The sequence below is a fragment of the Rhizobium sp. 01L419 genome (assembly GCF_056400025.1).
The window spans coordinates 1-55,997 of sequence record NZ_JBFTSM010000022.1 but is presented as its reverse complement, the minus strand read 5'-3'; the positions used below and the strand labels follow the sequence as shown (position 1 = coordinate 55,997).

Annotated in this window: 54 protein-coding genes and 2 tRNA genes (1 of these 56 running past the window's edge); 35 read left to right on the top strand and 21 right to left on the bottom strand. The window is 60.3% G+C overall.

Going from position 1 to position 55,997, the window contains the following annotated elements; genetic code table 11:
* Positions 1-1,794, bottom strand: the 5' portion of a protein-coding gene (locus tag AC1DUP_RS31750; protein ID WP_477836719.1) for an AsmA family protein. Its footprint begins 105 nt before the window's first position; 1,794 of the gene's 1,899 nt are visible here — the first part of the coding sequence; its start codon is at positions 1,792-1,794; the stop codon falls past the left edge of the window.
* 162 nt (positions 1,795-1,956) lie between these two features.
* Here AC1DUP_RS31750 and AC1DUP_RS31745 point away from each other — a divergent pair, with 162 nt between their 5' ends.
* Complete coding sequence (locus tag AC1DUP_RS31745; RefSeq protein WP_477836718.1) at positions 1,957-3,909, top strand: acetoacetate--CoA ligase; 1,953 nt, start codon at positions 1,957-1,959, stop codon at positions 3,907-3,909.
* A 276-nt stretch (positions 3,910-4,185) separates the two neighbouring features.
* Here the strand turns inward: AC1DUP_RS31745 and AC1DUP_RS31740 are convergent, their stop codons facing one another.
* The gene (locus AC1DUP_RS31740) at positions 4,186-7,932 is read right to left on the bottom strand and encodes an ATP-binding protein (protein WP_477836717.1); all 3,747 of its coding nucleotides are present in this window, start codon (positions 7,930-7,932) and stop codon (positions 4,186-4,188) included.
* Between the two features lie 214 nt (positions 7,933-8,146).
* Between AC1DUP_RS31740 and AC1DUP_RS31735 the strand changes: the two genes are divergently transcribed.
* The 5 genes from AC1DUP_RS31735 (at position 8,147) to AC1DUP_RS31715 (ending at position 10,003) form a co-directional block, all read left to right on the top strand.
* Positions 8,147-8,596, top strand: a complete 450-nt coding sequence (locus AC1DUP_RS31735; protein WP_113300696.1) for a phasin — start codon at positions 8,147-8,149, stop codon at positions 8,594-8,596.
* Positions 8,597-8,727: 131 nt separating this feature from the next.
* Positions 8,728-8,804: transfer RNA gene (locus AC1DUP_RS31730), tRNA-His, on the top strand.
* A gap of 224 nt (positions 8,805-9,028) precedes the next feature.
* Positions 9,029-9,268 (top strand): helix-turn-helix domain-containing protein, encoded by a 240-nt coding sequence (locus AC1DUP_RS31725; protein WP_113300695.1) that lies wholly within the window; start codon positions 9,029-9,031, stop codon positions 9,266-9,268.
* Positions 9,269-9,376: 108 nt separating this feature from the next.
* Positions 9,377-9,814, top strand: a complete 438-nt coding sequence (locus tag AC1DUP_RS31720; protein WP_115035676.1) for a DUF4174 domain-containing protein — start codon at positions 9,377-9,379, stop codon at positions 9,812-9,814.
* 30 nt (positions 9,815-9,844) lie between these two features.
* A complete protein-coding gene (locus tag AC1DUP_RS31715; protein ID WP_477836716.1) occupies positions 9,845-10,003 on the top strand; it encodes a hypothetical protein in 159 nt (52 codons plus the stop codon).
* Between the two features lie 83 nt (positions 10,004-10,086).
* Here AC1DUP_RS31715 and AC1DUP_RS31710 read toward each other — a convergent pair whose 3' ends face one another.
* The gene (locus tag AC1DUP_RS31710; protein WP_477836715.1) at positions 10,087-10,968 is read right to left on the bottom strand and encodes a LysR family transcriptional regulator; all 882 of its coding nucleotides are present in this window, start codon (positions 10,966-10,968) and stop codon (positions 10,087-10,089) included.
* Positions 10,965-11,279: a putative quinol monooxygenase gene (locus tag AC1DUP_RS31705; RefSeq protein WP_113311536.1), complete on the bottom strand. Its 315-nt coding sequence runs from the start codon at positions 11,277-11,279 to the stop codon at positions 10,965-10,967. The genes AC1DUP_RS31710 and AC1DUP_RS31705 overlap by 4 nt, the downstream gene beginning before the upstream one ends.
* 173 nt (positions 11,280-11,452) lie before the next feature.
* Here AC1DUP_RS31705 and AC1DUP_RS31700 point away from each other — a divergent pair, with 173 nt between their 5' ends.
* The 8 genes from AC1DUP_RS31700 (at position 11,453) to AC1DUP_RS31665 (ending at position 19,909) form a co-directional block, all read left to right on the top strand.
* Positions 11,453-12,949, top strand: a complete 1,497-nt coding sequence (locus AC1DUP_RS31700; protein WP_477836714.1) for a CoA-acylating methylmalonate-semialdehyde dehydrogenase — start codon at positions 11,453-11,455, stop codon at positions 12,947-12,949.
* A 168-nt stretch (positions 12,950-13,117) separates the two neighbouring features.
* Positions 13,118-13,597, top strand: a complete 480-nt coding sequence (rirA, locus tag AC1DUP_RS31695; RefSeq protein WP_113300689.1) for an iron-responsive transcriptional regulator RirA — start codon at positions 13,118-13,120, stop codon at positions 13,595-13,597.
* A gap of 347 nt (positions 13,598-13,944) precedes the next feature.
* The gene (locus AC1DUP_RS31690; RefSeq protein ID WP_113300688.1) at positions 13,945-15,540 is read left to right on the top strand and encodes an ABC transporter substrate-binding protein; all 1,596 of its coding nucleotides are present in this window, start codon (positions 13,945-13,947) and stop codon (positions 15,538-15,540) included.
* Positions 15,541-15,628: 88 nt separating this feature from the next.
* Positions 15,629-16,633, top strand: a complete 1,005-nt coding sequence (locus AC1DUP_RS31685) for an ABC transporter permease subunit (RefSeq protein ID WP_113300687.1) — start codon at positions 15,629-15,631, stop codon at positions 16,631-16,633.
* A 9-nt stretch (positions 16,634-16,642) separates the two neighbouring features.
* A complete protein-coding gene (locus AC1DUP_RS31680) occupies positions 16,643-17,533 on the top strand; it encodes an ABC transporter permease subunit (RefSeq protein ID WP_113300686.1) in 891 nt (296 codons plus the stop codon).
* Position 17,534: 1 nt separating this feature from the next.
* Positions 17,535-18,386 carry an ABC transporter ATP-binding protein gene (locus tag AC1DUP_RS31675; RefSeq protein ID WP_477836713.1) on the top strand — a complete coding sequence of 284 codons (852 nt, stop codon included), beginning with the start codon at positions 17,535-17,537 and terminating at the stop codon, positions 18,384-18,386.
* Positions 18,386-19,228: a dipeptide ABC transporter ATP-binding protein gene (locus tag AC1DUP_RS31670; protein WP_115035675.1), complete on the top strand. Its 843-nt coding sequence runs from the start codon at positions 18,386-18,388 to the stop codon at positions 19,226-19,228. The genes AC1DUP_RS31675 and AC1DUP_RS31670 overlap by 1 nt, the downstream gene beginning before the upstream one ends.
* A gap of 144 nt (positions 19,229-19,372) precedes the next feature.
* Positions 19,373-19,909, top strand: a complete 537-nt coding sequence (locus AC1DUP_RS31665) for a gluconokinase (RefSeq protein ID WP_477836712.1) — start codon at positions 19,373-19,375, stop codon at positions 19,907-19,909.
* Here AC1DUP_RS31665 and AC1DUP_RS31660 read toward each other — a convergent pair.
* From AC1DUP_RS31660 to AC1DUP_RS31650, 3 genes are all read right to left on the bottom strand, one after another.
* On the bottom strand, positions 19,899-21,146 hold the full coding sequence (locus AC1DUP_RS31660) for an NAD(P)/FAD-dependent oxidoreductase (RefSeq protein WP_477836711.1): 1,248 nt from the start codon (positions 21,144-21,146) through the stop codon (positions 19,899-19,901). The two genes, AC1DUP_RS31665 and AC1DUP_RS31660, sit on opposite strands and share 11 nt — an antisense overlap.
* 76 nt (positions 21,147-21,222) lie before the next feature.
* The gene (locus AC1DUP_RS31655) at positions 21,223-21,726 is read right to left on the bottom strand and encodes an isoprenylcysteine carboxyl methyltransferase family protein (protein ID WP_477836710.1); all 504 of its coding nucleotides are present in this window, start codon (positions 21,724-21,726) and stop codon (positions 21,223-21,225) included.
* The gene (locus AC1DUP_RS31650; protein WP_477836709.1) at positions 21,723-22,775 is read right to left on the bottom strand and encodes a type III polyketide synthase; all 1,053 of its coding nucleotides are present in this window, start codon (positions 22,773-22,775) and stop codon (positions 21,723-21,725) included. The genes AC1DUP_RS31655 and AC1DUP_RS31650 overlap by 4 nt, the downstream gene beginning before the upstream one ends.
* A gap of 172 nt (positions 22,776-22,947) precedes the next feature.
* On the opposite strand from AC1DUP_RS31650, the gene AC1DUP_RS31645 reads away from it, so the two are divergent.
* The 3 genes from AC1DUP_RS31645 to AC1DUP_RS31635 all read left to right on the top strand — a co-directional run bounded on the left by AC1DUP_RS31645 (position 22,948) and on the right by AC1DUP_RS31635 (position 24,992).
* Positions 22,948-23,484 (top strand): tetratricopeptide repeat protein, encoded by a 537-nt coding sequence (locus AC1DUP_RS31645; RefSeq protein WP_113300680.1) that lies wholly within the window; start codon positions 22,948-22,950, stop codon positions 23,482-23,484.
* 111 nt (positions 23,485-23,595) lie between these two features.
* Positions 23,596-24,201 (top strand): RNA polymerase sigma factor, encoded by a 606-nt coding sequence (locus tag AC1DUP_RS31640; RefSeq protein WP_477836708.1) that lies wholly within the window; start codon positions 23,596-23,598, stop codon positions 24,199-24,201.
* Positions 24,198-24,992: an anti-sigma factor family protein gene (locus tag AC1DUP_RS31635; RefSeq protein WP_477836707.1), complete on the top strand. Its 795-nt coding sequence runs from the start codon at positions 24,198-24,200 to the stop codon at positions 24,990-24,992. The genes AC1DUP_RS31640 and AC1DUP_RS31635 overlap by 4 nt, the downstream gene beginning before the upstream one ends.
* A gap of 31 nt (positions 24,993-25,023) precedes the next feature.
* Here AC1DUP_RS31635 and AC1DUP_RS31630 read toward each other — a convergent pair whose 3' ends face one another.
* From AC1DUP_RS31630 to AC1DUP_RS31620, 3 genes are all read right to left on the bottom strand, one after another.
* The gene (locus AC1DUP_RS31630; RefSeq protein ID WP_477836706.1) at positions 25,024-25,674 is read right to left on the bottom strand and encodes a hypothetical protein; all 651 of its coding nucleotides are present in this window, start codon (positions 25,672-25,674) and stop codon (positions 25,024-25,026) included.
* A gap of 240 nt (positions 25,675-25,914) precedes the next feature.
* On the bottom strand, positions 25,915-26,457 hold the full coding sequence (locus AC1DUP_RS31625; protein ID WP_477836705.1) for a hypothetical protein: 543 nt from the start codon (positions 26,455-26,457) through the stop codon (positions 25,915-25,917).
* Between the two features lie 263 nt (positions 26,458-26,720).
* Positions 26,721-26,794, bottom strand: a tRNA-Gln gene (locus tag AC1DUP_RS31620).
* 246 nt (positions 26,795-27,040) lie between these two features.
* Between AC1DUP_RS31620 and AC1DUP_RS31615 the strand changes: the two genes are divergently transcribed.
* Genes AC1DUP_RS31615 through AC1DUP_RS31605 form a run of 3 tightly spaced genes read left to right on the top strand, consistent with a single transcriptional unit; the run spans position 27,041 to position 29,755 of the window.
* On the top strand, positions 27,041-28,594 hold the full coding sequence (locus tag AC1DUP_RS31615) for a Ppx/GppA phosphatase family protein (protein WP_477836704.1): 1,554 nt from the start codon (positions 27,041-27,043) through the stop codon (positions 28,592-28,594).
* A 2-nt stretch (positions 28,595-28,596) separates the two neighbouring features.
* A complete protein-coding gene (locus AC1DUP_RS31610; RefSeq protein ID WP_477836703.1) occupies positions 28,597-29,316 on the top strand; it encodes an RlmE family RNA methyltransferase in 720 nt (239 codons plus the stop codon).
* A gap of 55 nt (positions 29,317-29,371) precedes the next feature.
* Positions 29,372-29,755: a VOC family protein gene (locus AC1DUP_RS31605; protein WP_113510102.1), complete on the top strand. Its 384-nt coding sequence runs from the start codon at positions 29,372-29,374 to the stop codon at positions 29,753-29,755.
* 8 nt (positions 29,756-29,763) lie between these two features.
* Here AC1DUP_RS31605 and AC1DUP_RS31600 read toward each other — a convergent pair whose 3' ends face one another.
* Positions 29,764-31,185 (bottom strand): DHA2 family efflux MFS transporter permease subunit, encoded by a 1,422-nt coding sequence (locus AC1DUP_RS31600; protein WP_113300657.1) that lies wholly within the window; start codon positions 31,183-31,185, stop codon positions 29,764-29,766.
* A gap of 255 nt (positions 31,186-31,440) precedes the next feature.
* Here AC1DUP_RS31600 and AC1DUP_RS31595 point away from each other — a divergent pair, with 255 nt between their 5' ends.
* The 3 genes from AC1DUP_RS31595 (at position 31,441) to AC1DUP_RS31585 (ending at position 34,747) form a co-directional block, all read left to right on the top strand.
* The gene (locus AC1DUP_RS31595) at positions 31,441-32,433 is read left to right on the top strand and encodes an MBL fold metallo-hydrolase (RefSeq protein WP_477836702.1); all 993 of its coding nucleotides are present in this window, start codon (positions 31,441-31,443) and stop codon (positions 32,431-32,433) included.
* Positions 32,434-32,711: 278 nt separating this feature from the next.
* Positions 32,712-34,196: an IMP dehydrogenase gene (gene guaB / locus AC1DUP_RS31590; protein ID WP_477836701.1), complete on the top strand. Its 1,485-nt coding sequence runs from the start codon at positions 32,712-32,714 to the stop codon at positions 34,194-34,196.
* 2 nt (positions 34,197-34,198) lie between these two features.
* On the top strand, positions 34,199-34,747 hold the full coding sequence (locus AC1DUP_RS31585; RefSeq protein WP_113510105.1) for a hypothetical protein: 549 nt from the start codon (positions 34,199-34,201) through the stop codon (positions 34,745-34,747).
* A 4-nt stretch (positions 34,748-34,751) separates the two neighbouring features.
* Here the strand turns inward: AC1DUP_RS31585 and AC1DUP_RS31580 are convergent, their stop codons facing one another.
* The gene (locus AC1DUP_RS31580) at positions 34,752-35,666 is read right to left on the bottom strand and encodes a LysR family transcriptional regulator (RefSeq protein ID WP_477836700.1); all 915 of its coding nucleotides are present in this window, start codon (positions 35,664-35,666) and stop codon (positions 34,752-34,754) included.
* A gap of 100 nt (positions 35,667-35,766) precedes the next feature.
* Between AC1DUP_RS31580 and AC1DUP_RS31575 the strand changes: the two genes are divergently transcribed.
* From AC1DUP_RS31575 to AC1DUP_RS31560, 4 genes are all read left to right on the top strand, one after another.
* Positions 35,767-36,522, top strand: coding sequence for an SDR family oxidoreductase (locus tag AC1DUP_RS31575; protein WP_113300653.1), 756 nt, complete (start codon positions 35,767-35,769; stop codon positions 36,520-36,522).
* A gap of 101 nt (positions 36,523-36,623) precedes the next feature.
* Entirely contained in the window at positions 36,624-37,040 is a 417-nt protein-coding gene (locus tag AC1DUP_RS31570; RefSeq protein WP_113311522.1) for an MAPEG family protein, read from the top strand.
* A gap of 104 nt (positions 37,041-37,144) precedes the next feature.
* Positions 37,145-38,020 (top strand): dienelactone hydrolase family protein, encoded by an 876-nt coding sequence (locus AC1DUP_RS31565; RefSeq protein ID WP_477836699.1) that lies wholly within the window; start codon positions 37,145-37,147, stop codon positions 38,018-38,020.
* A 259-nt stretch (positions 38,021-38,279) separates the two neighbouring features.
* Positions 38,280-38,921, top strand: a complete 642-nt coding sequence (locus AC1DUP_RS31560) for a TetR/AcrR family transcriptional regulator (RefSeq protein ID WP_113300650.1) — start codon at positions 38,280-38,282, stop codon at positions 38,919-38,921.
* A gap of 2 nt (positions 38,922-38,923) precedes the next feature.
* Here AC1DUP_RS31560 and AC1DUP_RS31555 read toward each other — a convergent pair whose 3' ends face one another.
* Entirely contained in the window at positions 38,924-39,883 is a 960-nt protein-coding gene (locus AC1DUP_RS31555; protein ID WP_113300649.1) for a LysR substrate-binding domain-containing protein, read from the bottom strand.
* A 206-nt stretch (positions 39,884-40,089) separates the two neighbouring features.
* Here AC1DUP_RS31555 and AC1DUP_RS31550 point away from each other — a divergent pair, with 206 nt between their 5' ends.
* Positions 40,090-40,389, top strand: coding sequence for a YjiS-like domain-containing protein (locus AC1DUP_RS31550; protein WP_112541455.1), 300 nt, complete (start codon positions 40,090-40,092; stop codon positions 40,387-40,389).
* 86 nt (positions 40,390-40,475) lie between these two features.
* Here AC1DUP_RS31550 and AC1DUP_RS31545 read toward each other — a convergent pair whose 3' ends face one another.
* From AC1DUP_RS31545 to AC1DUP_RS31525, 5 genes are all read right to left on the bottom strand, one after another.
* Positions 40,476-41,351, bottom strand: a complete 876-nt coding sequence (locus AC1DUP_RS31545; RefSeq protein WP_477836698.1) for a DUF937 domain-containing protein — start codon at positions 41,349-41,351, stop codon at positions 40,476-40,478.
* A 94-nt stretch (positions 41,352-41,445) separates the two neighbouring features.
* Positions 41,446-42,819 (bottom strand): glutamate--cysteine ligase, encoded by a 1,374-nt coding sequence (locus AC1DUP_RS31540; protein ID WP_113311520.1) that lies wholly within the window; start codon positions 42,817-42,819, stop codon positions 41,446-41,448.
* 143 nt (positions 42,820-42,962) lie between these two features.
* Positions 42,963-43,700 carry a 16S rRNA (uracil(1498)-N(3))-methyltransferase gene (locus tag AC1DUP_RS31535; RefSeq protein ID WP_477836697.1) on the bottom strand — a complete coding sequence of 246 codons (738 nt, stop codon included), beginning with the start codon at positions 43,698-43,700 and terminating at the stop codon, positions 42,963-42,965.
* 14 nt (positions 43,701-43,714) lie between these two features.
* Entirely contained in the window at positions 43,715-45,211 is a 1,497-nt protein-coding gene (locus AC1DUP_RS31530) for an inorganic phosphate transporter (protein ID WP_113300644.1), read from the bottom strand.
* A gap of 62 nt (positions 45,212-45,273) precedes the next feature.
* A complete protein-coding gene (locus tag AC1DUP_RS31525; protein WP_477836739.1) occupies positions 45,274-45,786 on the bottom strand; it encodes an NUDIX hydrolase in 513 nt (170 codons plus the stop codon).
* 264 nt (positions 45,787-46,050) lie between these two features.
* Between AC1DUP_RS31525 and AC1DUP_RS31520 the strand changes: the two genes are divergently transcribed.
* On the top strand, positions 46,051-46,929 hold the full coding sequence (locus AC1DUP_RS31520) for a LysR substrate-binding domain-containing protein (RefSeq protein WP_477836696.1): 879 nt from the start codon (positions 46,051-46,053) through the stop codon (positions 46,927-46,929).
* 92 nt (positions 46,930-47,021) lie between these two features.
* Positions 47,022-48,179, top strand: coding sequence for an adenosylhomocysteinase (locus AC1DUP_RS31515; protein ID WP_477836695.1), 1,158 nt, complete (start codon positions 47,022-47,024; stop codon positions 48,177-48,179).
* On the opposite strand, the gene AC1DUP_RS31510 is transcribed toward AC1DUP_RS31515, so the two are convergent.
* Positions 48,176-49,159, bottom strand: coding sequence for a zinc-dependent alcohol dehydrogenase family protein (locus AC1DUP_RS31510; protein ID WP_477836694.1), 984 nt, complete (start codon positions 49,157-49,159; stop codon positions 48,176-48,178). The genes AC1DUP_RS31515 and AC1DUP_RS31510 overlap by 4 nt on opposite strands.
* A 102-nt stretch (positions 49,160-49,261) precedes the next feature.
* Between AC1DUP_RS31510 and AC1DUP_RS31505 the strand changes: the two genes are divergently transcribed.
* The gene (locus AC1DUP_RS31505) at positions 49,262-50,113 is read left to right on the top strand and encodes a LysR family transcriptional regulator (protein ID WP_477836693.1); all 852 of its coding nucleotides are present in this window, start codon (positions 49,262-49,264) and stop codon (positions 50,111-50,113) included.
* 18 nt (positions 50,114-50,131) lie between these two features.
* Here the strand turns inward: AC1DUP_RS31505 and AC1DUP_RS31500 are convergent, their stop codons facing one another.
* Positions 50,132-51,028, bottom strand: a complete 897-nt coding sequence (locus AC1DUP_RS31500; protein ID WP_113311512.1) for a LysR family transcriptional regulator — start codon at positions 51,026-51,028, stop codon at positions 50,132-50,134.
* Positions 51,029-51,164: 136 nt separating this feature from the next.
* On the opposite strand from AC1DUP_RS31500, the gene AC1DUP_RS31495 reads away from it, so the two are divergent.
* The 4 genes from AC1DUP_RS31495 to AC1DUP_RS31480 are packed head-to-tail and all read left to right on the top strand — an operon-like array spanning position 51,165 to position 55,598.
* Positions 51,165-52,604 (top strand): FAD-linked oxidase C-terminal domain-containing protein, encoded by a 1,440-nt coding sequence (locus AC1DUP_RS31495; RefSeq protein ID WP_477836692.1) that lies wholly within the window; start codon positions 51,165-51,167, stop codon positions 52,602-52,604.
* The gene (locus AC1DUP_RS31490) at positions 52,601-53,806 is read left to right on the top strand and encodes an FAD-binding protein (RefSeq protein ID WP_477836691.1); all 1,206 of its coding nucleotides are present in this window, start codon (positions 52,601-52,603) and stop codon (positions 53,804-53,806) included. The genes AC1DUP_RS31495 and AC1DUP_RS31490 overlap by 4 nt, the downstream gene beginning before the upstream one ends.
* Before the next feature lies 1 nt (position 53,807).
* Positions 53,808-55,118 (top strand): glycolate oxidase subunit GlcF, encoded by a 1,311-nt coding sequence (gene glcF / locus AC1DUP_RS31485; protein WP_113300635.1) that lies wholly within the window; start codon positions 53,808-53,810, stop codon positions 55,116-55,118.
* 39 nt (positions 55,119-55,157) lie between these two features.
* Positions 55,158-55,598 (top strand): hypothetical protein, encoded by a 441-nt coding sequence (locus tag AC1DUP_RS31480; RefSeq protein ID WP_477836690.1) that lies wholly within the window; start codon positions 55,158-55,160, stop codon positions 55,596-55,598.
* A 122-nt stretch (positions 55,599-55,720) separates the two neighbouring features.
* Here AC1DUP_RS31480 and AC1DUP_RS31475 read toward each other — a convergent pair.
* On the bottom strand, positions 55,721-55,997 hold a 277-nt coding region (locus tag AC1DUP_RS31475), incomplete at its 5' end, for an autotransporter outer membrane beta-barrel domain-containing protein (RefSeq protein ID WP_113201679.1).

The following is a 55,997-nucleotide window of genomic DNA, read 5'->3' as shown; positions in this document are numbered from 1 at the left end:
TCTTGCCGGATCGATCGCTTCCAGTGAGCCGGAGAGTGCAAGCCCGTTCGATTGATAGGTGACGATGCCGGACAGGGTCAGCGTCTGGTCGGAACCGGCAAAACGCGCGTCGTGGATTTCGGCGGTGCCATTGGCAAAGTCGGCCTGAAGATCGAGCTTGTTGAAGGCGAAGGCCCCGTTTGCGGCGGCGCTCAGCGGGAAGAACGGCTTCAGCGCTGCCTGCGTCCGGAGTGCGGAGACATCGACACCGGGGATGGAGCCCGCCGCCGTCCAGAATCTGAGCTTGCCGGTCACATCGGCAAGTCCCGTCGTCCAGATCGCCTTCGGTGTCTCCAGCGAAAGATCGAGTGAGCCGCTCGCATGCGGCAGCGGCCCCTTGAGCTGCAATTTCTCGGCAAGTGCATTGAAATCCGCATCACGGATCGAAAGCTGCAGCTTACCGCCGCCATCGAAATCGCGGCGGGTCGCCTCCAGATGGGCAGTCATTTCGCCGCCCTCGAACTGGCTGTCGCCGATATCGAACTTCGCTTCCTCGCCGGCAACGATCACACTGGCGCCGACATCCGCAAGCGAGAAGATACCCATCTGCGCCTGTCGTGCAGAAAGCCGCACATCGAGATCAAGGAGTTGCAGCGGTCCGATGGGGCTCTGCACGAGCAGATCGCCCAGGCCTCCGGCGGCAAGCCGCAGTGCAAAGGCATCGAGGAACGGCTTGAGGTTCATCTGGTCGAAGGCAAGCGTCCCGCCGATTTTCGGCCGCTTGCCGGGCGTGACGGTGAAATCCATAACGCCGGTCGCGCTCGCATCGTTCAGTGTCATACTGACATTGTTGAAGCGGAAACCGTTGGACGCCGAGGTCACATCCGAGGTCATCGATGCGCTCTTCAGCGACTCGATCCCCGGCATCGGTTTGCCGGACCATTTCAGGAGGGCGGGCACATCCGGAAAGCTGGCGCTGAAATTGCCGGATACCGCCGAAAGGCTCACCATGCTGCCGACGCCCTGGAAACGCGCGGTCATCAGATTGGAGGCGATCGAGGCCTTCATCTCCGCATTTTTGCCGGCGAAGACGAGCAGTGGCGCGGCCGAGGCAAAGTCGATCTTCAGGTCCTGTGTGTTGAAACGGGCAATGAGGACTGCCGAGATCGCCCTCGACAGCTTCGGCCAGGCGATATCCGCCGCGACGCTGTCGAAATGGTGGACATCGCCCGTCCGCGTATCGGTTATGGTCAGCGTGCCGTCCTCGACCGTCACGGCGCCGATATCGGCGTCGAGCTTCGGATCGAGAACTTCGGTGCCGTTGTCATCCCGCACGCCGCTGATCGCCCGCGCCAGAAGACCGGCGTAGCTCCAGTCGATCAGGCCGTTCTCGTCACGCGTCAGCGCGAGGTTGGGCCGCAGCAGGTGGAATTCGTGGAAGCGTGTGCGGCCGCGCAGTGCATCGATCAGGCTGAAATCGGCCGAAAGGCTTTCGATACGGCCGAGCAGCTTGTCGCCGCTTTCGCGCGGTTGGCGGATGGTGACGTCGTTGAGCGTGATGCGCGGCGTCGGCCAGAATTCAAGGACGGGCTTACCCTTGATCTCGGCCTGATAGCCCGTCCACTTCGACAGAGCATCCTCGATGCCGGAGCGGACGAAGCCGGTTGAGATGAGATAGGGGGCGGCGAGCCTGAGTGAGAGGAAGAAGGCAAGCCCGACCAGCAGCACGATGGTGGAGATGCGCGCAAAGGCCGGCAGCCAGCGCGAGGCGGGGCCGATCCTTTTTCGCCATCTGCCTTGTCTTGACGTACCCATGAGCTCCGCCGGAATTTCAGCCGGTTACCCGTTATTTTCTGATTTTGCCGGATATATGAAATACCGGGCATATGCAAATCCCACGCGCCGCGGATCGCGCCGTTGCACACTTTATAACGCATTGCAGCATGATATAAGTCCCGCATTGGGGAGGAGGAATGAATGCAGGAAAAACAGCCGCTTTGGAAGCCCACTGAAGACGGGATCGAAAATAGCCCGATCCACGCCTTCATGCAGCGCTGCAATGAAGACTTCGGTCTCGTCTTGAAAAGCTTTGAGGATCTGCATGCCTGGTCGATCGCCGATCAGGAACGCTTCTGGTCGACCTTGTGGGATTTCTGCGGCGTGAAGGGAGAGCGTGGCGCAGATATTCTCGTGAATGGCGACCGCATGCTGGATGCGCGGTTCTTCCCGCAGGCACGCCTGAACTTCGCTGAAAATCTGCTGAACGGAAGCGGGCAGGGCGATGCCATCATTTTCCGCGGTGAGGACAAGGTCGAAGACCGCTGGTCGTGGGATCGCCTGCGCGCGCTTGTGTCACAGCTCCAGCAGGGCTTTCGTGCGCTCGGCCTCGGTGAGGGCGATCGCGTCGCTGCCATGATGCCCAATATGCCCGAAACGGTGGCAGCCATGCTGGCGGCCACCTCGATCGGCGCCATTTGGTCGTCCTGTTCGCCTGATTTCGGTGAACAGGGCGTGCTGGACCGTTTCGGCCAGATTGCGCCAAAACTTTTCATCGCCTGCGATGCCTATTGGTATAATGGCAAGCTGCAGGATGTGAAGCCGAAGGTGGTGAACGTCGCAAAGAGCCTCGATGCACCGACCATCGTCATTCATTATGCCGGCGATGCAGAAGAGGTCGCGCGCGAAACCGCCGGTGGCAAGACGCTTACCGAATTCATTGCCCCCTATGAGCCGAAATCGGTCGAGTTCGTGCGACTGCCCTTCTCCCACCCGGCCTATATCCTGTTTTCCTCAGGCACAACAGGTGTACCGAAATGCATCGTGCATTCGGCCGGCGGCACATTGCTCCAGCATCTGAAGGAGCATCGCCTCCACTGTGGCCTGCAGCCGGGCGACAAGCTTTTCTACTTCACCACCTGCGGCTGGATGATGTGGAACTGGCTGGCGAGCGGCCTTGCCTCCGGCGCTACGCTTTGCCTTTTCGACGGATCGCCTTTCGCGCCCGATGGCAATGTGCTCTTCGACTATGCGGCCGAGGAGAAATTCGCCATCTTCGGGACCTCGGCCAAATATATCGACGCGGTGCGCAAGAGCGGACTGACGCCGCGCACGAGCCATGACCTTTCGAGCCTGCGATTGATCACCTCCACCGGTTCGCCGTTGTCGCCTGAAGGTTTCACCTTCGTCTATGAAGGCATCAAGAAAGACGTTCAACTCGCCTCGATTTCTGGCGGCACGGATATTGTTTCTTGTTTCGTGCTCGGCAATCCGCTGCAGGCCGTTTGGCGCGGCGAGATCCAGGGTGCGGGCCTTGGCCTCGCCGTCGATGTCTGGAATGACGAAGGCAGACCGGTTCGTCAGGAAAAAGGTGAACTGGTTTGCACCAAGGCCTTTCCCTCCATGCCGATCATGTTCTGGAACGATCCCGACGGCGCCAAATATCGGGCCGCCTATTTCGAACGCTTTGATAATGTCTGGTGCCATGGTGATTTTGCCGAATGGACCGAACATGGCGGCCTGATCATTCACGGTCGCTCGGATGCGACGCTCAATCCGGGCGGCGTGCGCATCGGCACGGCGGAGATCTACAATCAGGTCGAGCAGATGGAAGAAGTGGCTGAAGCGCTCTGTATCGGCCAGGACTGGGATGACGACGTGCGCGTCATACTCTTCGTGCGTCTGTCGCCAGGCATGACGCTGACCGAGGATCTGGCAAAGGCGATCAAGACCCGCATCCGCGTCGGTGCATCGCCGCGCCATGTGCCGGCCAAGATCATTGCGGTCGCAGATATCCCGCGCACCAAGTCCGGCAAGATCGTCGAACTGGCCGTGCGCGAGGTTGTTCATGGCCGGCCGGTGAAAAATCAGGAAGCGCTCGCCAACCCTGAGTCGCTTCAGCTTTTTGCCGGACTGGAGGAGCTGAACGTTTGACAGAGGAAGCTAAACTACAAGCTTTTGCCGTTGATCAATTCCGCGTTTTGGAAACCTTTCGTTAAGAAAGGTTTGTCAAAGGTGAAGCCATCTTGGAGACCATACATGAAGAGATGGTCTGGAACTGCGGTTCCCGAAACATGATGTTGATCGACTAAGCTCTTGTTTTACCAGCACTAACTCTCGAAGGCAGCCATTGGCTGCCTTTTCTTTGGCAAGCACTCCCAGCAAAATCGTGCAGCGGCTTTGCGCCTGGAATTGCGTGAAAATAGGCGGCTAACCGGCAAGCACGCGCTGCGATGGGAAGGTGATCTCCACCAGGGTGCCTTCGTTCGGTGCGGAATTGATCGAGAAGATTGCCCTGTTGGCATCGACCATCGCCTTGGTCAGCGGCAGGCCGAGACCGGTGCCGTCGCCACGATGACGCGACTGCGTGGACGAAACCTGGCGGAATGGCTTCATCGCCTGATCGAGTTCGCTGCGCGTCATGCCGATGCCGGTATCGCGCACCCGCATCGCCACGCTGCCGTTCGCCTCATAGGAAGTGGAAACGACGATCTGCCCGCCTGATGGCGTAAAGCGGATGGCGTTCGACAGGATGTTCAGTGCGATCTGCTTGATCGAGCGCAGGTCGGCAACGACATCGGGCACCGACTGCGACAGGGCCGTGCGGATGATGACGCGCTGGCTGTTTGCCTGCGGCTGGACCAGAGCAACCGCTTCCGAGATCGCTTCATTGAGACCGACGGAGGCAAAGTCGAGATCCATCTCTCCCGCCTCGATCTTGGAAATGTCGAGCAGGTCGTTGACGATGTCGAGAACGTGTCGGCCGGAACGGCCGATGTCGTTTGCATATTCGATGTAGCGCGGGTGGCCGATCGGCCCGAAGCGCTCGCTCGCCATCATGTCGGAAAAGCCGATGATGGCGTTGAGCGGCGTGCGGATCTCATGGCTGACGCGCGCAAGAAAATCCGTCTTGTGGGCATTGGCGGTTTCGGCGGCACCCTTGGCATTGCGCAACTCGTCCTCAGTGCGCTTCCACTGGGTGATGTCGCGGATGACCGCGCAATAGCCGTTGGATGAGGTCAGGCGGCCCATGGTCATGAACAGCGGCACGAAACCGCCGGCCGCCTCGCGGCCGATCACCTCGCGCCCGTCGTTCAGCACGCTGGCTACACCATGGCCGGAAAGCCCATGCAGATAGTCGAGCACCGCCTTCTGGCTCTCATGTGCAAACAGCATGACGAAGGGTTTGCCGCGTGTTTCCTGTTCGTCGTAGTTGAAGAGGGCGCTTGCCGAGCGGTTCATCGAGCGGATATCGCCTTCCGTGCCGATGACGACGACACCGTCGGTCGCTGTCTCCAGAATCGAGCGCAGTTCCTCCACCTCGACCTGCAGCTTGGCGACCTTCTCCACCATCCGGTCGGAGCGCTGGTCGAGCCTGATAACCTCGCCCCTGCCTTCTTCCCGGTTCTCGACCGGCATCAACGCCAGCATCAGAGCGTTGGAATCTTCCCAGCGCACCGATTGCAGACGGGCCGTGACCGGCACCAGCCTGTCATCGGCTTTGACGAGCATCATCGTGCCCGCACCGTTTTCAAGGTCGTGACGCTGCAGCAACGCATCGAGGCCCCCCACCTCGGAGAGTGCCTCGACGGAAGCGTAGCCCGTCAGCCGCAGGAATTCCGGATTGCCGTGGATCAGTTGGTCGCCGGCATGGATCAACACGGCAACAGGCAGCAGATCGACGGTGGCAGCCGAGAGCCCGTCCGTCATCTTCACACGCGGCGGAATGAAACTGGTCAGAACCTCGATCTGGCTGACCGTCTCCTGCAGCCCTTCGGTCACTTCGTCTTCGGCTTCACCTGCGGGGAGCTCTTCGGCCTCGGCGGCAACCTCTTCCGGCAGCGGCTCCGCAGCAGCTTCGAAAATTGCTTCCTGCGGAATTGCCTGCTCGACGGAAGGGGTTTCGGCAACGGCTTCTTCGGCCGCCGGCGCCTCTCGTGCATCAGGTTCAGGCAGCGGCGTGGCGACCGGTTCTTCGTGGTGCGTGCCGAAGGCTTCGAGGCGTTTGGCGATCTCCCGGAAATTCGCCTGCTCGGCGGCTGTCAGGCCCTTACCGGCGCTGTGAAGTTGCACGATCTTGTCACTGAAGCGGCGGTTCGGCGTTTCGGAAATGCGCAACGCCGGCGGTTCCTCCTGTGTATCGCGCGGCGGCTGATCTTCCCGCTGCCCGGCAACATCAGGCTCGGAGGCGGACTGTTCTGCGACGACAGGTTCCGGTGCTGACGCCTCTTCCGGGATGGTTACGTCCGTCGCTACTTCGACTTGCGGCACGGTGTCTTCTTCGACATCAGCGTCCGGATTCACAGCATCGTCGGTCCGCGGCATAACTTCGGCAATGGCTTCAGGCTGTTCTTCCGGCATTTCGGCTTCCGCCGGTGCCGTCTCTTGCGGCTCAGCTTCATTTGCCGATCCGAGATAGGAGGCATCATGGCCGATGCCGTCGGGTCCGAGCGCCAGGCCGAGCGCCAGGGGATCTTCCTGGGCGTCCGACAGGCGCACCACGCCGAAGCCGCGGAAACCATCGAAATCGCGGTTGCGCGTATAGGTCGGCAGAGCAGCCAGGTCGACGGGTACGACGAGGCTCGTGCTCTCGATCGGCCAGTAGATCGTCTTGCCGGACCAGGTATCACGCCGCGCCAGCGCTTCGGAGAGCTTCGATTCCGGATCGAGGTTGAAGAGGGCGGCAACGTCGGAGAAAGCGCTGCCGATGATGTTGCTCGCATGCGGGCCGACAGCCTCGGCGAATTCATGAGAAACTTCGCTGAAGCGGCCTTCCGCATCGATCTTCCAGACGAAACGGGTGGCGCGGCTGTTCGGCTTGAAGACGAAGCTGCTCTTCCTTGGGCCGGCTGTAGGCTCTTCTGGGACAACGGGTGCTGCTGCGAAGTTTTCGGCAACGGAAACGGCCGGCTCAACCCGCTCGACGACTGGAGCCCCCGCGCCGGCCTCTACGATCTCTTCCTCGGAAGCAGATGCTTCGGTCCGCTGCTCGACCCGCTCGCTGGCGTCATCGACGACCACTGTTTCAGGCTCGGTAATGCTTCCATCTGCCGACGGCTCGGACTGGGCCTCGGGTTCGACCGGTTCGCTCATCTCAACCGGGTCTTCGGTCTCGCCGGTAATTTCCTCCAGCGTCTCCTCGACCTCTTCAATGCCGGAAACTGCGTCGATCACCTCGGCTTCCGTGAAGCCGGCCGCGGGTACGGCAATACTGGGAGTTTCGTCCGTTGCGGCTTCTGCTGGCGCACTCTCTTGAATATTGACGGAAGGTTCGATCGGGTCGAGATGACCGATCGCGGTTTCAACGGCGAAGAGAAGGTGGAGTGCCGGCTCGTCGTTGAGTTTGCCGACGGCAGCCGGCAAGTGGCCAAGGCCGGTCGCAACCGGGCGCTTTACCAGGCGGTCTGGATGGGCGCCGGCGAGCGTGATCAGCGTCCTTGCCGCCTGCTGCGTAATGCCGAGCGAGGCGAAACCTGGCGAAGCGGCAATGACTTCGCCCTCGGCTCCGATCACGGCCATATGCGTATCCGGGTCGTCGAGGCCTTGCAGCATTTGCGCAGCATTGGCGCCCGCCGTCAGCGGGGGCGTGGAGACCGGAACGGAAAACAGAATGGCCTTCTCGCCCGAAGCGAGACGGATAAGCTCTGACGACGCGGAAGCCTGAACGCGCTGAAAGCCCTTGGCGATGCGGATGACGAAGGTTTTCCGGGCGCCGATCTCGCCAAGCTGGCGGGCAGTCGCCTCAAGTTGGCGGAAGGTGATGTCGGCATGGCTGACACCCTGGTCGAGCAGATCATAGACCGCGGTATGGCCAAAAAGCTCGGCGCCGGCACCGTTCGCCCAGAGCAGGCGAGAAAGATCAGCGGAAAAGAGCACCATGGCCTCGCCACGCGAGAATCGCTCACGCACCCGCACATGCACGGCGATATCGATGAACGGATACTGGACTGCGGGCATGATCGAACCTGTCGCTTTTGGGCTCTTCAGAATTAACAGCTTATTAATAACTGCAGGTCTGCGACCGGTCCAGAAGAGCACGGAGCTTTCGGCCGGAAAGGTTAACGCATTGTGCGCTGCACAACGATGTTGCAATGCACAATAAGATGCTGTATATAAGATTTATCCAATTTATCGCGGGCACAGATTTGCCCATCTAAAAGGACGCGATCCGATGGCTACCATAAAGACCGACGACGTTTTTTCAATTGCCTCCTTCGACCCGAGCAAGTTGGCTGAGTCCTTCCGCGACTTCACCGAAAAGGGTGCTCAGCAGTCCAAGGAAGCCTATGCCAAGCTGAAGTCCGCCGGCGAAGAAGCAGGCAAGACGCTGGAAGCAACGGTCCAGACCGCGCAGGCCGGCAGCGTTGAGATCGGCCTCAAGGCAATCGATGCGCTCCGCGTCAATGCCGAACGCTCGCTCTCCCACATGGAGGCGCTCCTTGGCGTCAAGTCCGTCGCCGAATTCTTCGAGCTTCAGACCTCTTTCCTGCGCAAGCAGGCTGAATTGACCGTCGAGCAGGCGAAGTCGCTTCAGGAAACCACCAAGCAGGTTGCCGAGAAGGTCGCAAAGCCTTCGAAGGAAGCTGCTGAAAAGGCCATGGCATCCTTCAAGATTGGCTGATCTGCCAGGATCGATAGATAATAAAGGCTGGACCGAATGTTCAGCCTTTTTGTATATTGAGCGCAAATCGGGGCTTGAATTAAAGTTCAAGTCCTCGTATGTGACCCCCGTCGCGGCGTGCGCGGCATTGTGCGGTTGTAGCTCAGTTGGTTAGAGCGCAGGTTTGTGGCACCTGAGGTCGGAGGTTCGAGACCCCCCAACCGTACCATTCTCTCCCATAAGTTGGTTTTCCAGTTCGGCAATGCACGGCATCGGCGCTTTTTGATGTCAAAATGATGCCTGCTCGCATTTTGCTATTGCCGTTAACACTAGTTTACCTATTTATGAGCAGTGCGATGCAGCAATTGCCCGTTGTTTTCGTTGCATTGCGAAATGCTGGCGGCTTGCCGCTTGGGGGTAGGACAGTCCACCGAGGCATTATAGGAGAATTCAATGTCCATTTCTGTACAGAATATTGAGGAATCGACCGCTGTTTCCCCGATTGACGTGGCAGCCGCGGTTAAAGGCGCACGTGATGCGGTTGGCTACAGTATTGAAGACCTCGCAGTTACCTGCGGTCTGGCCAATGGGGAAATCCTCGAAATCGAAAATGGCGAAAGTGCCGATCCGGCAAAGCTAAGGCGTATTGCTGCAGCGCTGCAGGTCCCGGTTTCTGCCTTTCTGCATATGTAGGTGCGACAAGGCCGGTTGGCATCTCCGACCGGCCGTCGTCCCTTTTAAAGGACATGATTGGAACTCTTGCGCCTCCCGCGCCGTTCAACGGTCGACGGGAGTATATGTATGTCCAAGACCCTTCTTTACGGCGCAACGAAGATCGACGAGACGAATGCCGCCTATGCGGCTGTCGCCAGTCTCGAACAGTTCCAGTGGAAGAACCGCATCTTCATTCTCATCGCCGACAGGGACAACTCCCGCGCAGCCCGCCAGGAAAACCAACTGCTTGCCGACCGTGACGCCCTTGAGGAACGGGATATGGTTATTCTCAAGCTTGTCGGATCGAGCATAAAACCGCTGTTCGGAAGCGGCGACGGGCTGAACGGCGAGGCGCTTCGAAAGGAACTGGACGTGCCTGACACGGGTGAATTTGCCGCCTTCCTGCTTGGCAAGGATGGCACCGTGAAACTGAAGGCCAGTGAGCCGATCACGTCAGGCGAACTCTTCGCCATCATCGACAGCATGCCGGTCCGTGCTGCCGAGGCAGTCAGAGACGACAAATAATCCAATATTGCAATCGTAAAGGAGCCGGCCATGTCCGTCCCGAACGACCCCCTTCCCGACCAGCCGCCAATGCCCTCGCCAGGCTGGAGACCGGTGCCGCCGATCAAGGAGCCGGAGCCCGATCGCCTGCCGGATGAAGTGCCGCTTCCCAATCCTGATGAAAATGAGGAACCAGCAAAGCATCTCTGAGTGCTAGAGCAATTCCAGCAAAAGTGTGCAGCGGTTTTTCGTAAAAAATTACGCGAAAACAAGGGGATGGAGCGTGAAATGGTCTAAAGGAACATCTGCCTTTCTTCGTCGACGAGTTCCTGCAGGAAATCGATGACGCTGCGCACGCGCACCAGGTCGCGCGCGCTTTCGTGGTAGGTTGTCCAGTAGGCGCGGCGGATGGATACCTGCGGCAGGATGCGCACCAGTTCCTGGTATTGCCGGGCGATATAGTCATGCAGGATGCCGATGCCGGCGCCGGAACGCACGGCCTCCGTTTGGCCGATCGCAGTCGAGATTTCAAAACCCGCGTCCCAGCTGCGCATCACCTCGCCGGAGAAATTCAGCGAGGCGGTGAAGATCAGGTCTTCGACATAGCCGATGCGCGGATGCACCTTCAGGGCATCGACATCCTCGGGCTTTCCATGCTGCGTGAGATACTCCCCCGATGCGTAGAGGCCAAGCGTGTAGTCGGTCAACTTGGATGAGACGAGCCGTCCCTGTTCGGGTCGTTCCAGCGTAATGGCGATATCCGCTTCGCGCTGTGACAGCGAGAAGGAGCGCGGCACCGGCACGAGCTGGATCTTGAGTTCCGGATGGCGCTCGATCAGTCTGCCCATGCGCGGCGCAAGAAAGGAAACACCGAACCCATCGGGCGCGCCGACGCGCACCGTTCCGGCAATTGCCGTGTCGGTGTGGCCGAGATTGGCCTGCGCTGCAAGCATCTCCGTTTCCATCCGCTCGGCCGAGGCAAGAAAGACTGCGCCTTCGGCAGTCAACTCGCAGCCATTCGTGCGGCGTATGAAAAGCCGGGTCTTCAACGCCTCTTCCAGCGAGGTGAGCCTGCGCGAAAGCGTGGCGTGATTGAGCCCCAGCCGCTTCGATGCGGCGAGGATCTGCCCGGTGCGGGCGACGGCGAGAAAAATACGAACGTCATCCCAGTTCATGGCTTGGAACGCATCACGATGGGTTCGACGTCGACAAGCGTCAGTGACGTCACCATGCCGGCCGTCTCATTCTTGTATTTCAGGAAATGCGGCGTCCGCAGATGGGCCTCGTATGCCTCCTTGTCGACATAGACCTCCAGGATACGGATCACGTTTGGACGATCCTTGATGGAAACGGCATTCAGCGAAAGGACGCCGTCCTCCAGCGCAACGGACGCCTCGATTTCCTCGGTAAGCAGCGCCCGGTAGGCTTCGAGCGTGCCCGGATCGATCTCCAGTTCCGCCATTCTGACGACAGGTTTTCCGCTCATCGTCTCGACCTTCCCTTTGACTTGTCCGCGTGCGATGCCAATTTTGAAGCAGGAGCATCAACCACCGCGACAGAGCTATAATTTACGCACAACGGTTGCTTATTATAGCGCATTGATTTGTGAAAATTGAAGTGCGATTGTTGCGTCATCCAAAAAGATCAGGAGGAACACCCATGCGTGATATCGGTCATTTCATCGGCGGCAAGAAGGTTGCCGGCACCAGCGGCCGCACCAGCGACGTCTTTAACCCCGCAACCGGCGAAGTGCAGGCAAAGGTCGCGCTGGCGAGCGTCGAGGAACTCCGCGCCGCCGTCGAAAACGCCAAGGCTGCGCAGCCGAAATGGGCGGCCACCAACCCGCAGCGCCGCGCCCGCGTCTTCTTCAAATTCGTCGATCTCCTGAACCAGCACATGGACGAGCTTGCGACGCTGCTTTCCAGCGAGCACGGCAAGACGGTCGAGGATTCCAAGGGCGATGTCATCCGTGGCCTCGAAGTCTGCGAATTCGTCTGTGGCATTCCGCATCTTGCCAAGGGTGAATTCACCGAAGGCGCCGGCCCGGCGATCGACATGTATTCGATCCGCCAGCCCGTCGGTATCGGCGCCGGCATCACGCCGTTCAACTTCCCGGGCATGATCCCGATGTGGATGTTTGCCCCGGCAATCGCCTGCGGCAACGCCTTCATCCTCAAGCCCTCCGAGCGTGATCCGTCCCTGCCGATCCGCCTTGCCGAACTGATGATCGAAGCCGGGCTACCGGCTGGCATTCTGAACGTCGTCAACGGTGACAAGACCGCGGTCGACGCGATCCTGATCGACCCTGATATCGCTGCCGTCTCCTTCGTCGGCTCCACGCCGATCGCCCGTTACGTCTACGGAACGGCTGCAATGAACGGCAAGCGCGCCCAGTGCTTCGGCGGTGCCAAGAACCATATGATCATCATGCCTGACGCCGATATGGACCAGGCTGTCAACGCTCTGATGGGCGCAGGATACGGCTCTGCTGGTGAGCGCTGCATGGCCATCTCCGTTGCCGTTCCCGTTGGCGAGGAAACCGCCAACCGTCTCGTCGAGAAACTCACGCCCAAGATCGAATCCTTGCGCATCGGCCCCTATACCGATGACAAGGCCGACATGGGGCCGCTGGTCACCAAGGATGCGTATAACCGCGTCAACGGCCTTATCGACCGCGGCGTCGAAGAAGGCGCAAAGCTTCTCGTCGACGGCCGTGGCTTCAAGCTGCAGGGTTATGAAAATGGCTATTTCGTCGGTGGTACGCTGTTCGACAACGTCACACCGGACATGGATATCTACAAGACGGAAATCTTCGGACCGGTTCTCTCCGTCGTTCGTGCCAAGAACTACGAAGAAGCCCTCGACCTCCCGATGAAGCATGAATACGGCAACGGCGTCGCGATCTACACCCGCGACGGCGACGCTGCCCGCGACTTCGCCTCCCGCATCAACATCGGCATGATCGGCGTCAATGTTCCGATCCCGGTTCCGCTCGCTTATCACTCCTTCGGCGGCTGGAAGGCTTCGAGCTTCGGCGATCTGAACCAGCACGGCACCGATTCGATCAAGTTCTGGACCAGGACCAAGACCGTCACTGCCCGCTGGCCGTCAGGCATCAAGGGCGGTGCCGAATTCGTCATGCCGACGATGAAGTGATCCAACTTATCTTTCGCCAACTGGAAACAGGCCCGAGAAGGGCCTGTTTTCGTTTGAAACGCTGCGGCGAGCAGTCGCGGGAAACGTGAATGTGAATTTCATATTTTGGAATTGTTCAAAACTGTGAAACCCACTATATACGGTCCACAAATGATTTAGGAGATCGGCATGCGGTTGACGAAGCAGACCAACTATGCGGTTCGCATGTTGATGTATTGTGCAGCCAATGAAGGACATTTGAGCCGGATTCCGGAGATTGCCAGAGCATACGGTGTTTCCGAGCTCTTCCTTTTCAAGATTCTGCAGCCTCTCAACAAGGCAGGCCTCGTCGAGACGGTGCGCGGTCGCAATGGCGGTGTACGCCTTGGCAAGCCGGCGACCGATATCACCCTTTTCGACGTGGTAAGGGTCACCGAAGACAGCTTCGCCATGGCGGAATGCTTTGAGGACGGCGCGGTCGAATGCCCGCTGGTTGATAGTTGCGGCCTGAACACCGCGCTGCGCAAGGCGCTGAACGCCTTCTTCGACGTGCTGACCGAATATTCGATCGACGATCTGGTAAAGGCAAGGCCACAGATCAATTTCCTGCTTGGCCTTACCGGCGAACAGCATTATCGCAAGCCCGCCATTCAGGCGCCGGCTGCCTGATATCAGAATATCCCGATATTATCATGAACCACGGCCATTTTTGATGGCCGTGGTTTTTCATTCGCGCTCACGGCTGTTGATATATCAGAGCCCGCTGAAACCGCTCTCAACGCCCTTCCGCGACGCGAAATTATACCAAACGCGACAAAAATACGGTTGAACGTGCTTCAATCTTGCAAATGTGGGCCTATTTTTGACCGAAAATTTCTAAAATTGCTTTTCTGGAAAAATTTTCTGCGGATGCCGTTGCGTTCAGCAAATAAATATCGTTCCATCGGCCCGCTGATCGGGGTAATGAGCGCCCGATCTTTAAAGATCAAAAAAGAACAAACCTGGGAAACGACATCATGAAAAAGTTCTCTGTCCTGCTCGCAGCGACAGCCCTGGCTTCGGTCATGGCTACCGCCGCGTATTCCAAGACGCTTGTCTATTGCGCCGAAGGATCGCCGGAAGGCTTCGATCCGAGCCTCTACACGGCAGGCACGACCTTCGACGCGTCTTCGCGTACGGTCTACAGCCGCCTCGTTGAATTCAAGCACGGCGGGACGGAGATCGAGCCGGGTGTTGCCGACAGCTGGACGGTTTCGCCCGACGGCAAGGAATATACCTTCAAGCTGCATCCCGGCGTGAAGTACCAGACGACCGATTTCTTCACCCCGTCGCGTGATCTCACCGCCGACGACGTCGTCTTCTCCTTCGAACGCCAGATCAAGTCCGACAATCCCTGGAACAAGTATGTCGAAGGCGGTTCCTACGAATACGCTGCCGGCATGGGCTTCCCTGATCTCATCAAGTCGGTCGAGAAGGTCGATGACCTGACGGTCAAGTTCACGCTCAATCATCCGGAAGCACCGTTCCTGGCCGACCTCGCCATGGACTTCGCTTCCATCGTTTCCAAGGAATATGCCGACAAGCTCGCCGCTGACGGCAAGATGGCCCAGCTCAACCAGCAGCCGCTGGGCACCGGCCCGTTCACCTTCGTCGCCTACCAGCCGGATGCTGTTATCCGCTACAAGGCTAACGAAAGCTACTTCAAGGGCAAGGAAAAGATCGACGATCTCGTTTTCGCGATCACCCCTGATGCCGCTGTCCGCGCCCAGAAGCTGAAGGCCGGCGAATGCCACCTCATCCCGTATCCGAATGCTGCCGACGTTAGTGAGCTCAAGAAGGATCCTAACCTCACGGTCATGGAACAGGCTGGCCTGAACGTCGGCTTCCTCGCCTACAACACCCAGCAGGCTCCGTTCGACAAGCCGGAAGTCCGCCGCGCGCTGAACATGGCGATCAACAAGCAGGCGATCATCGACGCCGTCTTCCAGGGCGCTGCACAGGTTGCCAAGAACCCGATTCCGCCGACCATGTGGTCCTATGACGATAAGATCCAGGACGACAAGTACGATCCGGAAGGCGCCAAGAAGGCTCTCGAAGCCGCTGGCGTCAAGGACCTTTCCATGAAGGTCTGGGCAATGCCGGTTTCGCGTCCGTACATGCTGAACGCTCGCCGCGCCGCCGAACTGATCCAGGCAGACTTTGCCAAGGCCGGCGTCAACGTCGAGATCGTCACCCATGAATGGGCCGAATACCTGAAGCTCTCCTCCGACGTGAAGCGCGACGGCGCCGTCATTCTCGGCTGGACCGGTGACAACGGCGACCCTGATAACTTCATGGACACGCTGCTCGGTTGCGACGCTGTCGGCGGTAACAACCGCGCTCAGTGGTGCAATAAGGACTACGACGCTCTGATGACGAAGGCCAAGGAAACGGCTGACGTTGCTGCACGCACGAAGTTCTACGAGGAAGCGCAGGCGATCTTCAAGAAGGAAGCTCCCTGGGCCCCGCTCGACCACTCGCTGGTCTTCGTACCGGTCAGCAAGAAGGTGTCGGGCTTCCATATGGACCCGCTCGGCATTCACCGCTTCGACGGCGTTGATATCGCCGAATAAGAAAAATGATAAACTGCCCGGCTAAAACCGGGCTTAACCGGCGGTCAGGCTTCCACCTGACCGCCGGAAACTATTGGACAACCTTGCTATGTTGCGATTTCTCATCGGGCGCCTCGCAGTCCTGATACCGACCTTCCTAGGCGTTTCGCTCATTGCCTTCTCGTTCATCCGCCTGCTTCCTGGCGACCCCGTCATGCTGTTGTCGGGCGAACGTGTCATGGCACCCGAACGTCACGCCCAGATCATGCATGATCTCGGTTTCGACCGGCCCATGTATGTGCAGTATTTCGATTATCTCGGAAAAGTGCTGCACGGCGATCTCGGCACCTCGATCGTCACCAAGCGCCCGGTTCTCGGCGAGTTCTTCACGCTCTTCCCGGCAACGCTCGAACTTTCTCTCTGCGCCATCCTGGTGGCAATCTTTCTCGGTGTTCCGGCCGGCGTCTTCGCTGCTGTCAAGCGCGGAACCTGGTTCGACCAGAGTGTGATGGGGGTCGCCCTCATCGGCTATTCGATGCCGATCTTCTGGTGGGGCCTGCTGCTCATCATCTTCTTCTCCGGCTATCTAGGCTGGACGCCGGTTTCCGGCCGCATCTCGCTGATGTATTTCTTCAAGCCGGTCACCGGCTTCATGCTGATCGATAGTTTGCTCTCCGGCCAGAAGGGCGCCTTCGCGTCGGCCGTCAGCTATCTCATTCTGCCGACCGTGGTGCTTGCCACCATTCCGCTTGCGGTTATCGCCCGCCAGACCCGCTCGGCGATGCTCGAAGTGCTGGGCGAGGATTATGTGCGCACGGCCCGTTCCAAGGGCCTTGCACCCCTGCGCGTCGTTGGCGTCCATGCGCTCAGAAACGCCATGATCCCTGTTATCACCACGATCGGCCTGCAGGTCGGCGTGCTGCTCGCAGGCGCCATTCTTACCGAAACGATCTTCTCCTGGCCGGGCATCGGCAAGTGGATGGTCGATGCTGTCTTCAAGCGCGACTATGCAGTCGTCCAGGGCGGTCTTCTCATGATTGCCGGCATCATCATGCTGGTGAACCTGATCGTCGACCTGACCTACGGCTTCATCAATCCGCGTATCAGACACTAGGAGCGGTCCATGAGCACGATAACTGCAAAATCCGACCAGCCCTCCGCCCTGACGGAATTCTGGTATTATTTCTCGCGAAACAAGGGCGCCGTCATCGGCCTCTTCGTTTTCCTCATCATCCTGCTGATGGCGATCTTCGCACCGCTCGTCTCGCCGCATGCGCCGACCGAGCAGAACCGCCAGCTTCTGCTCTCCGTCCCCTTCTGGATGGATGGCGGCAGCTTCTCCTATCCGCTCGGAACGGATGCCGTCGGCCGCGATATTCTTTCGCGCCTGATCTTCGGCGCACGTTTCTCGCTGTTCATCGGTGTCGTGGTCGTTACGCTATCGGTGGTTGCCGGTGTCTTGATCGGCCTCGTTGCCGGTTATTTCCGAGGTCGCGTCGATATCGTCATCATGCGCTTGATGGATATTATCCTCGCCTTCCCGTCGCTGCTCCTGGCCCTTGTGCTTGTGGCGGTGCTCGGCCCCGGCCTGCTCAATGCCATGATCGCGATCTCGATCGTCAACCAGCCGCATTTCGTGCGCCTGACACGCGCGGCCGTGATGGGCGAGCGTGAAAAGGAGTATGTGGTGGCCTCCCGGGTCGCCGGTGCCGGCACCTTCCGACTGATGTTCAAGACGATCCTGCCGAACTGCCTCGGACCGCTGATCGTCCAGGCGACGCTTGCCTTCTCCGCCGCGATCCTCGATGCAGCCGCCCTCGGCTTCCTCGGCATGGGCGCCCAGCCGCCGACACCCGAATGGGGCACGATGCTCGCCGAATCCCGCGAGTTCATATCGCGCGCCTGGTGGGTCGTAACATTTCCGGGTCTCGCCATCCTGATCACCGTTCTCGCTATCAATCTGATGGGCGATGGGTTGCGTGATGCGCTCGACCCCAAGATGAAGAGGTCCTGAGATGGCGCTTCTCGAAATTGAAAATCTCGTCGTCGAATTTCAAACCTCGACCGGGCCTTTTCGCGCGGTCGACGGCGTTTCGCTGAAGGTCGACGCAGGTGAGGTTCTGGCGATCGTCGGCGAATCCGGCTCGGGAAAGTCTGTCTCGATGCTGGCTGCCATGGGCCTTCTGCCGTGGACGGCAAAGGTTCTGGCCGACAAGATGCTCTTCGACGGCCAGAACCTGCTCGGCATGTCCGGAGCCAAACGGCGCGAGATCATCGGCAAGGATATGTCGATGATCTTCCAGGAGCCGATCGCCAGTCTCAATCCCTGCTTCACCGTGGGCTTCCAGATCGAGGAAGTGCTGAGGATTCATCTTGGTCTCGACAAGGCGGCGCGGCGCAAGCGCGCGATCGAGCTTTTCCAGGCGGTCGGTATTCCCGATCCCGCCGAGCGGCTCGGCCACTTCCCGCATCAGATGTCGGGTGGCCAGTGCCAGCGCGTCATGATCGCCATCGCAATTGCCTGCAACCCGAAGCTTTTGATCGCCGACGAGCCGACCACGGCGCTCGACGTAACCATCCAGAAACAGATCCTCGATCTCCTGATGCGCCTGCAGACGGAACATCGCATGGGTCTGATCATCATCACGCACAATATGGGCGTGGTTGCCGAAACGGCTGACCGGGTGATCGTCCAGTACAAGGGCCGCCAGATGGAAGAGGCCGATGTGCTCTCGCTCTTCGAATCTCCGAAGAGCGACTACACGCGGGCACTGCTCGCCGCCCTTCCTGATAATGCGACCGGCGACCGGCTGCCGACCATCGGTGAACTTTTCAATCCGAATAAGACTGTGGAGGGAGCGGCCTGATGACGCCAGTTCTCGAGGGAAAGAACATCGTTCGCGACTATTACCTGCCGGGCGGCATGTTCAAGAAGGCGCGAACGGTCCATGCCGTCAAGGGCGTGAGCTTCAGTGTCGAGCAGGGCAAGACGCTGGCGATCGTCGGCGAAAGCGGCTGCGGCAAGTCGACGCTCGCCCGTATCATCACGATGATCGACCCGGCGACGGCGGGCGAACTCTTCATCGACGGTAAGAAGGTCGATATCTTCAAGGGTGACCTGACGCCGGAAATCCGCCGCAAGGTGCAGATCGTCTTCCAGAATCCCTATGGATCGCTCAACCCGCGCAAGAAGATCGGCGACATCCTGATGGAGCCGCTGATCATCAACACCAATACGCCGGCTGCCGAGCGACGCGACCTGGCGATGGCGATGCTGAAGAAGGTCGGCCTGCAGGACGTTCATTTCAACCGCTATCCGCACATGTTCTCGGGCGGCCAGCGCCAGCGTATCGCCATTGCCCGCGCGCTGATGCTGAAACCACGGCTTCTGGTTCTCGACGAACCTGTCTCGGCGCTTGATTTGTCGGTGCAGGCGCAGGTGCTCAACCTGCTCGCGGACCTGCAGGACGAACTGAACCTGACCTATGTCTTCATCAGCCACGACCTTTCGGTCGTCCGCTACATGGCAGACGACGTGATGGTGATGTATTTCGGCGAAGCGGTCGAATACGGCACGCGGGATCAGGTTTTCAACGATCCCCAGCATAGCTACACAAAGACCCTGTTTGCAGCGACGCCGCGGGCGGATGTCGAAACGATCAGGGCGCGTCTTGCACGCAAGAATGCTGCCGTAGCTGCGGCCTCCTAGAGCAATTCCAGCAAAAGTGCGCAGCGGTTTTGCGTCTGGAATTGCGTGAAAACAAAGAGATAGAGCATTTCCATGTTTCGAAGAAATATGGAAATGCTTAAATGCCGCAGATATCCCACGTCGGAACGATGAGCGAGACGAGCAATGACCGAGAATAACCGAACGCTCCATGCAATTATCGTCATGGGGGTGAGCGGTTCCGGCAAATCCTCGGTCGGCGAAAAGATAGCCGAGGCTCTGCATCTGCCCTTCGTCGAGGGTGATGCTCTTCACCCTGCCTCCAATGTCGAGAAGATGTCGAAGGGCATTCCATTGACCGATGAGGACCGGATGCCCTGGCTCGACCGCATCGGCGAGACGATGAAGGCATCGCTTGCCAAGGGCGAAGGCACCATCGTGTCCTGCTCGGCGTTGAAGCATATCTACCGCGAACGCCTGCGAGCGGCAGCCGGCGGCAACCTCTACTTCGTCTATCTCGAAGGGTCGAAAGAACTGCTGACGGACCGCATGGGCCATCGTAAGGGGCACTTCATGCCCACCTCATTACTGGAAAGCCAGTTGGAGACGCTGGAAGTACCGACGGGCGAACCGGGCGTCGTTACCGTCGATATCGACGACACGATCGAGGGTATCGCGGCAGAAGCCCTGAAGGCTCTCGCCGCGCTCGGCGTTACGGGCTGAAGCGGTCAGGCGAATAGGCCGAAATATTGATGAACGGCGTTTCGCCGGTCATCAGTTCCGCCAGCACGCGCCCCGTCACCGGCCCGAGCGTCAGCCCGTGATGGGCGTGGCCAAAGGCAAACCATAGGCCCTGATGGCGCGGCGCCTTGCCGATGACAGGCATCATGTCGGGCGTGCAGGGGCGGGCGCCCATCCACGGTTCCGGATCCAGTCTGTCACCCAGCGGAAAGATCGTGCGGGCCACCACTTCGGCCCGGTCGAGCTGCACCGGCGTCTTCGGCGCGTCGAGCGTTGCGAATTCCGCACCCGTCGTCAGGCGCACACCACGGTTCATCGGCGCCAGGAAATAGCCGCGCTCGGAATCCAGCGTCCAGTTGTTGAGCACCGCATTGCCCTGGACGCTGTAATGCATGTGATAGCCGCGTTTGACGCCGAGCGGGAACGAATAGCCGAGGCGCCGGGTCGCGACCGCCGCCCAGGGGCCGAGCGCCAGCACGACGTCGTCAGCCTCAAGCGACCCCTCCGACGTCATGATCTTCCAGCCGGACCCGATTGGCCCGAGCGACGCCGCGTCGCCGGTCATAAATCGTCCGCCGAGGCTTTCGAAATAGCTGCGATAAGCACGCGTCAACGCATGCGGATCGAGCACCGACCAGGGATCGATCCAGCGAAGGCCGCCGACGAAATCACCGGTGATATCAGGCTCCAGTCGAGCGATATCGGCCGAACTCAGGCTCTCGTAGCTGACGCCGAACTGATCCTTCCAGAGGGCCGCTTCCGTAAAGGCCTCGTCGCGCTTGGCGCCGGTGCGGAAGATCTTCATCCAGCCATCCCTGCGGATCAGCGTTTCGGCATGCGATGCTTCGATCAGGTCCTTGTGCTCCACGATCGAATTCTCGATTAGCGGTGCATAGGCTTTGGTGATCATCTCGTGCCGCTTCGGATTGGAGTTCCACCAGTAGCGGGCAAGGAAGGCGAGCTGGCCGGGCAGCGCCTTCAGATGATAATGCGCATCGATGCGGTTGTTCAGCGCGTAGCGCAGCAGCAGGCCGAGCTGCTGGGGAAAGCCGTAGGGCATGACGCCTTCGCGCTGGATCAGGCCGGCATTGCCGAAGGAGGTTTCGTTACCCGGCTCCTTGCGGTCGATGAGTGTAACCTGCCAGCCGCGGCGTTGAAGATGAATGGCCGTCGAAACCCCGACGATACCGGCGCCGAGCACGATTGCGTTTTTCGTCATTTTCCCCTGCATTCCGCTATGTTTTAGGCCTTAAAATGCCCATCTCAATGCTGCGGCGCAAACGAAAAATCGCATTTCATTTCAAAATCATTGCGCTTTTAAGTGCGGCATTTTCTGCCCTGATGCGAACAGTCAGGACGGCGGCATTGAGGAGAGAAAAGACGAGCGCATAAAGCGGCATGCCGAAGGCAAGCGGCAGGGCGGCGATCTCACCTGTCACGATCATGTAGTTCGGATGTTTGAAAAAGCGGTAGGGGCCGCCTTCGACGAGCGGCGCACCAGGCAGGATGATGATACGCGTCGTCCAGCGCCCCCCGAGTGTGGTCAGCACCCACAGCCGCAGCACCTGCAACAGCATGAAAAGACCGAACCAGAAGAGCTGAACCGGCTGTCCCGCTGCCAGCATCCACAGCCCGGCGAGCCAGCCCGTGTGAAGCGCCACCATGTAGGGGTAATGATCGGGCGCGATCTCGCGCCCCCCCTTTGCAAAGAGCGCCATCGTGTTGCGGCGCGCGATAACCAGTTCCGAAAGCCGCTGGGCGGTCACGAAGGCCAGCAATGTGATGGAAGGCCACATCATGCGACCCTCCGCAAGGTCACGCAGCTTGCCGTAAAGCCCGGCCCCATGGCGATCATCGCCGCCCGGTCCGGCAGACCTCTGCTGATAGCGCGCTGCAGAACGAAGAGCACGGTCGGCGAGGACATATTGCCGTAGTCTGCAAGCACCGACCGCTCGATGTCGAGCGTGTCTGGCCCCATCGAAAGCGTGCTTTCCATCGCCGCCAGCACTTTCGTGCCGCCGGGATGACAGATGAAACGGTCGATATCGCCGCGCTTGAGGCCGCTGCGCGCCAGGATGCCGTCGATCGCCGGGCCGAGCTCCTTTTCCGCAAAGGGCGGTAGTCCCTGCGCCAGCAGGATTCCGAGCCCGGTATCGTCGATCTTCCAGCCCATGATGTCGAGCGTATCGGGAAACAGGTGATCGCCTGCCGATTCCACTTCTGCCATGCCGCCTTGGCCTGTTCGTAGCACGCAGGCTGCAGCCCCGTCACCGAAGAGGGCGGTGGCGATGATGTTCGGTTTCGTCAGCTCATCCAGACGGAAGGCCAGCGTACAAAGCTCTATGGCGACGAAGAGCACGACGGCGCCCGGGCGGCTGCGCGCCAGGCGCGAAGCGATGCCAAAGCCGGAAACGCCGGCAGCGCAGCCAAGCCCAAAGACGGGTACACGCTCGATATCCGCGCGAAAGCCGAGCGGGCCGGCAAGCCGCGCATCGAGGCTTGGCGTGGTGATGCCGGTGGAGGAAACCGTTACCACGCAATCGACCTGATCGGCCGTCAGCCCCGCCTGACCGAGCGCGCGCGTTGCCGTCGCGACGAACAGCGAACCGGCGACCTCCTCATAGGCCTCCATTCTGTCCTGCCAGCCATGCGTCTCTTCAAACCAGGAGAGGGGGCGGGCGGCATGCCGCTTTCCGATACCGGCATTGTCGAAGACGCGTGCGAGGTGGCGGAATTCCTTGAAGCGATCCCCAAAGAGGCGCGAGGATGCCGCGGCGGCTTGGCTCTGGGTGATGATATGATCAGGCACTGCAGTGGCGAGACTTAAAAGTCTGACGGATTGAGTCACGGTATGCTCCTTGTCGTTCCCGGCGGAACGAGTGGAAAACACGCGGGCGCGGAGGTTTATTCGGTACGCTATTCTTCACGAAGCAGTGATCGAAAAATGCAAAAGCCTGTCGAATAAAGCTGCCAGCAGCGGTGTTCACTCCTCGCAACGTCATTTTTTGAGGAGTTATCCCATGACGATCAAGACTGTCCGCATCGCTTCCCTCGTATTCGGCAGCTGCATTGCCGCTTCCGTCTTCTCCGGCCCCGTCTTCGCAATCGGCAACGATAGCAGCACCATGCCGGTCTGCAAGAAGGGCGAGATCTACGACCAGAAGACCAAGAAGTGCGTCAAGCAGCAGAGCTCTAACGTGACGGACGAAAACCGTACCGATTATGCCTATTCGCTCGCCAAGGCCGGTCGCTATGAAGAAGCGCTCGCCATGCTCGACACCGTCAAGGATCAAAACACCGCTGAAGTGCTGAACTATCGCGGTTACGCCACCCGCAAACTCGGCCGCACGGATGAGGGCATCTCCTACTATCTGCAGTCGGTGAAGCTCGATCCGCAATATGCCAAGGTTCGCGAATATCTCGGCGAAGCCTATGTCATCAAGGGCCAGCTCGATCTCGCCAAGGAGCAGCTGACGACGATCAAGGCGATCTGTGGCACCGGTTGCGAGGAATATCAGGACCTTAACGCCGCGATCATCGATCCGTCGAAGATCTAAAGCAATGCCAGCAAAAGCGTGCAGCGGTTTTGCGTCCGGAATTGCGTGGAACAAAGCTGCACGCTTGCGCGGGGCAGGAGAAAGACAAGGTTGATTGAAGGGTATTTCTGGATGTCGGTCGCACACACCACATTTCCTGCCTATAGTCGCGCCAGAACGGAATCGCCGGCCCGGCCGGCGGTTCCGAGACAGCCAACACGCGCGGAGGCGGCCATCGCGAGCGAAGCGGATATCAGGAGCGGCCTGACGGAAAATCTTGCCCGTCTGTGGCGCTATGGCCTCGTCCTTTCGCATCAGCGCGATGTCGCCGACGATCTCGTGCAGGCGACCTGCGTTCGTGCGCTGGAGCGGGTCGATCAGTTCGTGGCAGGCACGCGGCTCGACCGCTGGCTGTTTTCGATCCTGCATTCGATCTGGCTGAATGAGATCCGTGCCCGCCGCGTTCGCCAGGGGCAGGGCTTCGTCGATGCCGACGAGACGCTGGTATCAGATGGCGCCCGCGACACCGAAACGCATGTTATGGCGAACCAGGTTTTGAAACAGGTGAACGCGCTGCCGGAGGCGCAGCGATCGGCGGTTTTCCTCGCCTATGTAGAAGGGCTTTCCTATCGCGAGGTCGCCGCCATACTGGATGTTCCGATCGGCACCGTGATGAGCCGGCTGGCAGCTGCCCGCGCGAAGCTCTCCGAGACTGTATCGGCAGGGGGATTTGAATGAGCACGAAGCACAGAATGCCCTCCGACGAGGAACTGACCGCCTTCATCGATGGTGAACTCGGCGCCGAAGAGGCTGCCCACATCGAAGCGCTGATCGAGGCCGACGAAGCTGTCGCCGAACGGCTGGAATTCCTGGCGCGTGCAAGCCTGCCTTACAAGCAAGCCTTTGCGCCGCTACTCGATGCCGCTCCGCAGGCAAAGCTCGAAGCCATGCTATCGGCCATTCCCGCCGCCCGGTCTGCAAGGCCGGCTGCCTTCGTCAGCCGCCGAGGCTTTCTCGGCGCACTTGCTGCTTCGGTCGTTGCCGGCATCGCCGTCGACCGCGCCGTGATCGGTCTCGGCACGGGGCTCTCGGGCAAGGACGAAAACAGCGAATGGCGCGCCGTCGTCGCCGAATATATCTCGCTCTATACACCGGAGACGCTCGCCGGTCCGGTCCCGCCCAGAGACGTGCAGGCAGCGCAGCTCGCCAGTCTGGATGGCAACCTCGGCCTGCAGCTTTCTCCAGAGCAGGTTGCTCTGCCTGATATAGATTTCAAGCGCGCCCAGATCCTGCAATATGATGGCAAGCCGCTCGCCCAGATCGCCTATCTGGATCCCGAGACCGGTCCCATGGCGCTCTGCATCGTCGCCTCCGACGGCGGCCCCAACCCCCCCGATATCGAAGGCCGCAAGGGCATGAATGTCGTCTACTGGGCGAACGCTACCCACGCCTTCATGCTGATTGGTCACGCCCCGGTCGACCGCATGACCGAGATCGCTGACGCGGTGCGGAGCAAGATTTCCGTCTGACGCGCAAGTGACGATACTGGACCGTAATCCATCAGTTCACCGCGCTCGCAAGCCGAAGATTTGCCTGTGATACGCTGCCATCTGTTACCGGCGGCCGGGCGTTGGCCTCGATGACACCAGAGGTTTTCGGCTTCAGGGCCGGCCGCGGCGCCTTGGCGGGCAACGGCGCGCCTGCCGCCTTGCCGGGTGAGCAATTCCTCGACGTGCTGCTCTCGACTTGCGGCTTGCTGTCAGCGCTGTTGAAGTAACGGACACTGCGGGTGCAGACACCGTTGCCGGACATGGTCGAAACCATCGAATAGCCCTGCATGCCGGCCGGCAGCCTGTTGAGGCCGACATCAGTCAGATTTCCCGGAGATGCCAGCATCATGCTGTCGGCCCGTTGCATCATCGCAGCAGCTTCGCGGTCCATCGCTGCGGATATGCGGTCTAGATCGGCAAAGGGAGCGGAAGGCCAGAACGGATCGAAAAGGCCCGAATCCGGCTGACTGTCGAACCGGACTTGCGGCGGTCGGTCACCTGCGTAACGAATGCGCTCAAGCGAACCATCCGGCAGTCGCACGACGAGCACATGGGTATCGGTTGATTTGTGGGCGACGGACTGAGCCTCCGCCGGGCCGACAAGCTCGACGGCGGCGATTGCCACGGCGCTCATGAGAAATGCGATACGAAGCCTCTGCACAATGGCCTCCTGAAACGGGAAGATCACCATCCGATTGCCCGCGCGAATGAAGTGCAGCGGGCACGACCAGGATGATCATTGTGGCGCGGGCCAAATTTGTGGCGCGCTGCTGCGACGTGGCGACGCAGAATGCGAACGCCGAAAGCATGTCGCGCAAAACTGTTCAGCGGTTTTCCAATAACGACCTGCCTCAAACAAACTTGAAGCGTGGCGCGCAAATCTGAAAAATTGCAACACGCTTCAGAACGGTTGGGTCTTGTCGGAAACCTGGCTGGCCTGATTGGCGGGGACGAGGCGGTTCAGGCAATTGACGTAGGTCGTATACATCTGCTGGAGGCGCGAGAGAGGCACCACCCATTTCTCTTCATTTCCGGCAAAATCCAGCTCCATATCCGGCGTGCCGATAAAGGAATTCTTGAGCATCTTCTTGATCTGCGCGACGCCCGTCTTCTCATCCGCTGGCAGGATGCGAAGCGTCTTGCTGTCGAAGAATTCTGCCGCTACGGCCTTGGTGCCGGAATACCCGACAAGCGTCACCTTGGTCGTGGTGCCCTCCGGAATATCCCAGCCATCCTTCGAAACGAGCCACATGACGCTGTCGAGGCTCTGGCGGAATTCGACCGTCTTGCCGAGTTCATTGTTCCAGACCAGCCGGCAATAGGAGGGCTTCTCACCAACGAACCCGACCGACCACTGCCGCGCATCGCCCATCCATTCCGTCTCGCTCCGGGCGGTGGCCGGAATGAGAAGTGCCGTCAGCAACAGGACAGAAAAGGTTTTCATGGCTCGAACCGTCTCCAGGGAGTCAGGGTAATTCTATCGGCGGACGGTTGAGGTTTTGCTACTGTGGCGGGTCAAAGCCATGTTCATTTCACCGTGCAGCCCTCCGGATCGGCGATGATGATCGCAGGAAACGAAGGAATTCTTCGGCATCTGAGCCTTTCCACAGCCTGTGGCTACAATTCTGGGCAACAGGTCGGCAATGACGCCAAAACGATACCCGGCGCGACTGGAAAATCAAGGAATTAAGGGCTTTTTGGGAGAATTGGCTGGGGAACCTGGACTCGAACCAAGATTAACGGAGTCAGAGTCCGTCGTTCTACCATTGAACTATTCCCCAGCAGTTGCTGCCGAAGCATGGCTTGGCTGCTGTGCGGCGCTTATAACCAAAAGCGGGCTGATTGCAAATACCCGTTTTGAAAAAATTCGGTCGTTCCAATCCGGTTGAAAATTGAAGGTTTAAAATCCGGAATCAAAAAGAATTTGGTGATTTCGTCGGTCGCTGATATCCTCGCCGCAACGCAAAAATCGAATGAGCGCCTGCGGCATACCTTTCTGGACTTGCGCGGCGCGATGGAAAAAGAACGTGGAAGACCCCGAAGGCGGCGCAAAGCCGCAATTTGACGGGGCGTCGGCGGCAGGGCGCAAGGACGGCAAGAAGTCCAGGCGCCGCAAGGGCAAGCGTGACGGGCAATCCCGCAACGCCGCTCATCCCGCTTCGCATGATCTCTCTGGCCATGCCGGGGAGGCTGCGCGCCCGAAGGAAGACCCGGAAAGCCCGGCCCGCAAGCGGAAACGCCGCCGTCGTGGTGCACGTGGCACATCCCAGCCCGACATTGCTGTGCAGCCCCAGGCAGTCGTTCAGATTGCCACTCACGGTCATGGTTCGCGGCCGGAGGGCGATTCGTCGTCCAGTCGACGCAATCGACGCAAGCATCGCAGCAAGCGGGGCCTTCAGGGCAGGCCGCTGGCTCCCGTACACGCGCCGCCGTCCGCCAGGCCCGAGCATCGCACTGAGGCGCCTTCGCGCCCTGTGCTGCGCGAAGGGCAAGATGCTGAAGCGGCAAATCGCAGAAACCGCCAGTCGGGTCATGAAGAGGAGCGGGCAGGGGGCGAACATCCCTGGCCGGACGAGCTTTATGCCGCGCTCGATCTCGGCACCAACAATTGTCGCCTGCTGATCGCCCAGCCCACACGCCCCGGCCAATTCCGTGTCGTCGATGCCTTTTCCCGGATCGTGCGTCTCGGCGAGGGGCTTGCCGCCAGCGGCAGGCTGTCCGACGAGGCGATGGAGAGGGCAGTCGACGCGCTCCGGATCTGCGCCTCCAAGCTCAGAAACCGTGAAATCCGCCGCATGCGGCTGATCGCGACGGAGGCCTGCCGCCAGGCGGCCAATGGCGAGGATTTTCTGAAACGGGTCGTGGCCGAAACGGGGCTGGAACTCGAAATCATCGATCGCGAAACCGAGGCGCGGCTTGCCGTTTCCGGCTGCTCGTCGCTCGTCGGCCGTGAGACGCGGTCCGTCGTTCTCTTCGATATCGGCGGCGGCTCCTCGGAAATCGCCGTCATCCGCATCGGCGACAGCCGTTTTGCCCGTCTTGCCAATCACATCACCCATTGGACTTCATTGCCTGTCGGCGTCGTCACCCTGTCGGAGCGCCATGGCGGCCGTGATGTGACGCCGGAAGTTTTCGAGGGCATGGTGAGCGAAGTCGCAGGCATGCTGTCGAATTTCGATTGCCCGGAGATCGAGATTGGCGTGGATGGTGATTTCCACCTTATCGGTACGTCTGGCACCGTGACCACGCTTGCCGGCGTGCATCTCGACCTGCCGCGCTACGACCGCCGCAAGGTCGATGGCATATGGCTGTCGGATGACGAGGTCTCCGCCATGCAGGCGAAACTTCTCTCCTGGAATTTTGAAAGCCGCGCCGCCAATCCCTGCATCGGGCCGGATCGCGCCGATCTGGTGCTGGCTGGCTGCGCCATTCTGGAGGCGATCCGCCGCCGCTGGCCGAGCCCGCGCATGCGTGTTGCCGATCGTGGCTTGAGGGAAGGCCTGCTCACCGACATGATGGCCGACGACGGCGTCTGGCGGCGGCATCGCAACCGCCGTGGCCAGCGAGGAAACAAGGGGTAGGCATGACCAAGCCAACGATCGCGGGAAACCGCACCGGCCGCAAGCTCGGCCAGCGCGTCAAGAAAAAGAAGATGAAGGCCTCTTCGCGCCAGTGGCTGGAGCGCCATATCAACGATCCGTATGTGCAGCGTGCCCAGCTCGAGGGCTACCGCGCCCGCGCGGCCTTCAAGCTGCTGGAGATCGATGAGAAGCACCATATCCTGAAGGGCGCGAGGCGCATCATTGATCTGGGTGCTGCTCCGGGAAGCTGGTCGCAGATCGCCGCCAAGGTGACGGGGTCGACGGACCAGGATGTCCGTGTGGCCGCAATCGACTTTCTGGAAATGACGCAGCTACCCGGCGTCACGGTACTGCAGCTCGATTTCCTTGATCCCACAGCCCCGGAAAAGCTCTTGGAAGCCGTCGGCGGCACGCCGGATCTGGTGCTTTCCGACATGGCGGCACCCACGACCGGCCATCACCGCACCGACCATCTGCGCACCATGCATCTCTGTGAGGTCGCAGCCCACTTCGCCATCGAGGTGCTGGGCGAGGGCGGGCACTTCCTCGCCAAGACCTTCCAGGGCGGCACGGAGCGGGATCTGCTCACCCTGCTGAAACAGCATTTCCGTCAGGTCGTGCACGTCAAGCCTGCCTCATCGCGGGCCGAATCGGTGGAGATGTTCCTTTTGGCGAAGGGTTTCAAAGGCCGCAAAGCCGAGGCGGAGCCCGAGGACGCTTGATCTTTGGGTCAGTCCTGCGGATGATCAAGCGACCAGGACTGGATACCGCCGTCCCATGCTTCTTTACGTTACACTCGGAACCAACGATCTCTATCGCGCCCGGCATTTCTATGATGCCGTTCTGCCGGTGCTCGGCTACCGGCGCCAGCGCCATTCGGAGGAGGAGATCGGCTATGCCAGTGATGGCGACACGCGTTGCCGTTTCTGGGTGGTAACCCCCTTCAACAGAAGGCGGGCGACGAACGGCAACGGCTCCATGATCGCCTTCGAGGCGGAAACGCGGGCGGCTGTCGATGCCTTCCATGCGGCGGCGATTGCTGCCGGCGCTGTCGACGAAGGCGAGCCGGGGTTGCGCTCCTATCACGCGCATTTCTACGCAGCCTATGTCAGGGATCTCGACGGCAACAAACTATCTGCCGTCTGCGAAAAAGACGAATAGCCGCCTGCTTACTTGACCGGCTGCTGCTCGGTGTTGATCGTCGGCGGCACGCGCTGGGCGCGGTGGCCGGATACGGAAGCCCCCGCGTCCTTGGCCATGCGGGCAAAGGGGATCGTCGCAATCACCGTCAGACCGGCGATGACGAAGAAGGCGATGTGGAAATCGATGACCTGCAGCTCGGCTCCGCGGAAATAGATCGAGGTTTCCAGGATCGAGGCGGCAAGGGCAACACCGAGCGCCAGGCTGATCTGCTGCATGACCGAGGCCATGGATGTCGCCTGGCTTGCCTGTGCATCATCGATATCCGCAAAGGCCAGCGCATTGACGCCGGTGAACATGAAGGAGCGGGAGAAGCCGCCAAGCAGCAGCACGCCGATGATGACAAGATGCGGCGTATCCGGTGTGAAGAGGCCGGTGACAGCGGTAACGACCGTCGTCACGGCGCCAGCGCAGAGAAGCGTGGTACGGAAGCCGATCGCCTTGTAGACGCGGCGCGCGATGAACTTCGTGGAGATGGCGCCGATCGCGCCGGCAAACGTAATGAGGCCCGACTGAAAGGGCGTAAGGCCAAATCCCAGCTGCAGCATCAGCGGCGTCAGAAAGGGCATGGCGCCGACACAGATGCGGAACAGCGTGCCGCCACTCGTCGAGGCACGGAAGGTCGAATTCTTGAACAGGTTGAGATCGAGGATCGGCGTCGGATAGCGCCTGGCATGGCGGACATAGAGAAAACCACAGACGATGCCGATGGCCGTGGCCGAGATGCCGATAACAGGCGGCAGGGCCGGAAGGCTGACGACCGAAAGGCCGAAGACGACGCCCGCAGCCGCAAGGCTGGTCAGGATAAAACCGTAGAAATCAAGTTTCGGCGGCGCTGTCGCCTCTATCTCAGGCAGATAGATCGTTGCGAGCCACACGCCGGCAACGCCGACCGGCACGTTGATCAGGAAGATCCAGTGCCAGCTGAAATAGGTGGTGATGAAGCCGCCGAGCGGCGGACCGGCAAGCGGGCCGACAAGGGCCGGGATCGTCAGCAGCGCCATGGCCGAGACCAACTCACTCTTCTGCGTCGTCCGCACCAGCACGAGACGCCCGACAGGCGTCATCATCGCGCCGCCCATTCCCTGCAGGAAGCGTGCGAAGACGAATTCGACAAGGCTGGAGGAAAAAGCGCAGAAGATGGAGCCGACGACGAAGACGCAGATCGCCAGCCGGAAGATATTCTTGGCCCCGAAACGGTCAGCCATCCAGCCGCTGATCGGAATGAACACCGCAAGCGCCACCATGTAGGAGGTAAGCGCCAGCTTCAGGGTAATCGGCCCGACATGCAGATCGGCCGCGATCGCCGGCAGGGCCGTCGCGATCACGGTGGAGTCCATCTGTTCCATGAAGAGGGCAACGGCAAGGATCAGCGGGACAATGCGGTTCATAGGCGAATGCCTTGGATGGATGGGGATGAGGCTTGGGAGGCCCGTGCTGTGTAGTCTCAGTTCCGGGCTCTGCCAATCCCACAATCGGCTTCCATTACACGTTTGGATCACGACTGCGTGAGACGGCTTGCCCGATACTTACGCGCCTCAAGATTGACATATGCTTACCTTGCCGGAGCAAGAAATCTTGCAAATCTGGCCGGAATATATCGGGGGTCGTGCGGCGACGCACCGCACAGTATCGAGGATGGATATATGACGAATTTTCATGGAATAAAGCGGCGCACGCTTTTTGCCGCAGGCCTCGGCCTGCTGGCCGCGCCGGTCATCTTGAGGGGACCGGCCCAAGCGGCCGCAACTGGAGAAACACGCAATATGGAAGTCACACCGCAGCCGCAGATCAATCAGTTCAAGCTCGGCTCCTTCAAATTTACTGCTGTCCGCGACGGTTTCAACGTGCTCGAAAAGCCCTATGAGACCTTCGGTTCGAACCAGGATCCGCAGACGGTCCAAGCGCTTCTCGCCGCCAATTTTCTGCCGACCGACAAGTTCGCAAACAGCTATGCGCCAGCCGTTGTCGACACCGGTTCCGATGTCATCGTCGTCGATACCGGCTTCGGTGCGGCCGGCCGCGAACGGGGCATGGGCCAGTTCGCTGCTGGGCTAAAGGCTGCCGGTTATTCGCCTGATGACGTCACGGTCGTGGCGCTGACGCATCTGCATGGCGACCATATTGGCGGCCTGATGGAAGGCGGCACTCCGGCGTTCAAGAATGCCCGCTATGTCATCGGCCAGGCTGAGTATGATTTCTGGTCGGATAAGGCGCGCGAAGGCACGACGGCCGAAGGCGGCCACAAGGCGGTGCTCGCCAATGTCGTGCCGCTCGCTGAAAAAGCGACATTCGTCAAGGAAGGCGATACGATCGCGCCGGGCCTCACCGCGATGCTTGCCACCGGCCATACGCCCGGCCACATGGTCTTCCATGTGGAATCCGAGGGCAAGCGGCTCGTCATGACCGGCGACACGGCAAATCACTACATCCTGTCGCTGCAGCGACCGGATTGGGAGGTGCGCTTCGACATGGATAAGGCAAAGGCGGCCGCAACCCGCAAGAAAGTGTTCGACATGATCGCCACCGACAAGATCGCCTTCCTTGGCTATCACATGCCGTTCCCGTCGGTCGGCTTCGTCGAGAAACAGGAGACCGGCTATCGCTTCGTGCCGAAGACCTACCAGTTCGACATCTGAGCCATACGCATAGCTCCCATGCATGCGCATCAGCCCGAAAACCGGAAACGATTTTCGGAAAGCCGGATGCGTAGATTCAAAGAGATAGAGCGTCCCTTGTGCATCCACGTGGACATATGGCGCTCCAGGCCCGGCCATGTGCCGGGCTTTTTTGCTATTTCCTTCCTGTCATAGACGTGTTACCAGCCCTCGCCAACTTCCATAAACTCATGCACACCGCCGGTGCGGACGATTCGTACCGGGTGGGACGCATTTTTCTTTCTTGAAGGAATTTGGCCATGGCTCGCATCATTGAAACGCCAACCGGATTGGACGCACTCACCTTCGATGATGTGCTGCTGCAGCCCGGTCATTCCGAAGTCCTGCCGGGTCAGACGAGTGTCGCAACGCGCCTAGCCCCCGATTTCGAACTGAATATCCCGATCATTTCTGCCGCAATGGACACAGTGACCGAAGGCCGCCTGGCAATCGCCATGGCGCAGGCCGGCGGCCTTGGCGTCATTCACAAGAACCTTACCCCCGTCGAGCAGGCCGAGCAGGTTCGCCAGGTCAAGAAGTTCGAAAGCGGCATGGTCGTCAATCCCGTGACCATCGGCCCGGACGCTACGCTCGCCGATGCCCTGGCGCTGATGAAGATGCACGGCATCTCCGGCATTCCGGTCGTCGAGAAATCCGGCCGCCTCGTCGGTATCGTCACAAACCGTGACGTCCGCTTCGCATCCGACCCGACCCAGAAGATCTACGAACTCATGACCCATCAGAATCTGGTGACGGTCAAGGAAAGCGTCGATCAGCAGGAGGCCAAGCGCCTGCTGCACTCTCACCGCATCGAGAAGCTGCTGGTCGTCGATGGTGAAGGCCGTTGCGTCGGTCTGATCACCGTCAAGGATATCGAAAAGGCACAACTGAACCCGAACGCGTCCAAGGATGCGCAGGGCCGCCTGCGCGCCGCCGCTGCCGTCGGCGTCGGTGACGATGGTTTCGAGCGTGCCGAACGGCTGATCGATGCCGGCGTCGACCTGCTCGTCGTCGACACGGCCCATGGTCATTCGGCTCGTGTTCTGGAAGCCGTCGCCCGCGTCAAGAAGCTCTCCAACTCCGTTCGCATCATGGCTGGCAATGTCGCAACGGCCGACGGCACGAAGGCGCTGATCGATTCCGGTGCCGACGCTGTCAAGGTCGGTATCGGCCCGGGTTCAATCTGCACCACACGCATCGTCGCCGGTGTCGGCGTTCCGCAGCTTGCTGCCATCATGTCGGCTGTCGAGGCCGCAAGGGCGCAGGATATCCCCGTCATCGCCGATGGCGGCATCAAGTTCTCGGGCGACGTGGCGAAGGCCATCGCGTCAGGTGCTTCCGCCGTCATGATCGGGTCATTGCTCGCCGGTACTGATGAAAGCCCGGGTGAGGTCTATCTCTACCAGGGACGTTCCTTCAAGGCCTATCGCGGCATGGGTTCCGTCGGCGCCATGGCGCGCGGCTCCGCTGACCGCTACTTCCAGGCGGAAGTGCGCGACACGCTGAAGCTCGTGCCTGAGGGCATCGAAGGACAGGTGCCCTACAAGGGTCCGGTCTCCGGCGTCCTGCATCAGCTCGCAGGTGGCCTCAAGGCTGCCATGGGTTATGTCGGTGGCAAGGATATCAAGGAGTTCCAGGATCGCGCCACCTTCGTGCGCATCTCCGGCGCCGGCCTGCGTGAAAGCCATCCGCATGATGTCACGATCACGCGCGAAAGCCCGAACTATCCAGGCGTTGGCGTCTGATCATGGAAATGGGCAGCCGGGTTCCGCTCTGGATCATCGCGCTGCTCGCGGCCCTCTGCCTCGTCGTCCTCGGCTGGACCACCTTCGGCTTCACCATGCCCTTCGAGCATGAGACGGGGCAGGCGGTGCTCGATAGCTATTTTGTAGGCTACGACGAGGCTGCAGTCTTTCATATGCAGACGCTGCTCGACCAGAATGAGACGGCAAGCCGCATTCTCCGGGCCATGTATTTCGGCCCGGAACTCATCTTTCCGGCCCTGCTGACCGCCCTTCTATTCCTGATTTTTCTGCGGCTCGGACCGATCGAAACATGGCGCGGCCGGCAGGCACCCCGCCTGCTTGGCCGGATCACTTACGTCCTGCCTTTCATTTACGGCTTCGCCGATTATGCCGAAAACATCTCAAGCCTGGTCGCCTTCAGCGACAGTGCCTCGGCAAGCTTTGCCGCGTATCTCCTGCCGTGGATGACCAAGCTGAAATTCGCAAGTCTCGCCGTCTGCGCCATTCTCATTGTGCGAGTCGCGGTGCTCCGGCAAGTGCGAGAAGACTGAACGCTTACGGCGACCAGCGCCATGCCGGATGGGCAAGCCTTGCCGCAAGGAAGTCCCCGAGCACTTCCACTTTTGTCGGCCGGGCACGCGCCGTTGGCGTGACGAAATAAAGCGCACCCTTCGGCAGGCTCCAGTCGGTGAGGATCGCTTTCAGGCGCCCGTCGGCCAGATATTCATAGGCCATGAATTCCGGCAGTTCGACGACGCCGAGGCCGCGCAACGCCATCGGAATCAGTGCTTCGGAATTGGTGGCCCGCAGCGGTCCGTTGGGTACCACGATCTCCTCTTCTCCGGCCTTGTTGCCGAAGCGCCAGATATCCTGCCGCGGCCGGTAGGCATAGCCGAGGCAATGATGGGCTGCGAGATCTCGCGGGTGTTGCGGGCAACCGTATTTCTCAAGATAGGCGGAGGCGGCAAGAATGAAGGGCGCGACCGACGTCAGCCTCTTCGCCACGAGCGAGGAATCGGGCAACACCGCAATACGCAGCGCTGCATCGAAGCCTCCGCCCACGAGATCGACCACCGCATCGCTCATATGCATGTCGATCGAAACCTCGGGGTAGAGTTCGAAGAAGTCCGGCAGGATCGGCGCCAGCCATTGCCGTCCGAAAACCATGGGAACGGCGAGGCGGATCAGCCCGCGCGGCTGGCTGGAAAGTTCACGCGCGGCATTTTCGGCCGCTTCCGCCTCGGCATAGATGCGCTGGGCGCGATCCACGAACCGCAGCCCGAAATCCGTCAAAGCCAGTTGACGCGAAGTGCGGTTGAAGAGCCGTGCGCCGAGGCGGTCTTCCAGCCGGCTGACCGCTCTCGAGACCGTCGGCACAGAAACCCCGAGCGTCTTGGCAGCGCGGACGAAGGAGCGTTCCTCTGCCACTTTGGCGAACATGGCGAAGCCTTCGAAGTCCGGAAAGCCCATCGTTTCATTCCTGCAATGATACTTTTCATTTGTTTCTATTCAGAAATGAAACGCTCGTCCACATCTTCAATTCAGTCGAATACAACAGGAGACGACGACAATGACACTGAGACTGAATGGAAAGATTGCTGTCATCACAGGCGCAACGTCGGGCATCGGCCTTGCCACGGCAAAACGCTTTGCAGCGGAGGGCGCGCAGCTTTTCATCACCGGCCGCCGCAAGGATGTGCTTGATGCGGCTGTCGCCGAGATCGGCGGTAACGTCACCGGCATCCAGGCCGACTCGGCAAAGCCTGCCGATCTCGACCGTCTCTACGAGCTGGTGAAGGCGAAAGTGGGCCGCATCGACGTGCTCTTCGTCAATGCCGGTGGCGGTTCGTTTGCGCCGCTCGGGGCCATCACCGAAGAACAGTATGACGATACTTTCGGCCGCAACGTGAAGGGCGTGCTCTTTACCGTGCAGAAGGCCCTGCCACTGCTCGGAAACGGCTCCTCGGTCATTCTGACCGGTTCCACTGCAGGTGCATCCGGCACGCCGGCCTTCAGCGTCTACGCTGCATCGAAGGCAGCAATTCGCAGCTTCTCCCGCAACTGGATCCTCGACCTGAAGGATCGCGGCATCCGCATCAACACGCTGAGCCCCGGCCCGACGGAAACGACCGGTCTCGTTGAGCTCGCCGGTCAGGACAAGGCGCAGCAGCAAGGCCTGCTGGACTATATGGCGTCGCAGGTTCCGATGGGCCGCGTCGGCCGCCCGGAAGAAATCGCCGCAACGGCGCTGTTCCTGGCATCAGATGATTCAAGCTTCATCACCGGCGCCGAAATCTTTGTCGATGGTGGCCTCGCCCAAGTCTGATCCTCAAGACGGCCCGCTTCACGGCGGGCCGCCAGGGCTCTGGAATCCGCCCGGTCTTTCCGCTACTTCTCCGGCAGTCGCCGAAACGAAGGGAATGATCGATGACCGGCTTTGAGATGTTCTGGCCCCTGCTTGCCCACGTCCTGCTGGTCTATATCCTGTATGGGCTGCTTGGCCTGCGCCGCGGCAAGGTGGTTCATGAGGGCCGGATGAAGAAATCCGACTATCGCGAGAACCGTGACGAACCGCCCGAAAGCCTTTTCGTCAAGAACAGCCTCGCCAACCAGTTCGAGCTGCCGGTGCTTTTCTATGCCTGTGGCATTCTTCTCTATATCACCGAGGCGGATAACCTGGTGGCCGTCGTGCTCGCCTGGCTTTTCGTCGTCCTGCGATATGCCCATGCCTATGTGCATGTTACCAGCAACGACCTGCGCCTCCGCAGCCCTCTCTTTGCCGCCGGTTTTGTCGTGCTCGGTGTCATGTGGGCCTGGCTTGCCGGCTGGATGTTGTTTTCCTGATCCGGAGCCATCAGGTAACACAGTTTTGTTCCTCCGTTATCGGCCGCTGACCTATGTTCCCCCTTGCCGATCGGGCATGGGGTAGGGAACAGAGGAGGTCTGTCATGGAAAAGCCCACCATTACGCAGGCAATGATCAATGCCTATGACGAATATACGCATCTGACGCTGGATCGTCGCAGCTTCATGGACAAGCTGTCGAAGCTGGCCGGCTCGGCGACAGCAGCGGCGGCAATTGCGCCCCTTTTGGCTGCCAACAAGGCAGCAGCCGAAGTGATCGCCGAAAATGACGACCGTCTGACTGCCCAGGATGTCACCTATCCGGGGAGCGGTGACGACATGAAGGGCTATCTGGTGCAGCCGAAAGATGCGACCGGCAAGCTTGGCGGCGTCATCGTCATCCATGAGAACCGCGGCCTCAACCCACATATCCGCGATGTCGCCCGCCGCATGGCGCTTGAAGGCTTCGTCGCGCTCGCTCCGGATTTTCTCTCGCCGCAGGGCGGCACGCCCGAGAATGAGGATCAGGCGCGTGACATGTTCAGCAAGCTTGATGCGGCCACGACCGTTGCAAATGGCGAGGCGACCGTCGCCTATCTCTCCAAGCTCGATGCGACGAACGGCAAAGTCGGTGCGATCGGCTTTTGCTGGGGCGGTGGCGCGGTCAACAACCTCGCGGTCAAATCGCCCGAGCTGAAAGCAGGTGTGGCCTATTATGGCGCACAGCCGCAAGCCTCCGATGTCCCCAACATCAAGGCTGCGCTGCTGCTCCACTATGCCGGCCTCGATGACCGCATCAACGCCGGCATCGATGCCTATAAGAAGGCGCTGGAGGACAATGGTAAAAAATTTCAAATCTACGTCTATGACGGCGTCAACCATGCCTTCAATAACGATACGTCAGCTGCCCGCTATGACAAGGCGGCAGCCGATCTCGCCTGGAGCCGCACGATCGAGTTTCTGAAGCAAAACCTTGCCTGATCTGGGTTTCGGGATGCTACCGCAACGCGACGAAGGAGAGCGACAAGCGGCCAACCCGCCTTGCTGAACAGAGTGTTAACGGGCCTTTTGGCACAGGCCAAAACGGGGCATAACGCCCCGTTTTACATAGGCTCTTGCCATTGCTTAAAATCCGACCATTTCCATTTACGACGGATGAATACCTGCATGTCATATCGGCCCGACGCGCCGGTATGACACATCACTTCCGCCGCTCAATAACGAGACAGATGGGAACCACATGGGCGCGGACATTTCGGATCGCATTGCTCTTCGTAGGAAGCCGAAACAGGAGCGCAGCATCCAGCGGCTGGATCTCATTCTCAACGCAGCCGCCACCATCATTGCGGAAAAGGGCGTCAGCGCCATGCGGATGACCGAGCTTGCCGCCGCCGCGAAGGTTCCGATCGGTTCGGTCTATCAATATTTCCCGGAAAAGGCGGCGATCGTCAAAGCGCTGTTCGACCGCCATGCGCAGGCGATCCAGCAGAAGACGGCCGAGATGTTTGCGGATGTTCGGTCCCTCGACGAAGCGCTCGACCTCATCTCCACGATAATCGACTGGTATTATGCCGAATACCGCAACGATGCGGCCTATCTGGGGGTCTGGATGGGCACCGAGACCGATCAGGATCTGCTACGCCTGAACATCGAGCATAGCGGTCAGGTTGCCGAGATCTTTCAGGATGCCGTCCGCCGTCTCTCGCCGGAACTCTGCGATGAGCAAATGAAGGCGCGCACTTACCTTTTCAGCCACTTGATCGGCGCTGCAATCCGCCTTGCGGTGCTGAGTGAAGATGGTTTCGGCGAGCGCATTCTCGACGAATGGAAGCGCGTGATCCGCGCCTCCCTTTTTGCTCCGACGTCTGCCTCGGCAGCTTAAGACTACCAGCTCGGCATCATGCTGGCCGCAGCCTTGAGCCGCGGATAGTGACGGGCGTGACCGGTCTTCAGATCCTGGTCGAGGCTGTCTTCGATGACAGTCGGCGTGATGTTGTCGAGGCAGGCGGTGATGTGCGCGGTAATGGCATTCATCAGCGACAGGGAAACGCCGGGCCGTTTCATGATGCCGATCTGCACCGGCGGCAGCGCCGGGAAGCCGTCTGCCTGGCTCAATACCTTCATGCCTGTGCGGAGTGCCGATTCCGGCATGACCGAAACCGCCATGCCGGCGAGCACGGCGGAGGCAACCACGGTGCAGGACCAGCTTGTGAACAGGATCTGATACTCGCGGCCGACGGCATCGAGCGCCGAGCAGGCAAGCTGCCGCCATTGGCAGTCGCGCCGGCCGACGGCAAGCGGCACCGGTGCATCGTCGCGGATCGGATGGTTGGCCGAACTCACCCAGCAAAGCGGTTCCGTCCGCACCACATCCGAAATACGCTCGCGCGGATTATGGGTGACAAGCGCGATATCGAGTTCGCCCTTGTGCATGCGCTCGGCCAGATCGACCGATGGCTCGCAGACGATGTATAGTTCCACATTCGGATGTGTCTTGGCGAAGCGGCCGATGATCTCGGGCATATAACGGTCGGCATAATCATCGGGCGTGCCGATGCGCAACGTACCTTCCAGCCTGTTGTCGTCGAAGGCGGCGATCGCCTCATTGTTCAGGCGGATCATGCGCCGGGCATAGTTGAGCAGTTTTTCGCCTTCCACCGTCAGGCGGTTGCCGCGACCATCCTTGATGAAGAGTTGCTTGCCGATGCGCTCTTCCAGCCGGCGCATCTGCATGGAGACGGCAGACTGCGTCTTGTAGACCTTGTCGGCAGCCTTGGTGAAACTGCCGGAGTCCACGATTGCGATGAAGGTCTGCAACTGGTCGATATCAAGAGGCGCCGACATGATCCCATCCACCCATAAAGATCTCTGATGCTAATCATTAGAAACATTCGTTGGACTGATCAATAGGTCTTTGGCATCTTCGGGATGCAAATCAAGCAAAGTGAAGGACAGACACCCTGCCTGTCCGCCTGTGACCAGCTTGACCCTTCCTGCACGACCTCGCAGGCGGGGTGGGCTGTTCTGCGCCCCGAAGAAAGGAGAGTTCGATGCGCACTCATGAACAGACACTAGAACTCGACTGCGGCAAGCTCGCCCCGACGTTCATGCAACGTCTCATGGCTGGCCTTGCGCCGCTGGCAAACGCCCTTCGCATTGTGCGCAATCGCTCGCAGGTGAACGGGCTGCATGAGCTCGATGACAATCAGTTGCGGGATATCGGCCTGACGCGGGCCGATGTCACCTCCGCTTTCCTCGCTTCGACCTTCTTTGAAGATCCGTCGGAGCATCTGACACAGGCGGCCAAGCGCCGCTGGCATATTGCGGTCATGCGCCCCTACAGGGACTGAGCGCACGTATTTCCCCGCAGGGCGATAGCCAATAGCCCTGCTGCTTAACCCGGTGATCGGCTTTCCCAAGCCATCTCCGGGTTTTTTTATTTTTTAGCCGCGGGGGCAGGGCTTTCGGGAGCAGGCGTGGGTTTCGGCCGATAGGCCTCGAAGATTGCCTCAAGGCTCTTCTGATAGTTTTTCTGCACCTCGAGACCGCTGTCGAACATTGAATTCAGCATCTGGGTATAGCTGTCATTGACCGCTTTCGGTTCTTCCTTCGGCTGTTCCGGGGTCTTTGCCGCCGGCTGCTGAAGTCCCGCCATCATTTCCTGGAATGCCTTGGCGAAGGGATTGTCGAGGAACGGGTTGGCGGGCTGCAACTGAGGTTCCGGCTTTGGCACGCTGAACATCAGCTGCATGGCCTGCGTGAAGGGATTATCGAAAATGCTGGGCTCGGGCGCCGCTTTCGGCTTCGGCGCAAAGCCGGTGCTCTCAAGCCATCCCTGGATCGTCTCGCCCATGGCGGTATTGACGAAGGGATTGACCGGCGAGGCCATCTGCCCGGTCGATTGCTTGAAGAGCCCGCCCATAAGCGTACCGGCCATGACCGGCAGCATCTGCTTGTAGATCTCCTGGCCTATGCCCGTCATCTGGGCCGCCTGCGCCGCAATGGCGCGCGAGACCTCCTTGGAACCGAAAAGCTGGGAGAGGATGTTGTTACCGTCAGAAACGCCCTCAGGCGTGAAAGCCTTGCTCACATCCTCGAAATATTTGGCATAATTTCCCGAGGCCACTGCCTGCATCAGGCCGACGAAATCATAGGGGTTGCTGGTGCTGCGCTTGAGGCCGGTGGAAAAAGCCGGCATCAGCGCGGCCATCGCTTTCGTTGCCTGTTCCTGGGCGAGGTTGAACTGCTTGGAGATTGCATCCATCGCCGCCCCGTTCTGCGCCTGCATCATCATGTCGAAAAGTGGCAGCATGAAAGTCCCTTTCCTGTATAGCGGCGCATGTCAGCGCCACTATAGCCGGAAATGGGAATGCGCAAACGGCTTTTTGGAGGGGGAGAGCCGCCTCTTAGTATTGATATTCCTGGAAGACCGGCTCGACCGAACCGTTCCAGCGGCCGTGATAGAGCGCCAGCAGATCTTCGGCGAGCGTCGCCTTCTTTGCCAGAACCTCATCGAGTGGTGCCAAGAAGATGCTCTCGTCGACGCCGTCGCCATTCAGCCTGTTGCGTGCCTTGAGGCCGGCGCGGGAAATATTCACGACCTCGCGCGCCGTATCGATCAGCGCATGGCCACGGAACCTGGCCTTGAGGCCTTCCTCCGGCACAGCATTGCGCAGGACATTCACTTCCTCGAAACGCCAGTCCTTGGTCAGTGCGTCGGCGGCCTCAAGAGCGGCGTCATCATAGAGCAGGCCGACCCAGAAGGCAGGCAGGGCACAGATGCGGCGCCACGGGCCCCCGTCCGCACCACGCATTTCCAGGAACCGCTTGAGGCGCACGTCGGGAAAGAGGGTCGAAAGATGGTTCGTCCAGTCGCCCATCGTCGGCTCATGGTCGGCAATCTCGCCCTTCAGCGCACCGTTCATGAACTGCCGGAAGGTGACGTGGGTCGCCTTATGATAGTGCCCGTCGCGCATGACGAAATACATGGGAACATCGAGCGCCCATTCGGCATAATCCTTGAAGCCGAAATCGTCGCGGAAGGTGAAGTCGAGCAGGCCGCTGCGCCTGTTGTCCACGTCGCGCCAGACATCGCCGCGCCAGGAGAGCATCCCGTTGGGCTTGCCTTCGGTGAAGGGAGAGGAAGCGAAAAGCGCTGTCGCCAGCGACTGCAGCTTCATCGATACGCGCATCTTGCGGCGCATGTCGTCTTCCGAAGAGAAATCGAGATTCACCTGGATCGTGCAGGTGCGATACATCATGTCGAGACCGCGGGTGCCGACCTCGGGCATGTAGCTGGTCATGATCTCGTAGCGCGACTTCGGCATTTGCGGGGTTTCCGCATAGGTCCATGTCGGGCTGCCGCCAATGCCGAGGAAACCGATGCCCATGGGCTCGGCGATCTCGCGCACTTGCGCCAGATGCTGGTTGGATTCCTTGCAGGTCTGATGAATGTTCTCGAGTGGTGCGCCCGAGAGCTCGAACTGGCCGCCGGGCTCGATCGAGATCGCGCCCATGCCGTTCTGCTCGCCGAGACCGATGATGTTGTCGCCATCCGTGATCGGCTCCCAGCCACTCTTGGCCTGCAGGCCTTTCAGAAGTGCGGAAATGCTGGCTTCGCCAAAATAGGGAACCGGACTGTTGTCCTTGCGGAAGAAGACGAACTTCTCATGTTCGGTGCCGATACGGAACCGTTCCTTCGGCTTGTTGCCGGCGGCAAGATAGTCGGTCAGCTCCTGAACCGAAGAGAGCGGTGTCTGGTCGGTAGTGTCGCGAGCCATGAAATTACCTGTATTCGGAAGGCGCCGGGGGCCGGGGCAATTGGAAGGGTGATTAGTGCCCAAGCCAGCTAAGTTGCAAGTGAAATTCTTTCAATATGTCATCAAAAAATTAGCAGGCTTTCCAGGGAACCGGCGTTCGAAAGTCAATTCCAGTCGCCGATGGCAGCCTGTATCATTGCCATTGCCGCGACTGCTGCGGTATCGGCGCGCAGGATGCGTGGACCGAGTGGAATTGCGGTCACGAAATCCAGGCTGCGCAGGCGCATTCGCTCCTCTTCCGAGAAGCCGCCTTCGGGACCAACCAGCAGTGCGAGTTTCTTTTCGGCGATCCTGGAAAGCAGCGGCAGCGGGTTCTGCCCGGCATCGCCCTCGTCGCAATAGATGATGCGCCTCTCTCCGGGCCAGCGATCGAGCAGATCGGAAAGTTTGATGGGCTCCGCTACTTCAGGAATGCCGAGGATGCCGCATTGTTCGGCTGCTTCGATGACATTCGCCCGGATCTTGTCGAGATTGCTGATTTTGCCCTGCACGTGCTGTGTCATGACCGGCTGCAGCAGACCGGCGCCCATTTCCACCGCCTTCTGCACCAGATAGTCCATACGGCCGATTTTCAGCGGCGCGAACAGATAGTGCAGGTCGGAGGGCGCAGGCTGCGGTCGGGTCTGCTCGGTGGCTGACAGCAGGATGCGTTTGCGGGTCGGGAAGGTAAGGCTCGCCTTCCATTCGCCGTTGCGACCATTGAAGAGGAGGATTTCCGCACCCTCTTCCATGCGCAGCACGTTGGCGAGATAGTTGAACTGATCGGCGTTGGCCTCGACGGCGGCGCCCTTTGACAAGGGGGCGTCGATGAAAAGCCGCTGCATGCGGAAATTGGCGCGCATTCTGAGACCCTGACTCACATGAAGAGCGCGAACATAACCCAATAAATCATCGCCGCAAGCGCAGCCGAAACCGGCACGGTGATGACCCAGGCTGCGATGATCGTCATGAAGTGCGAACGGCGGACGAGATAACGTCGACGGGCTTCATGGACATTTGGCTCAGGCTCGTCGATCTCGAAGCTTTCAGCCTTGCGACGTATGAATTCGATGCGGCGCTTCGAATGGCGCGTGTACCATTCGCGGAAGAAGCCGACGCCGAAGACGGAGCCGACGGCAATATGCGTGGTGCTGACCGGCAGGCCGAGCCAGGAGGCGACGATGACGGTGAAGGCGGTCGACAGCGCCACGCAATAGGCGCGCATCGGGTTGAGCTTGGTGATTTCCTCGCCGACGAGCCGGATGAGGCGCGGCCCGAAAAGCAGCAGCCCGACCGAGATTCCAAAAGCACCGATCAGCATGACCCAGAGCGGCGGATGACCGATCATGCTGTTGTCAGCGATACCGGCAGAGTGAACGATGGCCGAGAGTGGGCCAACCGCATTCGAAACATCGTTTGCGCCATGCGCAAAGGAGAGCAGCGCGGCCGAGCCGATCAGCGGAAAGTGGAACAGCGTACGAAGTGAGCTGTTACGGTTTTCGAGGTTCTCCGCCTGCCGCAGGATGAGTGGCCGCACAGCAAGCCAGCTGACGAGCCCGATGCCGATGCCGATCAGAAGGATCGTCAGCGACGAATAGCGTCCTTGCGGCGCAAGCTGCAGCACCATATAGGCCATGAAGCCGCTGGCCATGACGGCGACCATCACAGGCACCCACTGCCGGGCGGCAGCGATCTTGTCCTCGCGATAGACGATGAGGGTCTTCACCAGATAGAGCAGCCCGGCGGCGATTAGCCCGCCGATCAATGGCGAAGTTATCCAGCTTGCCGTGATTTCCAACATCACCCGCCAGTTGACGGGTTCCGGTCCTGCAGCACCGAGGCCTGCCCCGATCACGGCGCCGACGATTGCGTGCGTCGTCGAAACCGGTGCATTCATCCAGGTGGCGAGGTTGATCCAGAGCGCGGCAGCCGTGAGCGCCGCCATCATGATCCAGCCGAGTGTCGCGGGAGGGACCTGCGCCGTATCGACGATGCTGGAGGAAATCGTCCTGACGACCTCGCCGCCCGCGATCGTCGCACCCAGCACCTCGAAGATTGCGGCGACGATCAGCGCCTGCTTCATGGTGATGGCACGCGCACCAACGGCCGCGCCGACATTGTTCGTCACGTCGTTGGCGCCGATGTTCATGGCCATGTAGGCGGCAAGTGCTGCGGCAGCAATTACCAGCACAGCGCCCGGCCTGTCGAACACGTAGACGCCGGCAAAAAGCATGGCGAGGCCGAGAAAGATCAGGCCAAGTCCGGGTGTCACCAACCGTCGCGAGACGTGCTTGGCCGCATCCTCGACATGGGTAAATTTGTCGAGGTCCTTATCGAGCGTGCGTTTCGTGAGGACGGCGTTGCGTTGCGGCATTCTGTTTCCTGGCTAAGACCTGCTTTTGCGCCGCCTTTTATAGCAGCACAAGATGGCAGGACTTATTCCGCCGGAATTTGTTTCGGAATGCCGCTGGAAAGCTTTTCGGCCATCCGCCGTTTAAAGGCGAGGAACAGGTTGCGCAATTCGGGTTCCTGGACGCGCTTGACCGCTTCGTCACAGGGAACCCACTCGATGGTTCGCTCGCCCTTTTCCTTGAAATTCTTCGTCGCACCGGTCACTTCGAGGACGTATACCTGAACCTTGCAGGTCACCTTCATACCGTCGCGCAAAACCTTCTGGTAGGTATAGTGGCCGAGCGTTTCGGTCTCCACCGTGCCGCGCACGCCAGCCTCTTCCAGGGCTTCCTGCGCCGCAACTTCATAGGCGCATTTGCGGTTCATCGGCCAGCCCTTGGGGATGACCCAGCGGCCGGTGTCACGGCTGGTCATCAGCAAAACTTCGAGATCGCCCGACTTCTTTTTCACCCGATAGCAGAGCGCAGCATATTGCTGACGCGGCGGACGCCGGAACATGAGTTGCACATCAGAAGCCAGGCGGGCAAGAAGGGTCAATTGTCGGGTCACCTTTACGGTCGTTATCTGAGTCGGTTTAATATTAGTATCATATGAAAAGCTTGCGCGATCCATACGTGCAAAACGACGGACACGATTTAATCCATTGTACATAGGAAAATCGAAGCGGGGCAGGTACGGAAATTCCGCCATTTCCTGTCCCGAACGCGTCGTCTTGCACAGCTGTACAATATGGTCCGGCCTTGCATTCTCTTCAATGCCAAGATCTGGTGATCCACCGCGATTTTTTGGAATGTGGTAACTATGCGACTCCCGCCCCTCAACGCTATCCGCGCCTTCGAAGCCGTCTGCCGCCATGGCAGCATTCTGAAGGCGGCCGAGGAGCTCGGTGTGGTGCGCGGCGCGGTGCGCCAGCAGATTGACACACTCGAAGACCATCTTGGCAGAAAGCTCTTCGTGCGTGATGGCCGCAGGCTGGTCCCGACCGAGAAGGCGAGCGCCTTTGCGGAGGCCGCCGGTGCTGCCCTTACCATTTTGAGACGCGCCGCCGCCGAATTCGAGGAGACAGACAGGAAGCGCATCCGCCTCGGAGTGCCCTCGGCTTTCGCTGTCTGGTGGCTGATGCCACGGGCGGCTGACATGCAGGCAAGCCTTGGCGATATCGAGATCGATATCGTACCCATGCCCGTGGTTGAGCCGCTTTCCCATCATCCGGATTTCGATGCCGTCATCATGGGCGGCGAGCAGCGCTCCTCTACTGGGATGTCGGAGACGCGTTTCATGGAGGATGAGTTTGGCCCAGTCGCCACACCGGAACTCGCCGCCAGGCTTGCCGGCAACCCCCAAGCCATGGCGGCGGATATGACCGTGCTCGTCAGCCGCAGTGCGCCGAAGCTCTGGGCGGAGTGGTTTGCCGAAAGCACCACGCCGCCGGTTGCCTTTTCTCGCCGGCGCGAGTTTGAAGATCTGCTTCTGGCGCTGGGGGCAGCCCGCTCCGGCCTCGGTATCGCGCTGGCACCGAAAGCCTCGATCGAAGACGATCTTGCCCGCGGCATTCTGGTTGCCCCTTACGGCTTCATTCGCCGCCCGGCAGGCTATAGCCTCTGCTGCCGGACGCCGGATGCGAAACGTCCGGCCTTCGTGGCACTCCGCAACTGGCTGCTGCGCTCCGGCAGCGCGTAACAAAAGGGCAGTTTTTCTGCCCTTTTGTCAGAAATATCTCCATGTCGGCCCTGTCTTTTGCTCGCTAGATCAGGGCAACGAAAGGGCATGAGATGGAAAAGCTTGCGACACGCATCGACTGGATCGGCAATAGCTGCCGCCTGCTGAACGCAACGGCGGCGGAATTTGAAAACACGCGGCCGTTTGAAGGCTTGTCCATCGGCACCGGCATCCATCTGGAGCCGAAGACGGTCGCTCTGCTGCTGACCTTGCGGGCCGGTGGCGCGCGCCTGATCTGCACCGGTAATCTGAACAGCACCCAGCCGGCGACCGTGGAATTCCTGCGCGCGCAGGGCATCACCGTCTTCGCGACCCAGACGACCGATCCCGTCGCCCACCACCGGAGCCTTGAAGCCGTCGTTGCAGAAAAGCCCGATCTCTTGCTGGACAATGGTGGTGATCTCTTCGCCATCGCAGCCGAAAGGCCCTACGCCAATTTGCTCGGCGGTACGGAAGAAACGACCTCCGGCCGGACCCGCCTGCTGCCGATGCGCGACAAGCTGGCAATGCCGATCCTCGTCATCAACGACAGCCCGATCAAGCAATTCGCCGAAAACAAGCATGCCGTCGGCCAGAGCCTGTTCGAAAGCTACATGCGCTTCACCAACCGCTCTACCAATGGCAAGCGTGTGACCGTCTTCGGTTACGGCGCCTGCGGCAAGGGCACGGCCGCCGCCTTCCGCAACGCCTTCTCGACGGTAAGCGTCGTCGATATCGATCCTGTTACCAGCCTGGAGGCGCATCTGGATGGCTTCATCACGCCGCTTCGCGAACAGGCGGTCCGCTCGGCGGACGTGATCGCCACTGTCACGGGTTTCCCTGATATCGTCACCGCAGCCGATCTGCCGCTCATCAAGGACGGCGCGATCCTGATGAACGGCGGCCATTTCCCGCGTGAGATCGATGTCGCAGCCTTTCACAGCCATCCCGATTTCGTTGGCATCGACCGATATGAGGCCGATCATATCGAGACTTTCCACCTGAAGGATGGCCGCTCCTTCCACGTGCTCGGCGGCGGCCATATGGCCAATCTCGCCGGTCCACGACCCCTGGGCAACTCGGTGGAATCCATGGACCTCGGCTTCACGCTGCAGGCCCGCTGCCTGGAGCGTGTCGCAAAACACGGTGTTGGCGCCGAATCCTGCATCGTGCCGGTGCCCGCCGACATCGATGCGATGGTAGCGAGCGCCTATCTCGATCTGGCGCATTAGATCTCGACGACTACCTTGCCTTCGGCCTGCCGGCTTTCGAGCAGCCGGTAGGCATCGCCTGCCTCGGCAAGCGAAAACCGCCGCTGGTCGAGGTTCGGCATCAGCGCTCCAGCTTCGACGCGTGACGCTAGCTGCTTGAGGACCTCGCCATGATGGGCGCGGTCGTCGCCGGTCAGGAGCGGCGCCAGCGTGAAGACGCCTGAATAGCTTGCTCCCTTGAAGGAGAGCGGCGCCAGAGCATGTGTGCCCCAGCCGAGGCTGCTGACGACGTGGCCAAACTTGGCGACCGCCTGGAAGGCGGCATCGAGCCCCTTTCCGCCGATCGTGTCGTAGACGACGTCGAAGCCTTTGCCTTCGGTATACCGGGCGACGTAGTCCTCGACTGTCGCAACTGCATAGTCGATCGGCGTTGCGCCTATGCTACGGATATAGTCGGCCTTCGAGGCGCCATCGACGGCATAGACCTCGGCACCGGCAGCAACCGCCATCTGCACAGCGATGTGGCCGACGCCACCACCGCCGATGACCAGCACCTTCTGCCCGGACCTTACCTGTGTGCGGTCTTCCAGCCCCTCCCAGGCGGTGATCGCGATCAGCGGCAGGGCTGCCGCCTGGCGCATGGAGAGATTGCGCGGCTTCAGAGCGACGAGATCGGCATCGACAGCTGCAAATTCGGCAAGCGATCCCTGCAGACCACCGACACCGCCGGTCATGCCATAGACTTCGTCGCCGGGGCGAAAGCCTGTCACACCGGGGCCGACCGCTTCGACGATACCGGCCATGTCGATGCCAAGGATGGCGGGCAGGGGGTGGCGGGCATGTGCGGCCTCGCCGGCGCGGATCTTAAGGTCCAGCGGATTGAGCGCCGCGGCCTTGATGCGGACGAGGATCTGGCCAGGTCCGGCAACCGGCCTGGCGATATCGACGACCTGGAATTCGGCATTCTGCGTTTCGACCAGCGCTGCTTTCATCGTGCTCATGGAATTCTCCTTGGTTTGTGGGCCGAAGAATGCGGCATTGAATTTCGAATGGAAACTAAAGATAAAGACTATCGATCATGCATTTTTAAATGGGTGTAAGCCGTGGAATGGAGCGACCTGAAACTCTTCCTGGCAATCGCGCGGCTTGGAACCCTTGGTGCAGCAGCGCGCAGCCTCGGGCTGACGCAGCCAACCATGGGTCGCCGCCTCCGGGTGCTGGAAGCCTCGCTCGGCCAGACGCTTTTTCAGCGAACGGCCGATGGTTTTGTCCTGACGGATGAAGGCACGACCGTCTTTGCCCGCGCCGAACGCATGGAAGAAGAAGCGCTCGGGTTGGAGCGTGAACTCGCCGGCCAGAACAGACAACTCGATGGGTTGCTACGGCTTTCCTCCTCGGATTGGTTCGGCGCTCACGTGCTCTCGCCCATCCTGGCGGAGTTCTCGGCTGCCTATCCCAAGGTCGTCATTGAGCTTTTGACCGACAGCCGCTTGATGAGCCTCTCACGTCGCGAGGCCGATATCGTCTTCCGTATCGCGCCTTTCACCGAGACCGAGGTCATATCCCGCAAGCTCCTGCATATCGATTACGGTCTCTATATCCGCCGTGGCCTGACTCATCCTGAAACCGGCGATGGAACCGGCGCGCGCCTCATCACCATGGACGAGGCCTTCGGCGGAATGCCCGATGTCGGCTGGCTGAGGCGTCTGCTGCCGAAGGCCGATATCGTCATGCGCAGCAATAACAGAGATGTACAGGCGACCCTTTGCGCCAACGGTGCCGGCCTTGCCGTGCTGCCGCGTCCGCTCGGCGATTCCATCGCGGCCATCGAACATGTCGATCTCGGCGAAGCACCACCCGGCCGCGATACATGGGTCGGCTATCATCGCGACATGAAACGGCTGGCCCGGCTGCGGGCGCTGCTTGATCTCGTCATCGAACGGCTGGCACATTAGCCAGTTGAACTCGTTCGCTCAGTGCTCCCAGTAGGGATCCGGGCCGTAGAGCTCGGCCAGATAGTCGATGAACAGACGTACCTTGGCCGGCAGGAACTGGCGGCTGGGGTAGACCGCCGAGAGAGTCACATTGTGCGAACCTTCATAGGATGGCAGCACCTGAATCAGCCTGCCGTCCTTCAACTCCTCACCGATATCCCAGGTGGAGCGGAGAGCAATGCCGAGGCCGGCAATGACCGTCTCGCGGATCACCTCGCTCGAATTGGTGATCAGCGTGCCCTCGGGCCGCAGGCTGAATGCTCCGTCTGGTCCGTCCAGCCGCCAGACGTCATTGTTGTGGGCCGGCAGACAGCGATGCTGTTTCAGTTCTTCGATATGTTCCGGCATGCCGTGGGCGGCGACATAATCCGGCGAGGCGCAGAGCACCCGGCGCACCGGAGCCAGGCGGCGCGCGACAAGGCTGGAATCGGTCAGTTCCGCAATGCGGATGGCCAGATCGAAGCCGCCGCCGACGATATCGCTGAACTCGTCGGTCAGCACCAGATTGATGGTGAGTTCCGGATGCGCCTCCATGAAGGATTTCAGATGTGGCGCGATATGCATACGGCCGAAGGAGGTGGGGGCGGAGATTTTCAGCGTGCCATGCATCTGCGCCGAGCGGCCGGAAATGTAGAATTCCGCTTCCTCCAGCCCTGCCAGAATGCCGAGAACACGGTCGTAGAAACCTTGGCCCGCCTCGGTCAGCGAGATCTGCCGCGTCGTGCGCTGCAAAAGCCGCGTGCCGAGCCGGTCTTCCAGCCGCTTGATACGCTTGGAAACGACGGCAGGGGAAAAGCCGAGCGCGCGGCCGGCGAGCGACATGCTGCCGGTCGAAACGACCTTGGCAAAGATTTCGAGATCACCCAGATTGGTCATAAGCTTTTGTAACTTTTTCCCTTTTGGCATAAGTGCTTAACATTTGCGCCGGTTTCGGGAAAGTGCTAAGCCGAAAGAACCGGTGACCGGGAGGAATTGCCATCGGTTTCCGTCATGTTGGCCGAGGGAGAACGCCATGTCCGACGCCATTTCGTTTCTCGCTCCACGCCCCGATGTTCTGGCGCGCCGCCGGGAAATCGTCGCCGATCTCATCGATCTCCTGCCGCCGGAATGTCTGATCCATGAAGCGCGCGAGCTCGTGCCCTTCGAGACGGATGCCTTCGTTTCCTACCGCCGCCTGCCGCTCGCAGTCGCCCTGCCGCGATCGACGGCGGAAGCGGCAGCTGTCATGAAATACTGTCATCGCTACGGCATTCCGGTCGTCCCTCGTGGGGCCGGCACCTCGCTTTCGGGCGGCGCGATCCCGCAGGAAGACGCCGTCGTGCTCGGCCTGTCGAAGATGAACCGTATTCTCGACATCGACTTCGCCAATCGCTGCGCGGTCGTTCAGGCCGGTGTGACCAATCTCAACATTTCGGAAGCCGTCTCCGCGGACGGTTTCTTCTATGCGCCCGACCCGAGTTCCCAGCTTGCCTGTACGATCGGCGGCAATATCGGCATGAATTCCGGCGGCGCGCACTGCCTGAAATATGGCGTGACGACCAACAACCTGCTCGGCGTCAAGATGGTGCTGACCGATGGGACGGTGATCGATCTCGGCGGCAAGGCGTTGGATGCGGCGGGCTACGATCTGCTCGGCCTTGTCTGCGGCCATGAGGGCCAACTCGGCATCGTCACCGAAGCGACGGTGCGCCTGATTGCCAAGCCCGAGGGCGCCCGCCCGGTTCTTTTCGGTTTCGAAAGCTCGGAAGAGGCCGGCAGCTGTGTGGCCGATGTCATCGCCGCCGGCATCATTCCCGTCGCCATCGAATTCATGGACAAGCCGGCGATCGAGATCTGCGAGGCCTTTGCCCATGCCGGTTATCCGCTTGATGTCGGTGCGCTGCTCATCGTTGAGGTCGAGGGATCGGAGGCGGAAATGGACGACATGCTGAAAAGCATTGTCGAGATTGCCCGTACCCATGGTGTCAAGACCGTACGTGAATGCCAGTCGGCAACCGAGGCGGCGTTGATCTGGAAGGGCCGCAAATCGGCCTTCGGCGCGACCGGCCGCATCGCCGATTATATCTGCATGGACGGCACGGTCCCGCTGAGCCAGCTTTCCCATGTGCTGAAGCGGACATCCGAGATCGTCGCACATTACGGCCTGCGGGTCGCCAACGTCTTCCATGCTGGTGATGGCAACATGCATCCGCTGATCCTCTTCAATGCCAATGATCCCGAGGATGCGGCAAAGGCCGAAGCGGCCGGCAACGATATCCTCAGGCTCTGCGTCGATGCCGGCGGCTGCCTGACTGGAGAACATGGCGTCGGTATCGAAAAGCGTGACCTGATGCGTCATCAATATTCGCAGGCCGATCTCGCCCAGCAGATGGCGGCCCGCGCCGCCTTCGATCCGCAATGGCTGCTGAACCCTTCCAAGGTCTTCCCGCTTGAGGGGCGTCCTGCCGCATGATCGATCTGGTGCCTGCAAGCGAAGAGGAAGTCGCGGCAATTATCCGCGCGCATGCGGAAAAGCGTCGTGCGCTCGCCATCAGCGGCGGCGACACGCGTTCCGGGTTTGGAAATGCCGTCGAGGCGGAGGATCGCCTGCGCTCGAGCGGCCTATCCGGGATTGTCGCCTATAATCCCGGCGAGATGGTCATGAGCGCAAGAGCGGGCACGCCGCTTGCCGACGTTGAGGCGGCCCTTGCCGAAAACGGCCAGATGCTCGCCTTCGAGCCCATGGATCATCGCGCCCTCATGGGCACATCGGGTGAACCGACGATCGGCGGTGTCTTTGCCGCCAATGTCTCCGGTCCGCGACGCTTCGTGGCGGGTGCCGCACGTGACAGCCTGCTTGGCATCCGCTTCGTCAATGGCAAGGGCGAGATCATCAAGGCCGGTGGCCGGGTGATGAAGAATGTCACGGGTCTGGATCTGGTGAAGCTGCTGGCTGGCTCGCATGGCACGTTGGGTTTCCTGACCGAGGTTACCTTCCGCGTGCCGCCGCGTGCGAAGACCGAGGAGACCGTCGTCATTTCCGGTCTGAATGATGCCGAGGCCGCAAATGCGATGGCAGCGGCCATGGCCCTGCCGATGGACGTCACCGGCGCGGCACACCTGCCGTTGACCGTGACGTGGAAGTTTCTCGGCGGCAAACTGCCCGAAGGAGAGGCGACGGTGCTGCGTATCGAAGGTCTGCCGGGTTCGGTAGACTCACGCGCGGTAAAACTTCTGTCGGCGATGGCGTCGTTTGGCCCTGCTGCAAGGCTGGATCAGGCCGCCAGCCGGCAGCTCTGGCAGGAGATCCGCGACGTCGCACCTTACGCTGACGGAACGGCACGGCCCGTCTGGCGGGTTTCGGTAGCGCCCGGCACTGGCCATCAGCTTGTCGCGGCCCTCAGGCTGGAAGCCGGCGTCGATGCTTTCTATGATTGGCAGGGTGGTCTCGTCTGGATGCGCATGGAGGCAGATCCGGAAGCCGGTCTGATCCGCCGCTTCATCAGGGCGCTCGGTGGCGGCCATGCGACGCTGATCCGCGCCTCGGCTGAGGCAAGGGCGGCGATATCAGCCTTCCAACCGGAGGAAGAGGCAGTGGCACTGCTTTCGCGCCGCGTGAAGGAAAAGTTCGATCCGGCGGGGATATTGAATCCGGGGAAGATGGCGGGACACTGAAATGCAGACCAACTTTACTCTTGCCCAGCTTGCCGATCCGCATGTAGCCGAATCCGAACAGATCCTGCGCAAGTGCGTTCATTGCGGATTCTGCACCGCCACCTGTCCGACCTACGTCACTCTCGGCAACGAGCTTGATAGCCCCCGCGGGCGCATCTATCTCATTAAGGACATGCTGGAAAACGACCGCGCGGCGGATACGCAAGTCGTCACCCATATCGACCGCTGTCTGTCCTGCCTTGCCTGCACGACCACCTGTCCTTCGGGCGTCGATTACATGCATCTGGTCGACCATGCCCGAGCCCATATCGAAAAGACCTACAAGCGGCCGTTCATGAACCGGCTGACGCGCGCCATCCTTGCGGCCGTGTTGCCCTATCCCGGCCGCTTTCGGGCAGCCCTGACGCTTGCCCGGATCGGCCGCCCCTTTGCCGGCTTGATGCGCGGGCCGGCGCTGAAGCCGTTCGCCGCCATGCTGGCGCTTGCGCCATCAAGCATTCCCGCACCATCGCCCTTCGCTCGGCCCGGGCGGCATGAGCCGCAGGCCGAGCGGCGCGGACGCGTGGCGATCCTCACCGGCTGCGCACAGCCCGTTCTCGATCCCGCCATCAACGAGGCGACCATCCGGCTGCTGACCCGCCTTGGTATAGAGGTCATCGTCCCCGAGGGAGAGGCCTGCTGCGGCGCGCTGGTCCACCATATGGGGCGCGAGGAGCAGGCTCTGGCTTCGGCCCGCGCCAATGTCGATGTCTGGACCCGCGAGATCGAGGCTGGCGGCCTCGACGCGATCATCATCACCGCGTCCGGGTGCGGCACGACGATCAAGGACTACGGCCACATGCTACGCCTTGACCCCGCCTATGCGGGCAAGGCGGCACGCGTCTCGGCCCTTGCCAAGGACATCACCGAATATCTCGCCGGCCTCGAACTGCCTGCGCATATGCCGAGGGGCATTACCGTCGCCTATCATTCCGCCTGCTCCATGCAGCACGGCCAGAAGATCACCATGGCGCCGAAGCATCTGCTCAAGGCGGCAGGTTTTACCGTTCGCGATCCGGCCGAAGGCCATCTCTGCTGCGGCTCGGCCGGCACCTACAACATCATGCAGCCGGATATTTCCGCAGTCCTGAAGGCCCGCAAGGTCAAGAACATCGAGGCGACGAAGGCCGATATCATCGCGACCGGCAATATCGGCTGCATCACCCAAATAAGGTCGGGCACGCCGACGCCGATCCTGCATACGGTCGAGCTCCTGGACTGGGCTTACGGGGGCTCTGTGCCTGAAAAATTAAGAGGTTTGCCGCTAGTTTGAGATCACCGATTCATCGGTCGATCTCAGGGAGTTATGGCTATGTGGCGCGGATTTATGGTGCTTGGCATATTGCTTGGCGCGGCTGGTGTGGCGCACGCCGACAGCCGTTATTTCTGTTCTGCCGATGACAAGGACGTGCGCTTTACGCTCGAAAGCGCTTTTGAAGATGGAGGCGGCCACAAGCTGATCCATTTCCGCGGCGCGCTGATGCTCAAGGATGCTGCCAAATCCCCAAACTTCAACAAGCGGATATTCGAATCGAAAGATCTCACGAACCGCTGGTCGCGCGATGGCGATCTGCGCCTGGAAGTCTTCGATACGGAAGGTGGTGATGCCGCAAGCGAGACGCTGGATCTCGCGGTTCTCGCCGGTGGGCACGACAAGCCTTCGCCGAATTTCGGCGGCACCTACGCGCTACGGATCGAAAGCGGTGCCAACTTCTTCGTTGTGGAAGGCAAAGTGAGTTGCGGCACGAAATAGTCCCGCAACTCCAATTCTAGAGAATTTCCGTCTTTCTTCGAATTCCGGAAAAGCTCTATCTCTTTGTTTTCACGCAATTCTGACGCAAAACCGCTGCACACTCTTGCTGGAATTGCACCAGATCACCAATGGTATGAAATACCGACATTGACCGCGTTGGTGACGATGTTCGTCTTCAGGCGGTCGCCGCTGTCGATCGGCACGTCGACGCGTGAATAGGTGCCCTTGTATTCCACGAAGGTCGACCAGTTGTCGGTGACGCGGAAGTCGACGCCGGCCTGCGCCTGGAAGGTTACGCCGCCGAATTCGTAGTCGAAGGTCGTGCCCTGGGGACGGGTGACTTCGACGTGCGGAATGTTCACGCCGACACCGGCGCCGAGATAGGGTGTCCAGCGACGG

Coding starts and splice junctions, on each gene's coding strand:
- AC1DUP_RS31745 (WP_477836718.1), top strand. CDS start 1,957: ATGCAGGAAAAACAGCCGCTTTGGAAGCCCACTGAAGACGGGATCGAA.
- AC1DUP_RS31740 (WP_477836717.1), bottom strand. CDS start 7,932: ATGCCCGCAGTCCAGTATCCGTTCATCGATATCGCCGTGCATGTGCGG.
- AC1DUP_RS31735 (WP_113300696.1), top strand. CDS start 8,147: ATGGCTACCATAAAGACCGACGACGTTTTTTCAATTGCCTCCTTCGAC.
- AC1DUP_RS31725 (WP_113300695.1), top strand. CDS start 9,029: ATGTCCATTTCTGTACAGAATATTGAGGAATCGACCGCTGTTTCCCCG.
- AC1DUP_RS31720 (WP_115035676.1), top strand. CDS start 9,377: ATGTCCAAGACCCTTCTTTACGGCGCAACGAAGATCGACGAGACGAAT.
- AC1DUP_RS31715 (WP_477836716.1), top strand. CDS start 9,845: ATGTCCGTCCCGAACGACCCCCTTCCCGACCAGCCGCCAATGCCCTCG.
- AC1DUP_RS31710 (WP_477836715.1), bottom strand. CDS start 10,968: ATGAACTGGGATGACGTTCGTATTTTTCTCGCCGTCGCCCGCACCGGG.
- AC1DUP_RS31705 (WP_113311536.1), bottom strand. CDS start 11,279: ATGAGCGGAAAACCTGTCGTCAGAATGGCGGAACTGGAGATCGATCCG.
- AC1DUP_RS31700 (WP_477836714.1), top strand. CDS start 11,453: ATGCGTGATATCGGTCATTTCATCGGCGGCAAGAAGGTTGCCGGCACC.
- rirA (WP_113300689.1), top strand. CDS start 13,118: ATGCGGTTGACGAAGCAGACCAACTATGCGGTTCGCATGTTGATGTAT.
- AC1DUP_RS31690 (WP_113300688.1), top strand. CDS start 13,945: ATGAAAAAGTTCTCTGTCCTGCTCGCAGCGACAGCCCTGGCTTCGGTC.
- AC1DUP_RS31685 (WP_113300687.1), top strand. CDS start 15,629: ATGTTGCGATTTCTCATCGGGCGCCTCGCAGTCCTGATACCGACCTTC.
- AC1DUP_RS31680 (WP_113300686.1), top strand. CDS start 16,643: ATGAGCACGATAACTGCAAAATCCGACCAGCCCTCCGCCCTGACGGAA.
- AC1DUP_RS31675 (WP_477836713.1), top strand. CDS start 17,535: ATGGCGCTTCTCGAAATTGAAAATCTCGTCGTCGAATTTCAAACCTCG.
- AC1DUP_RS31670 (WP_115035675.1), top strand. CDS start 18,386: ATGACGCCAGTTCTCGAGGGAAAGAACATCGTTCGCGACTATTACCTG.
- AC1DUP_RS31665 (WP_477836712.1), top strand. CDS start 19,373: ATGACCGAGAATAACCGAACGCTCCATGCAATTATCGTCATGGGGGTG.
- AC1DUP_RS31660 (WP_477836711.1), bottom strand. CDS start 21,146: ATGACGAAAAACGCAATCGTGCTCGGCGCCGGTATCGTCGGGGTTTCG.
- AC1DUP_RS31655 (WP_477836710.1), bottom strand. CDS start 21,726: ATGATGTGGCCTTCCATCACATTGCTGGCCTTCGTGACCGCCCAGCGG.
- AC1DUP_RS31645 (WP_113300680.1), top strand. CDS start 22,948: ATGACGATCAAGACTGTCCGCATCGCTTCCCTCGTATTCGGCAGCTGC.
- AC1DUP_RS31640 (WP_477836708.1), top strand. CDS start 23,596: ATGTCGGTCGCACACACCACATTTCCTGCCTATAGTCGCGCCAGAACG.
- AC1DUP_RS31635 (WP_477836707.1), top strand. CDS start 24,198: ATGAGCACGAAGCACAGAATGCCCTCCGACGAGGAACTGACCGCCTTC.
- AC1DUP_RS31625 (WP_477836705.1), bottom strand. CDS start 26,457: ATGAAAACCTTTTCTGTCCTGTTGCTGACGGCACTTCTCATTCCGGCC.
- AC1DUP_RS31610 (WP_477836703.1), top strand. CDS start 28,597: ATGACCAAGCCAACGATCGCGGGAAACCGCACCGGCCGCAAGCTCGGC.
- AC1DUP_RS31605 (WP_113510102.1), top strand. CDS start 29,372: ATGCTTCTTTACGTTACACTCGGAACCAACGATCTCTATCGCGCCCGG.
- AC1DUP_RS31600 (WP_113300657.1), bottom strand. CDS start 31,185: ATGAACCGCATTGTCCCGCTGATCCTTGCCGTTGCCCTCTTCATGGAA.
- AC1DUP_RS31595 (WP_477836702.1), top strand. CDS start 31,441: ATGACGAATTTTCATGGAATAAAGCGGCGCACGCTTTTTGCCGCAGGC.
- guaB (WP_477836701.1), top strand. CDS start 32,712: ATGGCTCGCATCATTGAAACGCCAACCGGATTGGACGCACTCACCTTC.
- AC1DUP_RS31585 (WP_113510105.1), top strand. CDS start 34,199: ATGGAAATGGGCAGCCGGGTTCCGCTCTGGATCATCGCGCTGCTCGCG.
- AC1DUP_RS31580 (WP_477836700.1), bottom strand. CDS start 35,666: ATGGGCTTTCCGGACTTCGAAGGCTTCGCCATGTTCGCCAAAGTGGCA.
- AC1DUP_RS31575 (WP_113300653.1), top strand. CDS start 35,767: ATGACACTGAGACTGAATGGAAAGATTGCTGTCATCACAGGCGCAACG.
- AC1DUP_RS31570 (WP_113311522.1), top strand. CDS start 36,624: ATGACCGGCTTTGAGATGTTCTGGCCCCTGCTTGCCCACGTCCTGCTG.
- AC1DUP_RS31565 (WP_477836699.1), top strand. CDS start 37,145: ATGGAAAAGCCCACCATTACGCAGGCAATGATCAATGCCTATGACGAA.
- AC1DUP_RS31560 (WP_113300650.1), top strand. CDS start 38,280: ATGGGCGCGGACATTTCGGATCGCATTGCTCTTCGTAGGAAGCCGAAA.
- AC1DUP_RS31555 (WP_113300649.1), bottom strand. CDS start 39,883: ATGTCGGCGCCTCTTGATATCGACCAGTTGCAGACCTTCATCGCAATC.
- AC1DUP_RS31550 (WP_112541455.1), top strand. CDS start 40,090: ATGCGCACTCATGAACAGACACTAGAACTCGACTGCGGCAAGCTCGCC.
- AC1DUP_RS31545 (WP_477836698.1), bottom strand. CDS start 41,351: ATGCTGCCACTTTTCGACATGATGATGCAGGCGCAGAACGGGGCGGCG.
- AC1DUP_RS31540 (WP_113311520.1), bottom strand. CDS start 42,819: ATGGCTCGCGACACTACCGACCAGACACCGCTCTCTTCGGTTCAGGAG.
- AC1DUP_RS31535 (WP_477836697.1), bottom strand. CDS start 43,700: ATGCGCGCCAATTTCCGCATGCAGCGGCTTTTCATCGACGCCCCCTTG.
- AC1DUP_RS31530 (WP_113300644.1), bottom strand. CDS start 45,211: ATGCCGCAACGCAACGCCGTCCTCACGAAACGCACGCTCGATAAGGAC.
- AC1DUP_RS31520 (WP_477836696.1), top strand. CDS start 46,051: ATGCGACTCCCGCCCCTCAACGCTATCCGCGCCTTCGAAGCCGTCTGC.
- AC1DUP_RS31515 (WP_477836695.1), top strand. CDS start 47,022: ATGGAAAAGCTTGCGACACGCATCGACTGGATCGGCAATAGCTGCCGC.
- AC1DUP_RS31510 (WP_477836694.1), bottom strand. CDS start 49,159: ATGAGCACGATGAAAGCAGCGCTGGTCGAAACGCAGAATGCCGAATTC.
- AC1DUP_RS31500 (WP_113311512.1), bottom strand. CDS start 51,028: ATGACCAATCTGGGTGATCTCGAAATCTTTGCCAAGGTCGTTTCGACC.
- AC1DUP_RS31495 (WP_477836692.1), top strand. CDS start 51,165: ATGTCCGACGCCATTTCGTTTCTCGCTCCACGCCCCGATGTTCTGGCG.
- AC1DUP_RS31490 (WP_477836691.1), top strand. CDS start 52,601: ATGATCGATCTGGTGCCTGCAAGCGAAGAGGAAGTCGCGGCAATTATC.
- glcF (WP_113300635.1), top strand. CDS start 53,808: ATGCAGACCAACTTTACTCTTGCCCAGCTTGCCGATCCGCATGTAGCC.
- AC1DUP_RS31480 (WP_477836690.1), top strand. CDS start 55,158: ATGTGGCGCGGATTTATGGTGCTTGGCATATTGCTTGGCGCGGCTGGT.